General features: G+C 54.5%; 61 protein-coding genes, 1 tRNA gene and 5 pseudogenes (2 of these 67 only partly in view). 41 read left to right on the forward strand and 26 right to left on the reverse strand.

Going from position 1 to position 55,845, the window contains the following annotated elements; translation table 11 throughout:
• Positions 1-294: the 5' end (the start) of an amidohydrolase gene (locus AAER43_RS04310; protein WP_014882669.1), read on the reverse strand. 477 nt of this gene lie to the left of the window's left edge; only the first 294 of its 771 coding nucleotides appear in the window; it begins with the start codon at positions 292-294; its stop codon lies beyond the left edge, outside the window.
• Positions 295-402: 108 nt separating this feature from the next.
• Positions 403-2,847, reverse strand: a complete 2,445-nt coding sequence (gene fadE, locus AAER43_RS04315; protein WP_050863211.1) for an acyl-CoA dehydrogenase FadE — start codon at positions 2,845-2,847, stop codon at positions 403-405.
• A gap of 239 nt (positions 2,848-3,086) precedes the next feature.
• Here fadE and lpcA point away from each other — a divergent pair, with 239 nt between their 5' ends.
• Positions 3,087-3,665, forward strand: a complete 579-nt coding sequence (lpcA, locus tag AAER43_RS04320; RefSeq protein WP_010427884.1) for a D-sedoheptulose 7-phosphate isomerase — start codon at positions 3,087-3,089, stop codon at positions 3,663-3,665.
• 46 nt (positions 3,666-3,711) lie between these two features.
• Positions 3,712-4,479 (forward strand): class II glutamine amidotransferase, encoded by a 768-nt coding sequence (locus tag AAER43_RS04325; RefSeq protein ID WP_050863212.1) that lies wholly within the window; start codon positions 3,712-3,714, stop codon positions 4,477-4,479.
• Here AAER43_RS04325 and dpaA read toward each other — a convergent pair.
• Entirely contained in the window at positions 4,450-5,190 is a 741-nt protein-coding gene (gene dpaA / locus AAER43_RS04330; RefSeq protein ID WP_014882672.1) for a peptidoglycan meso-diaminopimelic acid protein amidase, read from the reverse strand. The two genes, AAER43_RS04325 and dpaA, sit on opposite strands and share 30 nt — an antisense overlap.
• 298 nt (positions 5,191-5,488) lie before the next feature.
• Here dpaA and AAER43_RS04335 point away from each other — a divergent pair, with 298 nt between their 5' ends.
• The 8 genes from AAER43_RS04335 to dinB all read left to right on the forward strand — a co-directional run bounded on the left by AAER43_RS04335 (position 5,489) and on the right by dinB (position 12,694).
• Positions 5,489-6,832, forward strand: a complete 1,344-nt coding sequence (locus AAER43_RS04335) for a Na(+)-translocating NADH-quinone reductase subunit A (RefSeq protein WP_050863213.1) — start codon at positions 5,489-5,491, stop codon at positions 6,830-6,832.
• Between the two features lie 2 nt (positions 6,833-6,834).
• Entirely contained in the window at positions 6,835-8,070 is a 1,236-nt protein-coding gene (locus tag AAER43_RS04340) for an NADH:ubiquinone reductase (Na(+)-transporting) subunit B (protein ID WP_014882674.1), read from the forward strand.
• Positions 8,063-8,857 (forward strand): Na(+)-translocating NADH-quinone reductase subunit C, encoded by a 795-nt coding sequence (locus AAER43_RS04345; RefSeq protein ID WP_014882675.1) that lies wholly within the window; start codon positions 8,063-8,065, stop codon positions 8,855-8,857. The genes AAER43_RS04340 and AAER43_RS04345 overlap by 8 nt, the downstream gene beginning before the upstream one ends.
• Positions 8,850-9,488, forward strand: coding sequence for an NADH:ubiquinone reductase (Na(+)-transporting) subunit D (locus tag AAER43_RS04350; protein WP_014882676.1), 639 nt, complete (start codon positions 8,850-8,852; stop codon positions 9,486-9,488). Before AAER43_RS04345 ends, AAER43_RS04350 begins: the two co-directional genes overlap by 8 nt.
• A 6-nt stretch (positions 9,489-9,494) precedes the next feature.
• A complete protein-coding gene (gene nqrE / locus AAER43_RS04355) occupies positions 9,495-10,091 on the forward strand; it encodes an NADH:ubiquinone reductase (Na(+)-transporting) subunit E (protein WP_006810004.1) in 597 nt (198 codons plus the stop codon).
• A 10-nt stretch (positions 10,092-10,101) separates the two neighbouring features.
• The gene (nqrF, locus tag AAER43_RS04360) at positions 10,102-11,325 is read left to right on the forward strand and encodes an NADH:ubiquinone reductase (Na(+)-transporting) subunit F (protein WP_014882677.1); all 1,224 of its coding nucleotides are present in this window, start codon (positions 10,102-10,104) and stop codon (positions 11,323-11,325) included.
• Positions 11,326-11,327: 2 nt separating this feature from the next.
• Entirely contained in the window at positions 11,328-11,528 is a 201-nt protein-coding gene (gene nqrM / locus AAER43_RS04365) for a (Na+)-NQR maturation NqrM (RefSeq protein WP_014882678.1), read from the forward strand.
• Positions 11,529-11,635: 107 nt separating this feature from the next.
• Positions 11,636-12,694 (forward strand): DNA polymerase IV, encoded by a 1,059-nt coding sequence (dinB, locus tag AAER43_RS04370; protein ID WP_014882679.1) that lies wholly within the window; start codon positions 11,636-11,638, stop codon positions 12,692-12,694.
• 55 nt (positions 12,695-12,749) lie between these two features.
• Here the strand turns inward: dinB and pepD are convergent, their stop codons facing one another.
• Complete coding sequence (pepD, locus tag AAER43_RS04375) at positions 12,750-14,207, reverse strand: cytosol nonspecific dipeptidase (protein ID WP_050863214.1); 1,458 nt, start codon at positions 14,205-14,207, stop codon at positions 12,750-12,752.
• A gap of 260 nt (positions 14,208-14,467) precedes the next feature.
• Here pepD and gpt point away from each other — a divergent pair, with 260 nt between their 5' ends.
• The 3 genes from gpt (at position 14,468) to crl (ending at position 16,734) form a co-directional block, all read left to right on the forward strand.
• Positions 14,468-14,926 (forward strand): xanthine phosphoribosyltransferase, encoded by a 459-nt coding sequence (gene gpt, locus AAER43_RS04380; protein WP_003863205.1) that lies wholly within the window; start codon positions 14,468-14,470, stop codon positions 14,924-14,926.
• 104 nt (positions 14,927-15,030) lie between these two features.
• The gene (gene frsA, locus AAER43_RS04385) at positions 15,031-16,275 is read left to right on the forward strand and encodes an esterase FrsA (protein WP_014882681.1); all 1,245 of its coding nucleotides are present in this window, start codon (positions 15,031-15,033) and stop codon (positions 16,273-16,275) included.
• A 57-nt stretch (positions 16,276-16,332) separates the two neighbouring features.
• Positions 16,333-16,734 carry a sigma factor-binding protein Crl gene (gene crl, locus AAER43_RS04390; RefSeq protein ID WP_014882682.1) on the forward strand — a complete coding sequence of 134 codons (402 nt, stop codon included), beginning with the start codon at positions 16,333-16,335 and terminating at the stop codon, positions 16,732-16,734.
• 113 nt (positions 16,735-16,847) lie between these two features.
• Here the strand turns inward: crl and phoE are convergent, their stop codons facing one another.
• Positions 16,848-17,900, reverse strand: coding sequence for a phosphoporin PhoE (phoE, locus tag AAER43_RS04395; RefSeq protein ID WP_014882683.1), 1,053 nt, complete (start codon positions 17,898-17,900; stop codon positions 16,848-16,850).
• 305 nt (positions 17,901-18,205) lie between these two features.
• Here phoE and proB point away from each other — a divergent pair, with 305 nt between their 5' ends.
• The 3 genes from proB to AAER43_RS04410 all read left to right on the forward strand — a co-directional run bounded on the left by proB (position 18,206) and on the right by AAER43_RS04410 (position 20,761).
• On the forward strand, positions 18,206-19,309 hold the full coding sequence (gene proB / locus AAER43_RS04400; RefSeq protein WP_014882684.1) for a glutamate 5-kinase: 1,104 nt from the start codon (positions 18,206-18,208) through the stop codon (positions 19,307-19,309).
• 11 nt (positions 19,310-19,320) lie between these two features.
• Positions 19,321-20,574: a glutamate-5-semialdehyde dehydrogenase gene (gene proA, locus AAER43_RS04405; protein ID WP_050863215.1), complete on the forward strand. Its 1,254-nt coding sequence runs from the start codon at positions 19,321-19,323 to the stop codon at positions 20,572-20,574.
• Between the two features lie 111 nt (positions 20,575-20,685).
• Positions 20,686-20,761: transfer RNA gene (locus tag AAER43_RS04410), tRNA-Thr, on the forward strand.
• Positions 20,762-20,775: 14 nt separating this feature from the next.
• Here the strand turns inward: AAER43_RS04410 and AAER43_RS04415 are convergent.
• From AAER43_RS04415 to gamL, 13 genes and pseudogenes are all read right to left on the reverse strand, one after another.
• Positions 20,776-21,027 (reverse strand): annotated as a pseudogene (locus AAER43_RS04415) (tyrosine-type recombinase/integrase); the annotation flags it as partial.
• Positions 21,028-21,041: 14 nt separating this feature from the next.
• A complete protein-coding gene (locus AAER43_RS04420) occupies positions 21,042-21,272 on the reverse strand; it encodes a hypothetical protein (RefSeq protein ID WP_342701823.1) in 231 nt (76 codons plus the stop codon).
• A complete protein-coding gene (locus AAER43_RS04425; RefSeq protein WP_342701824.1) occupies positions 21,269-21,460 on the reverse strand; it encodes a DUF1382 family protein in 192 nt (63 codons plus the stop codon). Before AAER43_RS04425 ends, AAER43_RS04420 begins: the two co-directional genes overlap by 4 nt.
• Positions 21,457-21,774: a hypothetical protein gene (locus AAER43_RS04430; protein WP_342701825.1), complete on the reverse strand. Its 318-nt coding sequence runs from the start codon at positions 21,772-21,774 to the stop codon at positions 21,457-21,459. The genes AAER43_RS04425 and AAER43_RS04430 overlap by 4 nt, the downstream gene beginning before the upstream one ends.
• Positions 21,758-22,273, reverse strand: coding sequence for an HNH endonuclease (locus AAER43_RS04435; RefSeq protein WP_006809797.1), 516 nt, complete (start codon positions 22,271-22,273; stop codon positions 21,758-21,760). Before AAER43_RS04435 ends, AAER43_RS04430 begins: the two co-directional genes overlap by 17 nt.
• Entirely contained in the window at positions 22,270-22,488 is a 219-nt protein-coding gene (locus tag AAER43_RS04440) for a hypothetical protein (protein WP_342701826.1), read from the reverse strand. Before AAER43_RS04440 ends, AAER43_RS04435 begins: the two co-directional genes overlap by 4 nt.
• Positions 22,485-23,147: an MT-A70 family methyltransferase gene (locus AAER43_RS04445; RefSeq protein ID WP_342701827.1), complete on the reverse strand. Its 663-nt coding sequence runs from the start codon at positions 23,145-23,147 to the stop codon at positions 22,485-22,487. The genes AAER43_RS04440 and AAER43_RS04445 overlap by 4 nt, the downstream gene beginning before the upstream one ends.
• Positions 23,123-23,650 carry a hypothetical protein gene (locus tag AAER43_RS04450; protein ID WP_342701828.1) on the reverse strand — a complete coding sequence of 176 codons (528 nt, stop codon included), beginning with the start codon at positions 23,648-23,650 and terminating at the stop codon, positions 23,123-23,125. Before AAER43_RS04450 ends, AAER43_RS04445 begins: the two co-directional genes overlap by 25 nt.
• Before the next feature lie 4 nt (positions 23,651-23,654).
• A complete protein-coding gene (locus tag AAER43_RS04455; RefSeq protein ID WP_342701829.1) occupies positions 23,655-24,407 on the reverse strand; it encodes a hypothetical protein in 753 nt (250 codons plus the stop codon).
• Complete coding sequence (locus tag AAER43_RS04460; protein WP_342701830.1) at positions 24,404-24,571, reverse strand: hypothetical protein; 168 nt, start codon at positions 24,569-24,571, stop codon at positions 24,404-24,406. Before AAER43_RS04460 ends, AAER43_RS04455 begins: the two co-directional genes overlap by 4 nt.
• Positions 24,568-24,921, reverse strand: a complete 354-nt coding sequence (locus AAER43_RS04465) for a regulator (protein WP_342702027.1) — start codon at positions 24,919-24,921, stop codon at positions 24,568-24,570. Before AAER43_RS04465 ends, AAER43_RS04460 begins: the two co-directional genes overlap by 4 nt.
• Positions 24,922-24,960: 39 nt before the next feature.
• Positions 24,961-25,369: pseudogene (locus tag AAER43_RS04470) on the reverse strand (recombinase RecT); the annotation flags it as partial.
• 17 nt (positions 25,370-25,386) lie between these two features.
• Positions 25,387-25,500: a host nuclease inhibitor GamL gene (gamL, locus tag AAER43_RS04475; RefSeq protein WP_342701831.1), complete on the reverse strand. Its 114-nt coding sequence runs from the start codon at positions 25,498-25,500 to the stop codon at positions 25,387-25,389.
• 33 nt (positions 25,501-25,533) lie between these two features.
• Between gamL and AAER43_RS04480 the strand changes: the two genes are divergently transcribed.
• The 17 genes and pseudogenes from AAER43_RS04480 to AAER43_RS04560 all read left to right on the forward strand — a co-directional run bounded on the left by AAER43_RS04480 (position 25,534) and on the right by AAER43_RS04560 (position 37,606).
• Positions 25,534-25,707, forward strand: coding sequence for a hypothetical protein (locus AAER43_RS04480; RefSeq protein ID WP_342702035.1), 174 nt, complete (start codon positions 25,534-25,536; stop codon positions 25,705-25,707).
• Between the two features lie 3 nt (positions 25,708-25,710).
• Positions 25,711-26,700, forward strand: a pseudogene (locus tag AAER43_RS04485) (DUF3383 family protein); the annotation flags it as partial.
• Positions 26,696-26,872, forward strand: a pseudogene (locus AAER43_RS04490) (phage protein); the annotation flags it as partial. The pseudogenes AAER43_RS04485 and AAER43_RS04490, both read left to right, overlap by 5 nt.
• A gap of 3 nt (positions 26,873-26,875) precedes the next feature.
• Positions 26,876-27,301 (forward strand): phage tail assembly chaperone, encoded by a 426-nt coding sequence (locus tag AAER43_RS04495; RefSeq protein ID WP_000393957.1) that lies wholly within the window; start codon positions 26,876-26,878, stop codon positions 27,299-27,301.
• A 59-nt stretch (positions 27,302-27,360) separates the two neighbouring features.
• A complete protein-coding gene (locus AAER43_RS04500) occupies positions 27,361-27,489 on the forward strand; it encodes a lytic transglycosylase (RefSeq protein ID WP_085980100.1) in 129 nt (42 codons plus the stop codon).
• The gene (locus tag AAER43_RS04505) at positions 27,479-29,689 is read left to right on the forward strand and encodes a transglycosylase SLT domain-containing protein (RefSeq protein ID WP_231070207.1); all 2,211 of its coding nucleotides are present in this window, start codon (positions 27,479-27,481) and stop codon (positions 29,687-29,689) included. The genes AAER43_RS04500 and AAER43_RS04505 overlap by 11 nt, the downstream gene beginning before the upstream one ends.
• Positions 29,689-30,291, forward strand: coding sequence for a phage baseplate protein (locus tag AAER43_RS04510; protein WP_000353819.1), 603 nt, complete (start codon positions 29,689-29,691; stop codon positions 30,289-30,291). The genes AAER43_RS04505 and AAER43_RS04510 overlap by 1 nt, the downstream gene beginning before the upstream one ends.
• 1 nt (position 30,292) lies before the next feature.
• Positions 30,293-30,598: a hypothetical protein gene (locus AAER43_RS04515; RefSeq protein WP_001160174.1), complete on the forward strand. Its 306-nt coding sequence runs from the start codon at positions 30,293-30,295 to the stop codon at positions 30,596-30,598.
• 2 nt (positions 30,599-30,600) lie between these two features.
• On the forward strand, positions 30,601-31,668 hold the full coding sequence (locus AAER43_RS04520; RefSeq protein ID WP_231070208.1) for a hypothetical protein: 1,068 nt from the start codon (positions 30,601-30,603) through the stop codon (positions 31,666-31,668).
• A 585-nt stretch (positions 31,669-32,253) separates the two neighbouring features.
• The gene (locus AAER43_RS04525) at positions 32,254-32,559 is read left to right on the forward strand and encodes a hypothetical protein (protein ID WP_231070209.1); all 306 of its coding nucleotides are present in this window, start codon (positions 32,254-32,256) and stop codon (positions 32,557-32,559) included.
• 124 nt (positions 32,560-32,683) lie between these two features.
• A complete protein-coding gene (locus AAER43_RS04530) occupies positions 32,684-33,316 on the forward strand; it encodes a hypothetical protein (protein WP_063249833.1) in 633 nt (210 codons plus the stop codon).
• Positions 33,317-33,367: 51 nt separating this feature from the next.
• Positions 33,368-34,006, forward strand: a complete 639-nt coding sequence (locus tag AAER43_RS04535) for a Gp138 family membrane-puncturing spike protein (RefSeq protein WP_057057902.1) — start codon at positions 33,368-33,370, stop codon at positions 34,004-34,006.
• 3 nt (positions 34,007-34,009) lie between these two features.
• Positions 34,010-34,363: a hypothetical protein gene (locus AAER43_RS04540; RefSeq protein ID WP_016239889.1), complete on the forward strand. Its 354-nt coding sequence runs from the start codon at positions 34,010-34,012 to the stop codon at positions 34,361-34,363.
• A complete protein-coding gene (locus tag AAER43_RS04545; RefSeq protein WP_279797982.1) occupies positions 34,364-35,563 on the forward strand; it encodes a baseplate J/gp47 family protein in 1,200 nt (399 codons plus the stop codon). It abuts the gene before it with no gap.
• Positions 35,560-36,240, forward strand: coding sequence for a DUF2612 domain-containing protein (locus AAER43_RS04550; RefSeq protein WP_342701832.1), 681 nt, complete (start codon positions 35,560-35,562; stop codon positions 36,238-36,240). The genes AAER43_RS04545 and AAER43_RS04550 overlap by 4 nt, the downstream gene beginning before the upstream one ends.
• Positions 36,240-37,016, forward strand: coding sequence for a phage tail protein (locus AAER43_RS04555; protein WP_231070276.1), 777 nt, complete (start codon positions 36,240-36,242; stop codon positions 37,014-37,016). Before AAER43_RS04550 ends, AAER43_RS04555 begins: the two co-directional genes overlap by 1 nt.
• Positions 37,016-37,606 carry a tail fiber assembly protein gene (locus tag AAER43_RS04560; RefSeq protein ID WP_231070274.1) on the forward strand — a complete coding sequence of 197 codons (591 nt, stop codon included), beginning with the start codon at positions 37,016-37,018 and terminating at the stop codon, positions 37,604-37,606. Before AAER43_RS04555 ends, AAER43_RS04560 begins: the two co-directional genes overlap by 1 nt.
• Before the next feature lie 51 nt (positions 37,607-37,657).
• Here AAER43_RS04560 and AAER43_RS04565 read toward each other — a convergent pair whose 3' ends face one another.
• The 4 genes and pseudogenes from AAER43_RS04565 to AAER43_RS04580 all read right to left on the reverse strand — a co-directional run bounded on the left by AAER43_RS04565 (position 37,658) and on the right by AAER43_RS04580 (position 40,597).
• Positions 37,658-38,113, reverse strand: coding sequence for a hypothetical protein (locus AAER43_RS04565; RefSeq protein WP_342701833.1), 456 nt, complete (start codon positions 38,111-38,113; stop codon positions 37,658-37,660).
• Positions 38,114-38,201: 88 nt separating this feature from the next.
• Positions 38,202-39,322 (reverse strand): IS3-like element ISSen4 family transposase gene (locus AAER43_RS04570; RefSeq protein WP_087451024.1). Its coding sequence is split into 2 segments (ribosomal slippage): positions 38,202-39,064 and positions 39,064-39,322, totalling 1,122 coding nucleotides; the frame shifts between segments, so codons are not numbered across the junction.
• 69 nt (positions 39,323-39,391) lie between these two features.
• Positions 39,392-39,757, reverse strand: a pseudogene (locus tag AAER43_RS04575) (hypothetical protein); the annotation flags it as partial.
• Between the two features lie 45 nt (positions 39,758-39,802).
• Positions 39,803-40,597: an SDR family oxidoreductase gene (locus AAER43_RS04580; protein ID WP_023332201.1), complete on the reverse strand. Its 795-nt coding sequence runs from the start codon at positions 40,595-40,597 to the stop codon at positions 39,803-39,805.
• 98 nt (positions 40,598-40,695) lie between these two features.
• On the opposite strand from AAER43_RS04580, the gene AAER43_RS04585 reads away from it, so the two are divergent.
• Entirely contained in the window at positions 40,696-41,595 is a 900-nt protein-coding gene (locus AAER43_RS04585; RefSeq protein ID WP_032637378.1) for a LysR family transcriptional regulator, read from the forward strand.
• Positions 41,596-41,630: 35 nt separating this feature from the next.
• Here AAER43_RS04585 and AAER43_RS04590 read toward each other — a convergent pair whose 3' ends face one another.
• Both AAER43_RS04590 and AAER43_RS04595 read right to left on the reverse strand, forming a co-directional pair.
• Positions 41,631-43,415, reverse strand: a complete 1,785-nt coding sequence (locus AAER43_RS04590; RefSeq protein WP_032637377.1) for a diguanylate cyclase — start codon at positions 43,413-43,415, stop codon at positions 41,631-41,633.
• Between the two features lie 118 nt (positions 43,416-43,533).
• Positions 43,534-44,643 (reverse strand): AI-2E family transporter, encoded by a 1,110-nt coding sequence (locus AAER43_RS04595; protein WP_032637376.1) that lies wholly within the window; start codon positions 44,641-44,643, stop codon positions 43,534-43,536.
• Between the two features lie 345 nt (positions 44,644-44,988).
• Between AAER43_RS04595 and mmuP the strand changes: the two genes are divergently transcribed.
• The 6 genes from mmuP (at position 44,989) to tauD (ending at position 51,329) form a co-directional block, all read left to right on the forward strand.
• Complete coding sequence (gene mmuP / locus AAER43_RS04600; RefSeq protein WP_032637375.1) at positions 44,989-46,389, forward strand: S-methylmethionine permease; 1,401 nt, start codon at positions 44,989-44,991, stop codon at positions 46,387-46,389.
• Complete coding sequence (mmuM, locus tag AAER43_RS04605; protein ID WP_057058042.1) at positions 46,376-47,308, forward strand: homocysteine S-methyltransferase; 933 nt, start codon at positions 46,376-46,378, stop codon at positions 47,306-47,308. Before mmuP ends, mmuM begins: the two co-directional genes overlap by 14 nt.
• 611 nt (positions 47,309-47,919) lie before the next feature.
• Positions 47,920-48,882 (forward strand): taurine ABC transporter substrate-binding protein, encoded by a 963-nt coding sequence (gene tauA / locus AAER43_RS04610; RefSeq protein WP_050862469.1) that lies wholly within the window; start codon positions 47,920-47,922, stop codon positions 48,880-48,882.
• Positions 48,883-48,892: 10 nt separating this feature from the next.
• On the forward strand, positions 48,893-49,660 hold the full coding sequence (gene tauB, locus AAER43_RS04615) for a taurine ABC transporter ATP-binding subunit (RefSeq protein WP_050862468.1): 768 nt from the start codon (positions 48,893-48,895) through the stop codon (positions 49,658-49,660).
• Positions 49,657-50,484, forward strand: coding sequence for a taurine ABC transporter permease TauC (tauC, locus tag AAER43_RS04620; protein ID WP_050862467.1), 828 nt, complete (start codon positions 49,657-49,659; stop codon positions 50,482-50,484). The genes tauB and tauC overlap by 4 nt, the downstream gene beginning before the upstream one ends.
• Positions 50,481-51,329: a taurine dioxygenase gene (gene tauD, locus AAER43_RS04625; RefSeq protein WP_023332207.1), complete on the forward strand. Its 849-nt coding sequence runs from the start codon at positions 50,481-50,483 to the stop codon at positions 51,327-51,329. The genes tauC and tauD overlap by 4 nt, the downstream gene beginning before the upstream one ends.
• An 88-nt stretch (positions 51,330-51,417) precedes the next feature.
• On the opposite strand, the gene AAER43_RS04630 is transcribed toward tauD, so the two are convergent.
• Both AAER43_RS04630 and hemB read right to left on the reverse strand, forming a co-directional pair.
• Positions 51,418-53,121: a GNAT family N-acyltransferase gene (locus AAER43_RS04630; protein WP_045134706.1), complete on the reverse strand. Its 1,704-nt coding sequence runs from the start codon at positions 53,119-53,121 to the stop codon at positions 51,418-51,420.
• Between the two features lie 72 nt (positions 53,122-53,193).
• Positions 53,194-54,168 (reverse strand): porphobilinogen synthase, encoded by a 975-nt coding sequence (gene hemB, locus AAER43_RS04635; protein ID WP_008503294.1) that lies wholly within the window; start codon positions 54,166-54,168, stop codon positions 53,194-53,196.
• A 450-nt stretch (positions 54,169-54,618) separates the two neighbouring features.
• Between hemB and AAER43_RS04640 the strand changes: the two genes are divergently transcribed.
• Positions 54,619-55,845, forward strand: the 5' end (the start) of a protein-coding gene (locus AAER43_RS04640; protein WP_231069996.1) for an autotransporter outer membrane beta-barrel domain-containing protein. It continues 1,548 nt past the right edge of the window; the window shows 1,227 of its 2,775 coding nt (coding positions 1-1,227); it begins with the start codon at positions 54,619-54,621; its stop codon lies off the right edge, out of view.

Here is a 55,845-nt window from a genome sequence, read left to right on the forward strand (position 1 = left end):
CGGCTCAACCAGCAGAAAACGGTTCACTGGCCCGCGCTCGGTTTGCAGGGCGGCACTACCCGCGATCAGCGCGTTTGTTTGCTGCGCTTTGGTATGCATCCAGGCGACCACGTCATCCTGAGGCATTGATTGCTTAGCTGCTTCCATGGCGAAGCCGGTGGTGAACATCTCCGGCAGGACAATCACATCTCGTCCGGTAATCTCTTCCAGTTGACGATCAAAGTGGCGCAGGTTGGCAGGGCCATCCATCCACACTAAAGGTTGCTGCAAAATCGAAATCTTCAAACCCGGCACGATACAGACTCCTCAAACGACCCCTTTTTGACACTGTAGCACGTCATTACGAGAAAATGTGGCAATAAAAAACCCCGCACGCGGCGGGGTTTGTCAGAACGAAACGGGTTATGCCGCTTCAGGTTTACGGTGCTTCTCTGGCAGCTTTACCGGCTGTGTTGCCAGCTCGTCCGGTTCGAAATCATCGACGTTAATACTGCGCAGACGGCTCTCTTCGGCTTTTACCAGAATTGCTGCTTCAGCATTATCGATAATGCCACCTGACAGCGCCTGTTTCGCCAGTTCATCCAGACGGGTGAACGGCAGGTTTTTGCCCAGTTGTTTGCAGATCTTCTGATGAATTGGGTCGGCGGCCATTACATCAAGCAGCGCCTCTTCCAGCAGACCCACCGGGTTATGTGGCGTAGGGGCCAGGTACTGACCACGGCCGATACGGGAGCGTGTCGCGCTCGGTACCTGCAGGATTTTCGCCACTTTGTGGTCCAGCTTGTCGGACGGTGCCAGGTGGTGACGACCGGTCGGGAAGATCACCACGCGCAGGGCGCCCGCAACAAAGCGGTTCGGGAAGTTCGCCAGCAGATCGTCAATCGCCTGTTCTGCCTGATACATCGCATCCTGAACGCCCCAGTGTACCAGCGGCAGATCCGCTTCCTGACGCCCTTCGTCGTCGTAACGCTTCAGGACCGCAGACGCCAGGAAGATCTGGCTCAGCACATCCCCCAGACGGGCAGATATACGCTCGCGACGCTTCAGGCTACCGCCGAGAACGGCCATGGAAACATCCGACAGCAGAGCCAGGTTGGCGCTCAGACGGTTCAGATGCTGGTAATAGCGTTTGGTCGCATCACCGGTTGGCGTCGCGCTGGTAAGACCGCGCGTCAGGCCGAGCCAGAAGCTACGCACCTTGTTGCTACCCACGTGACCGATATGTTTGAACAGCAGCTTATCGAAGGCATCCACGTCGTTGTTCTGCGCAGCGGCCATCTCTTCCAGCACGTACGGATGGCAGCGAATCGCCCCCTGACCGAAGATCATCATGCTGCGGGTCAGGATGTTTGCCCCTTCCACGGTGATGGCAATCGGTGCGCCCTGATAGCCGCGCGCCAGGAAGTTGCCTTCGCCGAGCATAATGCCTTTACCGCCTGCGATATCCATCGCGTCAATGATCGACTGCTGCGCGCGGTGGGTACAGTGGTATTTCACAATCGCGGACAGCACGGCCGGTTTTTCGCCCAGCATAATGCCGTAGGTAATCAAAGATGCGGCGGCATCCATCACGTAGGCATTACCCGCAATACGCGCCAGCGGCTCTTCGATACCTTCCATCTTGCCGATGGAGATTTTGAACTGACGGCGGATGTGGGCGTATGCACCAATCCCCATCGCCACAGATTTCAGGCCACCGGTAGAGTTCGACGGCAGGGTAATGCCGCGGCCAACCGACAGACATTCCACCAGCATACGCCAGCCCTGACCGGCCATTTTCGGACCACCGATGATGTAATCAATCGGTACAAAGATGTCCTGACCGCGGGTTGGACCGTTCTGGAACGGCACGTTCAGCGGGAAGTGACGGCGACCAATTTCAACGCCCGGGGTAGAGGTTGGGATCAGCGCACAGGTAATGCCCAGATCTTCTTCGCCGCCCAGCAGTTTTTTCGGGTCAGAGAGCTTAAAGGCCAGACCCAGCACGGTGGCGATTGGCGCCAGGGTGATATAACGCTTGTTCCAGGTCAGGCGCATGCCCAGCACCTGCTCGCCCTGCCACTCGCCCATGCAGACCACGCCGGTATCCGGGATCGCGCCTGCATCGGAACCAGCTTCCGGGCTGGTCAGCGCGAAGCAAGGGATTTCCTGACCACGCGCAAGACGCGGCAGGTAGTGATCTTTCTGCTCTTCCGTACCGTAATGCTGCAGCAGTTCACCCGGGCCTAAGGAGTTAGGCACGCCAACGGTAATCGCCAGGATCCCGGAGACGCCCGCCAGCTTTTGCAGGACGCGAGCCTGAGCGTAAGCGGAGAATTCCAGACCGCCATACTCTTTCTTGATGATCATCGCGAAGAAGCGATGTTCTTTCAGATACGCCCACAGCTCTGGCGGCAGATCGGCCATTTCATGGGTGATGGCAAAGTCGTTTGCCATGCGGCACGCTTCTTCCACCGGGCCGTCAATAAAAGCCTGTTCTTCAGCGGTCAGACGCGGCTGCGGATAGTTATGCAGCTTTTTCCAGTCCGGGTTGCCCTGGAACAGGTCGCCTTCCCACCAGGTGGTACCGGCATCAATCGCTTCTTTCTCAGTCCGCGACATTGGCGGCATCACTTTGCGGAAGCCTTTGAACACCGGCGCGGAGATCATCGACTTACGCATCGGGGTAAAGTTAAACGGCAGAAGAATGATGGCCAGCGGAACTAAAAGCCAGATATTCCACAGACCAGCGACGCCAAGTGCAGCCGTCCAGGCCAGCAGAATCACACTACTTAGGAATAAACTGACGCGGTGATAGAACAACACACCGAGCAGTACAACAGTTGCGAGAATGCTCAAAATCATCATAAAGAAAAGCTCCCTTGCTTGTAGGAGGTCTGACCACTTGTGATGATATGGTTGTAGTTGATGTTATTTCCTTTAGCAATGTGTTTACAAAATAATTACAACCGGGCTCACATTGTTCGTGTTTTCGCCGGCACGAAAAAGCAAAACGCCGGAGGATTCGCATGGCTTTAGCTTCTCGCTTTTCCCGCTATCCGGTACACTCCACTGTGTTATTTCATCAATACTGAAGGATTATCCTCATGTACCAGGATCTTATTCGTAACGAACTGAACGAAGCGGCGGAAACGCTGGCTAACTTTCTGAAAGATGATGCCAACATTCACGCTATTCAGCGCGCGGCGGTCCTGCTGGCCGACAGCTTTAAAGCGGGCGGCAAAGTGCTCTCCTGCGGTAACGGTGGTTCCCACTGTGATGCCATGCACTTTGCAGAAGAGCTGACCGGACGCTATCGCGAAAACCGTCCGGGCTACCCGGCGATTGCGATTTCCGACGTCAGCCACATCTCCTGCGTAGGCAACGACTTCGGTTACGACCACATCTTTTCCCGCTACGTTGAAGCGGTAGGCCGTGAAGGCGACGTGCTGCTGGGGATCTCTACCTCTGGCAACTCCGGCAACGTGATCAAAGCGATCGCCGCCGCGCGTGAAAAAGGGATGAAAGTCATCACCCTGACCGGTAAAGATGGCGGTAAGATGGACGGTACGGCGGATGTCGAAATTCGCGTTCCGCACTTCGGTTATGCTGACCGTATTCAGGAAATTCACATCAAAGTGATCCATATCCTGATCCAGCTGATCGAAAAAGAGATGGTTAAGTAAGACTTCGCTGGGGGCACTCTTGCCCCCGCTGTTGTGGAGGTGATGTATGTGCGAACTGCTCGGGATGAGCGCCAATGTGCCAACCGATATCTGCTTTAGTTTCACCGGGCTGGTGCAGCGCGGTGGAGGAACCGGGCCGCATAAAGACGGCTGGGGCATTACCTTCTACGAAGGCAAAGGGTGTCGCACGTTCAAAGATCCACAGCCCAGCTATAACTCACCGATTGCCAAACTGGTGCAGGACTATCCCATCAAGTCCCGCTCGGTGATTGCGCACATCCGTCAGGCAAACCGCGGCGAAGTGGCGCTGGAAAATACCCATCCGTTTACCCGTGAACTGTGGGGGCGAAACTGGACCTACGCGCACAACGGGCAACTGACGGGCTATAAGTCGCTGGAGACGGGGAATTTCCGCCCGGTCGGCGAAACGGATAGCGAAAAAGCCTTCTGCTGGCTACTGCACAAGCTGACGGAACGTTATCCTCGTACGCCCGGCAACATGACCGCCGTGTTTAAATACATTGCGACGCTGGCATCCGAGCTACGTGAAAAAGGCGTGTTTAACATGCTGCTGTCAGACGGACGCTATGTCATGGCGTTCTGTTCGACGAACCTGTTCTGGATCACGCGCCGTGCGCCGTTTGGCGTTGCAAAGCTGCTCGATCAGGATGTGGAGATAGACTTTCAGAAAGAGACCACACCGAACGATGTGGTCACAGTCATTGCGACGCAGCCGCTGACGGGCAACGAAGCCTGGCAAAAGATCATGCCAGGCGAGTGGATGCTATTTTGTCTCGGGGACCGTGTAATTTGACGCCAGCTGTGGATGGACGACTTCGTGGCTCAGCGGTTTGCTGACCACGTAACGGCCATCGACGATAGAAACCACAGGCGGCTTGTGGGTCTGCTCAAAGTAGTCGTAACCCGGCTTCAGCTGTTTCCAGAAATCGGCGTAATAGGAGTACTTATGGCGGGCCATGTTGGCATCCGTCATACGGAACGGATAAATGCTGACCTGAACGTTAGGCTGCCCGAACACCAGCGCGCCTGTTACGAACTGGAAAATTTCATCAATGCCGGCATCGGTCATCGCATAACAGCCGATAGACACGCAGGCACCGTGGATCATCAGGTATTTCCCTTCATAACCGTGAGCACGGTCATAGGCATTGGGGAAACCGATGTTAATGGCTTTATAGAAGCGGCTGTCCGGTTTGAGCTGGCTACGCTGAACGTTATAAAACCCTTCCGGACTTTTAAAATCACCCTGGCGCTGTTTTGGCCCCAGCCCGCCGGAGTAATTACAAATTTTGTAGCTATCAAGCAGCTGATATGTCTCGCCCATTTTCACAAATAGATCGAGCGTGCGTTCTTCCTTGAAGATTTGAATATAAACCGGCGATCCCATTAACTGCTGTTTATATTCTTTGCTGATCGGCGTCGTGGAGCTGTTGCTGCTGAGCAGCCCGGCAAACGACATGCACGGAATCAGAAGCATCGCAATGAACAATGCGATTTTACGCATACTACAAGTTCCTTGATAAAACGTAGACCAACTTGCCAGGGCGGCAAAAGAGACCCGAAATCAGATTATTCTGTTAGGAGCGCTCACATTAGCACCGCTATAGATTTTCGCAAGAGTCGGGCGATGAGTTTACAAATTAGTTTTACTTTATAAACCATCAAAATCACGCTGGCTCCAGGAACTTTGCGTATTAGCTCGCAATTTGGCGCGCCCGAAGGCGGATCCCCTGCCCGTGAGAAGGGGAAAATGGTACACTTCGCGCCCACTGGATTGTTGTTTATGGAAACCTGCTAACCACATGTTTAAAATAAAAAAAGGACTTAATCTGCCGATTGCAGGCGTGCCCGAGCAGCTCGTTTCGCCCGGTGCAAGTGTCCGTCATGTCGCCATCGTAGGCGACGATTATCTGGGAATGCGCCCCTCTATGCTGGTTCAGGAGGGCGATCGCGTTATCAAAGGGCAGGCGCTCTTTGAGGATAAAAAAAATCCCGGCGTGCTGTTCACTGCTCCCGCCAGCGGCACCGTTGTGGCGATCAATCGTGGCGAGCGCCGTGTCCTTCAGTCGGTGGTGATCCGCATTGAAGGCGATGAACAGCGTGAGTTTGCCCATTACGACGCCGCAGAACTCGCGTCGCTTAGTCGGGAAACTGTGCAGGCTCAACTGCTGGCATCCGGTTTGTGGACGGCACTTCGCACGCGTCCTTTCAGCAAATCCCCCGCTCCTGATACGGCCCCGGCTGCCATATTCGTGACGGCCATCGACACCAACCCGCTCAGCGCAGACCCGCAGCCCGTTATTCTGGCGCAGCGTAAAGCCTTCGATGCCGGGCTGACGGTTTTAACGCGCCTGACGCCCGGAAAAGTTCACGTCTGCCAGGCCGGCGGTGGCAAGCTTGGCGGCCATCCGCAGGGGCAGGTCACGTTTAATGAATTTTCGGGTCCACATCCGGCTGGGCTGGTCGGCACCCATATTCACTTCCTTGAGCCGGTGAGTCTGAAAAAACAGGTCTGGCATCTTAATTATCAGGACGTCATTGCCATTGGTAAGCTCTTTACCACTGGCGTTCTCTGCGCTGAACGGGTCATCGCTATCGGCGGTCCGCAGGCTGCAAACCCGCGCCTGGTAAAAACGCTTCTGGGAGCCGATCTTAATGACCTGCTTTCCGGGGAAACGAAAGAGGGTGAAAACCGCCTGATTTCCGGTTCAGTACTCAGTGGGCGCCGTGCAGTTGATGCGCATGCGTACCTGGGCCGTTTCCACCTTCAGGTGAGCGTTGTGCAGGAAGGGCGTGAGAAAGAGCTGTTCGGCTGGGTGCTGCCGGGTGCAGAGAAATACTCCGTGACCCGCACTACGCTGGGTCACTTCCTGCGTCATAAGCTCTTTAATTTCTCCACCAGCACGAACGGCGGGGAGCGCGCAATGGTCCCGATTGGCAACTACGAACGCGTGATGCCGCTGGACATTCTGCCCACCGTGCTGCTGCGCGATCTCCTTGCCGGTGATACCGACGGCGCGCAGGCGCTGGGCTGTCTCGAGCTGGATGAAGAAGATTTGGCGCTGTGTACCTATGTGTGTCCAGGTAAATACGAATATGGACCCGTATTGCGCGAGGTGTTAACCCGCATTGAGCAGGAAGGATAACGATGGGCTTAAAACACCTCTTTGAAAAAATAGAGCCGCATTTTACCGAGGGTAAACTGAAGAAGTACTACCCGCTGTACGAAGCGACGACGACCATTTTCTACACGCCGGGTCTGGTGACGAAAGGGGCGGCGCACGTTCGCGATGCCATCGACCTGAAACGCATGATGATCCTGGTGTGGTTTGCGGTCTTCCCGGCCATGTTCTGGGGCATGTACAACGTGGGGCTGCAAACCATTCCGGCGCTGCATCATCTCTATGATGCGCAGCAGCTGGCGCAGGTCATTCAGTCTGACTGGCACTACCGCCTGGCACAGTCGTTAGGCGTGAGCTTCGCGGCGGACGCGGGCTGGCTCAGCATGATGACGCTGGGGGCGGTATTCTTCCTGCCGATTTATATGACTGTCTTTATCGTGGGCGGTTTCTGGGAAGTGCTGTTCGCCATCATCCGCAAACACGAGATTAACGAGGGCTTCTTTGTTACCTCTATCCTGTTTGCGCTGATTGTGCCACCTACGCTGCCACTCTGGCAGGCGGCGTTGGGGATAAGCTTTGGCGTCGTGATTGCCAAAGAGATCTTCGGCGGGACCGGGCGTAACTTCCTGAACCCGGCGCTGGCGGGGCGTGCGTTCCTGTTCTTTGCCTACCCGGCGCAGATCTCAGGTGACCTGGTGTGGACGGCTGCGGACGGTTTCTCTGGTGCGACCCCCCTTTCCCAGTGGGCGGCAGGCGGCGGTGAAACGCTGGTCAATAATGCGACCGGCCAGCCGGTGACCTGGTTTGATGCGTTTATTGGCAACATCCCGGGCTCCATCGGGGAAGTGTCTACCCTGATGATTTTGCTCGGTGGGGCGATCATTCTCTTTGGTCGCGTGGCCTCCTGGCGCATCGTCGCAGGCGTGATGCTCGGGATGGTGCTTACTGCCACCCTGTTCAATCTCATTGGTTCAAACACGAACCCGATGTTCTCTATGCCGTGGTACTGGCACCTTGTGCTGGGCGGTTTTGCGTTTGGCATGATGTTCATGGCCACCGATCCCGTCTCAGCCTCGTTTACCGACAGAGGTAAATGGTGTTACGGCGCGCTCATTGGGGTGATGTGTGTATTGATTCGCGTGGTCAACCCGGCCTATCCGGAAGGGATGATGTTGGCCATTCTGTTTGCCAATCTGTTTGCGCCGCTGTTCGACTATCTGGTCGTGCGCGCCAACATTAAGCGGAGGAAGGCGCGTGGCTGAAGTCAAAAATAACGACAGCATCAGCAAAACATTGCTGGTGGTTCTGGTGCTTTGCCTGGTCTGTTCCATTGTCGTCGCCGGTTCTGCCGTCGGGTTAAAACCGCTGCAGCAGGAGCAACGGGCGCTGGATAAACAGCGTAACATCCTGGCCGTGGCCGGGCTGATGCAGGAAGGCATGACGAAGGACGACGTCTCAGCCGTGTTTGCTGAACGCATTACCGCACGGCTGGTGAATTTAAAAACCGGTGAACTGATGGATAAAGACCCGGCGAAATATAACCAGGCGCTGGCGCTGAAAGATCCGCAGATGAGCACTTCCCTTGATGCCTCTCAGGATCCGGCAGGGATTAAGCGCCGCAGCAATATTGCGGAGATTTATCTCGTTCGTGACGAGCAAAAACGCGTGCAGGAAGTGGTTTTACCCATCTATGGTAACGGCTTGTGGTCAATGATGTACGCCTTTGTGGCGCTGGACACCGATGGCCGCACGGTCAAAGGCATTACTTATTATGATCAGGGCGAAACGCCGGGGCTGGGTGGCGAAGTTGAGAACCCTAACTGGCGTGCGCAGTTTGTCGGTAAAAAAGTACTCGACGATAACGGTCAGCCTGCGCTTAAGGTGGTGAAAGGGGGCGCGCGTCCCGGTGATGACTTCGCCGTTGACGGCCTTTCCGGGGCCACGCTCACCTCTAACGGGGTGCAGCACAGTTTTGATTTCTGGATGGGTGAACTGGGCTTTGGTCCCTTCCTGAAAAACGTACGTGAAGGAGCGCTAAACAATGGCTGATACGGGTGAACTGAAAGAAGTTAAAAAGGTGCTGATTGGCCCACTTTTAGCCAATAACCCGATAACGCTGCAGGTGCTGGGCGTCTGCTCTGCCCTGGCGGTGACGACCAAACTGGAAACGGCGGTAGTGATGACGCTGGCAGTTACGCTGGTGACAGCGTTCTCCAGCATGTTTATCTCAATGATCCGCCACCACATACCCAACAGCGTAAGGATCATCGTCCAGATGGCGATCATCGCTTCGCTGGTGATCGTCGTTGATCAGCTGCTGCGCGCGTTTGCTTATGAAACCTCGAAGCAGCTTTCGGTGTTTGTCGGCCTGATTATCACCAACTGTATCGTGATGGGGCGCGCTGAAGCCTACGCCATGAAAATGCCGCCGCTGGCGAGCTTTATGGATGGGATCGGCAACGGTCTGGGCTACGGCGTGATCCTGCTGACGGTCGGTTTCCTGCGCGAGCTTATTGGCAGCGGCAAGCTGTTTGGCATCACGGTGCTGGACACGGTACAGAACGGCGGCTGGTATCTGCCAAACGGACTGTTCCTGCTGGCCCCAAGCGCATTTTTCATTATCGGTTTGCTGATCTGGCTGATTCGTACGTTGAAGCCCGAACAGCAGGAAAAGGAGTAACCGACAATGGCTCATTACCTGAGTTTATTTGTGCGCGCGGTGTTTGTTGAAAACATGGCGCTCGCCTTCTTCCTGGGCATGTGTACGTTCCTTGCCGTTTCCAAAAAGGTCTCGACGGCATTTGGTCTGGGCGTGGCGGTCACCGTGGTGTTGGGGCTTTCCGTTCCGATTAACAACCTGGTGTTCAACTTTGTGCTGCGGGACAGTGCGCTGGTGGAGGGGATTGATCTCAGCTTCCTGAACTTCATCACCTTTATCGGGGTAATTGCGGCGCTGGTGCAAATCCTGGAGATGATCCTCGATAAGTATTTCCCGTCGCTGTACAACGCGCTGGGGATCTTCCTGCCGCTCATCGCCGTAAACTGTGCCATCTTTGGTGGCGTCTCATTCATGGTTCAGCGTGATTACAACTTCAGTGAATCCGTGGTGTACGGCTTTGGATCCGGTATCGGCTGGATGCTGGCGATTGTTACCATGGCGGGGATCCGCGAAAAAATGAAATATGCCAACGTCCCTGCCGGGCTGCGTGGCTTAGGGATCACCTTTATCACCACCGGCCTGATGGCGTTGGGCTTTATGTCCTTCTCCGGTGTGCAGCTATAAGGGCTAAAAGATGGAAATTATTCTTGGCGTGGTGATGTTCACGCTGATAGTACTGGTGCTCTCAGGGCTGATTCTGGCGGCGCGCGCGAAGCTGGTCAATTCCGGTGATGTGGTCATTGATATCAATGACGATCCCCAGAATCAGATCCGTACCCCGGCAGGGGATAAACTGCTTAATACGCTCTCCGGCAACGGGATCTTTGTCTCGTCAGCCTGCGGTGGCGGCGGCTCATGCGGGCAGTGCCGTGTGACGGTGAAAGAGGGTGGCGGTGATATTCTGCCCACAGAACTGTCGCATATTACGAAACGTGAAGCGAAAGAGGGTTGTCGTCTGGCATGCCAGGTCGCGGTGCGTCAGAACATGAAGATTGAGCTGCCGGAAGAGATCTTCGGCGTGAAAAAATGGGAGTGCGAGGTTATCTCTAACGATAACAAAGCCACCTTCATTAAAGAGCTTAAGCTGCGTGTGCCTGAAGGGGAGAGCGTCCCGTTCCGTGCGGGTGGCTATATCCAGATTGATTGTCCGGCACACACCGTGGCGTATGCCGACTTCGACGTGCCTGAAGAGTACCGTGCCGACTGGGATAAATTTAATCTCTTCCGCTTTGTTTCCGAGGTCAAAGAGCCCGCGCTTCGCGCCTATTCCATGGCTAACTACCCGGAAGAGAAGGGCATCATTATGCTCAACGTGCGTATCGCCACCCCGCCGCCAAACGTGCCACATGCCCCGCCGGGCGTGATGTCGTCGTACATCTGGTCCCTCAAGCCTGGCGACAAAGTCACCATCTCCGGTCCGTTCGGGGAGTTCTTTGCCAAAGATACCGACGCAGAAATGGTCTTTATCGGCGGGGGCGCGGGTATGGCGCCAATGCGCTCACACATCTTTGACCAGCTCAAGCGTCTTGGGAGCACGCGTAAGATCAGCTTCTGGTATGGGGCGCGTTCCCTGCGCGAAATGTTCTATGACGATGAGTTCGAACAGCTGGCGCGTGAGAACCCTAACTTTACCTTCCACGTGGCGCTTTCCGACCCGCAGCCGGAAGATAACTGGACAGGCTATACGGGCTTCATCCACAACGTGCTGTATGAAAATTACCTCAAACAGCACCCGGCACCAGAAGACTGCGAGTTCTACATGTGTGGTCCGCCAATGATGAACGCCGCTGTGATCAAGATGCTGAAAGATCTCGGCGTGGAAGATGAGAACATCCTCCTTGATGATTTCGGAGGCTGATCATGTTGACCTTTCTGGCGACCTTTGCGGTGTTTGTGCTGGTGGTATTCGGCATGTCATTAGGCTGGATCATCAAGCGTAAAAGCATTCAGGGCAGCTGCGGCGGGATCTCTTCTCTCGGAATGGAAAAGGTCTGCGACTGCCCGGAACCGTGCGATGCGCGGAAAAAAAGAATGGCCCGCGAACAGCAGCGCATTATTTAGTCTTGTTAGTCGGGTAAGGCGAAGCTGCCACCCGACAATTCCCACGTACACTTCTCAACCCTCATTTGTTTACTGTATATTTATCCAGTGATGAGTGAGGGCTTACTATGCGCAAAATAATCCATGTCGATATGGACTGCTTTTTTGCCGCAGTGGAGATGCGTGACAACCCGGCGCTGCGGGATATCCCCATCGCCATTGGCGGCAGCCGCGTACAGCGTGGGGTGATCAGCACCGCCAACTACCCTGCGCGCAAATTTGGCGTGCGCAGCGCCATGCCGACGGCGATGGCGTTAAAACTCTGCCCGCACCTCACCCTTTTGCCTGGGCGCTTTGAAGCCTATAAAGAAGCGTCGAACCATATACGGGAAATCTTCTCCCGCTATACCTCACTGATTGAGCCGCTATCCCTGGACGAAGCCTATCTTGACGTCACCGACAGCCTTCACTGTCACGGCTCCGCCACCCTGATGGCGCAGGAGATCCGCCAGACCATTTTCAACGAGCTGAATCTCACCGCATCGGCAGGCGTCGCGCCGGTAAAATTTCTCGCTAAAATCGCCTCCGATTTAAATAAACCCAACGGTCAGTACGTCATTACCCCCGAAGAGGTGCCTGCGTTTTTGAAAACGCTTCCGCTTGGCAAAATCCCCGGCGTAGGCAAAGTCTCCGCCGCGAAGCTGGAAAGTATGGGATTACGCACCTGCGAAGATGTGCAGCGAAGCGATCTGGCTATGCTTCTCAAGCGTTTCGGAAAATTTGGTCGCGTGCTGTGGGAACGCAGTCAGGGCATTGATGAACGCAGCGTAAGCAGCGAGCGGTTGCGTAAATCGGTTGGTGTTGAACGCACGCTGATGGAAGATATTCACGACTGGTCCGAATGTGAATTCATCATCACTGAACAGCTTTATCCTGAGCTGGAAAGGCGCTTAGCGAAGGTTAAGCCCGATCTGCTCATCGCCCGGCAGGGCGTGAAGCTCAAGTTTAACGACTTCCAGCAGACTACGCAGGAGCACGTCTGGCCGCGTCTGAACAGAGACGATCTTATCGCGACGGCAAAAAAAGCATGGGAAGAACGGCGGGCAGGGCGCGGAGTAAGGCTGGTGGGGCTGCACGTCACACTGTTGGATCCGCAGTTAGAGCGTCAGTTGGTTTTGGGATTGTAGATTACGCCAATCGTAGGCCCGGTAAGCGTAGCGCCACCGGGCAACAGACGACGAATTACTTAGCAGGAATCGCCTTCAGCAACTCGGTCAGCAGGGTCCAGTAATGGCCCACGCTTTCGATATGAACTTGCTCATCCGGCGAGTGCGGCCCGGTAATGGTTGGCCCGATAGAGACCATGTCCATGTTCGGATACGGTTTCTTGAACAGACCACACTCCAGACCCGCGTGGATCACCTGAATGTTCGGCGTGCTGTTGAACAGATGCTGATAGGTTTCGCGCACCAGCGCCATCACCGGAGAACTGGCATCCGGCTGCCAGCCCGGGTAGCTGCCTTTAGCGGAGGTTTTGGCACCCGCCAGCGTCCCCAGAGATTCCAGCATGCTCACCACGTACTCTTTACCGCTGTCGATCAGGGAACGGATCAGGCAGATAATTTCTGCACTGTCGTCGCTCATGGTGACCACGCCCACGTTCAGTGAGGTTTCTACCACGCCTTTCGCCACGTCAGAGTTGCGGATCACGCCGTTTGGCGTCGCGTTCAGCAACTGAACAAAGGTGTCACGAGACTGCACGGTCAGCGCGGCTTTGTCGGTAGTAACAGACTCCAGCACCACGGTCAGGTTTTTCTCTTTCGCTGACAGTTCGTTTTTCAGGATATCCAGGTAGACGCTGGAAAGTTTTTTCAGCTCGTCCGCTTTTGCTGCTGGTACTGCAACGGTGGCGAAGGCTTCGCGTGGGATCGCGTTGCGCAGGGTACCGCCGTTGAAGTCTACCAGGCGCAGATCCAGCTCAGCCGCGTGGCCCGCCAGGAAGCGTGCCAGCAGTTTGTTGGCGTTGCCCAGGCCCAGGTGAATATCGCCGCCGGAGTGGCCGCCTTTCAGCCCTTTCAGCGTCAGCTTGAAGGTCTGGTAACCCGCAGGCACCGCTTCGCGTGACAGTGGCAGGGTAGAGATGAAATCAATCCCGCCCGCGCAGCCCATGTAGATCTCACCTTCTTCTTCGGAGTCGGTGTTGATCAGGATATCAGCCTGCAGCCAGTTCGCCTGCAGACCGAATGCGCCGTCCATGCCCGCTTCTTCGGTCATGGTCAGCAGCACTTCCAGCGGACCGTGCTCAACGCTGTCATCCGCCAGCACGGCCAGCGCAGAAGCCATGCCGATGCCGTTATCTGCACCCAGGGTGGTGCCGCGCGCTTTCACCCAGTCGCCGTCGATGTAGGGCTGGATCGGGTCTTTAGTGAAATCGTGAACGGTATCGTTGTTTTTCTGTGGCACCATGTCCAGGTGCGCCTGCAGGACAACCGGTTTGCGGTTTTCCATGCCTGCGGTGGCCGGTTTACGGATAAGAATGTTGCCAACCTGGTCGCGTTCAGCGTGCAGACCTTTTTCCTTCGCCCAACCCATAATATGTTCGGCAAGCTGTTCTTCATGATAGGAAGGGTGTGGAATGGAACAGATTTTGGCAAAAATATCCCACAGCGGCTGCGGAGATAATTGAGACAGTTCAGACACGATAAGTCTCCTTGTCGATGCTCTGCAAACAAGGTTGCAGGTCACAGGGTTAGCAGGTTAATAGTTACCACAAGACAGGCTTGCGAGATGCAACTGAGAATACCACTTTCTCTGCGGGCTGGTAGCATAAAGCATGTAAAAACTCAGGCAGAGGGCGCTAAACACTGGTTTTTAGTGCGTCAGATCTCTATAATCTCGCGCAACCTATTTCCCCCTCGAACACTTTTTAAGCCGTATAAAAACAGGCTGGGACACTTCACATGAGCGAAAAATACGTCGTCACCTGGGACATGTTGCAGATTCACGCCCGCAAACTGGCTGCGCGTCTGATGCCTTCCGAACAGTGGAAAGGCATTATTGCCGTCAGCCGTGGCGGTCTGGTACCGGGGGCGCTGCTGGCACGTGAGCTGGGTATTCGTCATGTCGATACCGTTTGCATCTCCAGCTATGACCACGACAACCAGCGTGAGCTGAAAGTGCTGAAACGCGCTGAAGGCGACGGTGAAGGCTTTATCGTCATCGACGATCTGGTGGACACCGGGGGTACCGCGGTGGCTATCCGCGAAATGTATCCAAAAGCGCATTTCGTCACTATCTTCGCGAAACCGGCGGGTCGCCCACTGGTTGACGATTACGTGATTGATATCCCTCAGGATACCTGGATTGAACAGCCATGGGATATGGGCGTGGTCTTTGTACCGCCTATTTCAGGCCGTTAATTTCCGCACGTAACTTTACACGCCCGGCTATGTCGGGCGTTGTTCTTTTTATCCTGCCACGCGTTACAATGGACGTTATATGACGTATCCATGGAGGCAACGCAATGACGCAGGCGAATCTCACCGAGACACTCTTCAAACCCCGTTTCAAACACCCTGAAACGTCGACGCTGGTCCGTCGGTTCAATCCGGGTATCCAGCCTGCCGTCCAGTCTGCCTTAGACGGCAAAAACGTCCCCCACTGGTATCGCATGATTAACCGCCTGATGTGGATCTGGCGCGGTATTGATCCGCGTGAAATCCTGGATGTGCAGGCGCGTATCGTCATGAGCGAGTCGGAGCGCACAGACAGCGAACTCTACGACACGGTGGTCGGCTATCGCGGCGGCAACTGGATCTATGAATGGTCTAAACAGGCGATGCTCTGGCAGCAAAAAGCCAGCCAGGAGGAAGATGCTACGCGGAGCGGCAAGCACTGGCTCCATGCGGCCAATCTCTACGCCATTGCCGCCTACCCGCATTTAAAAGGTGATGAGCTGGCTGAGCAGGCTCAGGCGCTGGCGAACCGAGCCTATGAAGAAGCGGCTCAGCGCCTTCCGGGCCAGATGCGCGAACTGGAGTTCACCATTCCCGGCGGTGCGCCCGTCACCGGGTTCCTTCATATGCCTGAAGGAGACGGCCCGTTCCCGACCGTCCTGATGTGCGGCGGGCTGGATTCGCTGCAAATCGACTATTACAGCCTGTATGAGCGTTACTTCGCACCAAAAGGGATCGCGATGTTGACGCTTGATATGCCCTCAATTGGTTTCTCATCCAAATGGAAGCTGACTCAGGATTCCAGTCTGCTGCACCAGCATGCGCTAAAAGCGCTGGAAAACATTCCTTGGGTTGACCACACCCGCGTGGCCGCGTTCGGCTTCCGCTTTGGGGCGAACGTCGCAGTGCGTCTGGCTTACCTTGAATCATCGCGCCTGAAGGCCGTCGCGTGCCTGGGCCCGGTAGTCCACGCCCTGCTTAGCGATCCTGCCCGTCAGGGCAGCGTGCCGGAAATGTACCTTGACGTGCTGGCCAGCCGCCTTGGCATGCATGATGCATCAGATGAAGCGCTGCGCGTTGAGCTCAATCGTTACTCGTTAAAAACGCAAGGTTTGCTGGGACGCCGTTGCCCGACGCCGATGTTGTCCGGCTTCTGGAAAAACGATCCGTTCAGCCCGGAGGAAGAGTCACGCTTAATCACTTCGTCATCTGCGGATGGCAAATTGCTTGAGGTGCCGTTCAGCCCGGTATATCAGAATTTCGACAAAGCACTGAAAGAGATTACGCGCTGGATCGCTCAGAGATTGTGTTAATAGATTGCTAAATTTTGCTGGTTTGGTAAAACAATGGCTTCACAAAAGGAGATCGCAATGACGTTACCGAGTGGACACCCGAAAAGTAGGCTGATTAAGAAATTTATGGCTCTCGGCCCGTATATTCGAGAAGAGCAGTGTGAAGAGAATCGCTTTTTTTTCGACTGCCTGGCTGTTTGCGTCAACGTGAAGCCTGCACCCGAAAAACGTGAATTCTGGGGCTGGTGGATGGAAATGGAAGCTGAGGAGAAACGTTTTACCTATAGCTACCAGTTTGGCCTGTTTAATAAAGACGGCAACTGGCAGGCCACCACCATCAACGATCAGGAAGTGATTGATCGCCTGGAATATACCCTCAAAGAGTTCCACGACAAAGCGAGCGCACTGCTGGCCTCTCTGGAGCTGAAGTTCGAACCCGCGGATAACTTTTCCAGCGAAGCGGTGAAGCTGACCGCGTAATGCTTTTCTCCCTCTCCCTGTGGGAGAGGGCCGGGGTGAGGGCATCAGACCGCATTCATTCCGGGCAAAAAAAATCCCGGCACATCTGCCGGGATTTTCTTATTCGGATAATCTTAGAACTGGTACGTCATACCCAGCGCAACAATATCATCGCTGCTTACGCCCAGTTTATTATCGTCGTCAATCTGGTTGATTTTATAATCAACAAATGCGGACATATTTTTGTTGAAGTAATAGGTCGCGCCGACATCGATATATTTCACCAGGTCTTCGTCACCAATCCCTTCGATATCCTTGCCTTTAGACTGGACATAGCCCAGAGACGGGCGCAGGCCGAAATCGAACTGATATTGTGCAACAACTTCAAAGTTCTGCGCTTTATTAGCAAAGCCGCCGGAAATTGGCGTCATATTGCGGGTTTCGGAATACATGGCTGCCAGATAAATATCGTTCGCGTCGTATTTCAGACCGGTAGCCCAGGCTTCTGCTTTCTGGCCCTGGCCACGCGCCAGCAGGTTTTGCGCGTTGGTGCGGTCAGAGTTGGTGTACGCACCGCTGACGGCGAAATCGCTACCGCCGAAGTCATAGGTCAGAGAGGTACCGAAACCGTCACCGTTCTGTTTTTTGGCGTCACGGTTTTCGTTTTTGCCCTGGTACTGCAGCGTCATGTCCAGGCCATCAATCGCACCGAAGAAATCGGTGTTACGGTAGGTTGCAAGACCGCTGGCACGCTTGGTCATAAAGTTGTCGGTCTGTGCGGAAGAGTCGCCGCCGAACTCAGGGAACATATCGGTCCACGCTTCGACGTCGTAAAGGGCACCCAGGTTACGACCATAATCCAGGGAACCAAAGTCTTTCAGTTTCAGACCCGCAAACGCCAGGCGTGTTTTCTGGGAAGAGTCGCTTTCGGCTTTGTTACCGGCAAATTCAGCTTCCCAACGGCCATAGCCCGTCAGCTGATCGTTAATCTGGGTTTCACCTTTAAAACCGAAGCGAACGTACGTCTGGTCACCATCTTTGGTGTCATCATCGCTGATATAGTGCATCGCTTTAACTTTGCCGTACACGTCCAGTTTATTACCGTTTTTATTATAAACTTCAGCTGCGTGAACGGATGCAGAAGCCACCACGCCCATAACCACTAATGCCAGAGTGCTCTTTTTCATTTTCGATCCTGTCTTATAAACGCGCTAAAAAAATTCGCTGGACGATAAGCTCATGCTTAAGTCCCGTGAAAAAACAGGAAGGGTTTTATCGTTCTGGAATGAAACTTTTATGACAAACTAAGAATAATTTTAAAAAACTGTGATTTATTATTTCGGTAATAAATCCGTCAAATTTTGCCGCTACGCTTCCTGATCCCGCGCAACAAAGTGCTTTGTGATGTACTAAGGCAGTTGGCAACCGGGCTGACTCCTGTTAAAACGTTCGTTCGACATTACTTTCCCTTATCGTTGAACGGCAGAGAATCATGAGTGACAGCCAGACGCTGGTGGTAAAACTCGGTACCAGTGTGTTAACAGGCGGATCGCGCCGCCTAAATCGCGCCCACATTGTTGAGCTTGTACGTCAGTGCGCTCAACTGCATGCCGCAGGGCATCGTATTGTGATTGTGACTTCCGGGGCGATTGCCGCCGGGCGTGAACATCTGGGTTACCCCGAACTCCCCGCGACGATCGCCTCTAAACAGCTGCTGGCCGCCGTGGGACAAAGCCGACTCATTCAACTCTGGGAACAGCTGTTCTCCATCTACGGTATTCACGTCGGGCAGATGCTGCTGACGCGCGCGGATATGGAAGACAGAGAGCGCTTCCTGAACGCGCGCGATACCCTGCGCGCGCTGCTGGACAACAACATTGTTCCCGTCATCAACGAAAACGATGCCGTTGCCACCGCTGAAATCAAAGTGGGGGATAACGATAATCTCTCTGCGCTGGCCGCCATTCTGGCCGGAGCTGATAAACTCCTGCTTCTGACCGATCAGCAAGGGCTGTTTACCGCAGATCCGCGTTCCAACCCGGAAGCCGAACTGATCACCGACGTTCATGGCATCGACGATGCGCTGCGTGCCATCGCCGGTGACAGCGTTTCAGGGCTGGGAACCGGTGGCATGGGAACCAAGCTGCAGGCTGCTGACGTGGCGTGCCGTGCCGGTATCGACACCATTATTGCGGCGGGCAGCCGCCCGGGCGTGATTGGTGACGTGATGGAAGGCATCTCTGTCGGCACACGCTTCCACGCGCAGGAATCCCCGCTGGAAAACCGCAAGCGCTGGATATTTGGCGCGCCTCCTGCCGGTGAGCTCACCGTTGATGAAGGCGCGACGGCGGCGATTCTGGAACGAGGGAGTTCATTGCTTCCTAAAGGAATTAAAAGCGTGACAGGCAACTTCTCCCGTGGTGAAGTGATCCGCATCCGTAACCTTGAAGGTCGCGATATCGCCCATGGCGTAAGCCGCTATAACAGCGACGCGCTGCGCCGCATTGCGGGCCACCATTCGCAGCAGATCGACGCCATTCTGGGCTATGAATATGGCCCGGTTGCCGTTCACCGCGATGACATGATTATTCGTTAAGGAGCCAGAACATGCTGGAACAAATGGGCGCAGCCGCGAAGGCCGCCTCTTATAAACTGGCGCTCCTTTCCAGCCGTGAGAAAAACCGCGTGCTGGAAAAAATCGCTGATTATCTGGAATCGCAATCCGCTGAGATCCTGCGAGCCAACGAACAAGATTTAGCTGAGGCGCGTGAAAACGGCCTGAGCGAAGCGATGCTCGACCGCCTGGCGCTGACGCCGGCGCGCCTGAAAGGCATCGCTGATGATGTCCGTCAGGTTTGTAATCTGGCTGACCCGGTAGGGCAGGTGATTGACGGTGGGCTGCTTGACAGCGGTTTGCGTCTGGAGCGTCGCCGCGTGCCGCTCGGCGTCATTGGTGTGATTTATGAAGCCCGTCCAAACGTGACGGTTGACGTCGCCTCTCTGTGCCTGAAAACCGGTAACGCTGCCATTCTGCGCGGCGGAAAAGAGACCTGGAGCACCAACGCCGCGACGGTAAACGTAATTCAGCAGGCGCTGGAAGAGTGTGGCTTACCGGCGGGAGCCGTGCAGGCGATCGAGAGCCCAGACCGTGCGCTGGTCAACGAAATGCTGCGCATGGATAAATATATCGACATGTTAATCCCACGCGGTGGCGCAGGTCTGCACAAGCTGTGCCGTGAACAGTCCACTATTCCGGTCATTACAGGCGGTATCGGCGTATGCCATATCGTTGTCGATGACAGCGCAGAGATTGCCCCGGCGCTGAAGATTATCGTTAACGCCAAAACTCAGCGTCCAAGTACCTGTAACACTGTGGAAACGCTGCTGGTGCATCAGGGTATTGCAAATACCTTCCTCCCGGCGCTGAGCAAACAGATGGCGGAGAGCGGCGTAACGCTGCACGCGGATGCCAATGCGCTCACACTGCTCCAGGATGGCCCGGCTAAGGTAGTGCCAGTCAAAGCGGAGCAGTACGATGACGAGTTCCTGTCGCTGGATCTGAACGTGAAGATTGTTAGCGATCTCGATGACGCGATTGCCCACATCCGTGAGCATGGTACCCAGCATTCTGACGCGATCCTGACGCGTACGCTGCGCAATGCCGATCGCTTCGTGAACGAAGTGGACTCCTCTGCGGTGTATGTCAACGCCTCAACGCGCTTCACCGACGGTGGCCAGTTTGGACTTGGCGCAGAAGTGGCGGTCAGCACGCAGAAACTGCACGCGCGTGGTCCGATGGGCCTCGAAGCTCTGACCACGTACAAGTGGATCGGCTTCGGTGACGATACAATTCGTGCGTAAATAATCACGGGTGATGCAAAAATAGCCGTTTGATTCAAAAGGGCATTGACGCATCACCCGGTTAGATCTAACCTTTTGCCCCGTGGTTACACTCGTAACCGGCCTCTCAGGGCCGATATAGCTCAGTTGGTAGAGCAGCGCATTCGTAATGCGAAGGTCGTAGGTTCGACTCCTATTATCGGCACCACTAACCACGCGGGTTCACGCGATATTCACCAGCCCAGCAAAAGCGCCTTGTGCCATATTTGTGCCATTCCCCGCCAGGAATGAGTCGATTTGCATGGCGTGCTGCGTCAGGTGATTCGGTGCCAGATGTGCATAACGCTGCACCATCTCGATACTTTCCCACCCGCCCATTTCCTGTAGCGCACTGAGTGGCACGCCGGACTGTACCAGCCAGCTTGCCCAGGTGTGCCGCAGGTCATGGAAACGGAAATTTTCTATTAGCGACCTTGTGATTTGCGATGTCATGGCTGAATCCACCCCTTGCCTTTGACGTGCTGAATAACTCCAAGCTTCCTGAGTGAATGGAGGCGGCGGTCAAGGATGCGGAAGACGTCCATCGGGTGCTTTCCTTCTGCTTCAGCAATGACGAGGCACTCCTGTCTGACGGAAGGGCTAAATAGTTCAGAAAACGAGGTAGGCTGAGCGCCGATAGCGCTTAATACCTCGCTATCCAGTTTCGCGTATTTGGTCATGCTGCACCGCCTTCATGTTTCTCTGCTTCGACTGCCATCGTCTCAAGCCGTCGCGATAGCTCGGCGGCCAGCGTCTGGAATTCTTCCTCGGTCGCCACCGGGATCGGCACAAAGCGAATCCCGATGTGCGCGAGGTTATTGGCAATTTCGAGGCTTTTTCTCAAATCAACTGGTGAGGCTCTGTTCATGCCGCACCGCCAGCGTGACGCAGCCAGATGCAGACCGCGCCATCTTCCGTATCGTGAATTGAACCGACAAACCAACCATTACCATCAGGTGATTCTGGCTGCCATGCCGAAATGTCATAACCGTCCACATCGGGATCAACGTCATCCTCATCGCGATAAACCACTTTCCACTCAAGACAGTTCTTATCCAGCCACGCATTGAACTCAATGGGCGAAATGGATTCGCGGCCATCGCAAAATTCATCGTAAAGCGGGTGAGTCCAGTAACCGTATTGGTTGCGTTCTACGGGTAACGCTTTAAATTCTGTTGTCATGATGATCTCCATGGTTAGCAAATTCGCCGTGATATTGCTGTCTATAAACTCTGAGACTTTCTGCGGCTTCTTCTATTGAGTCGAACCACCCAATGTTTATCCTTTCACCATTGGCTTGGCATCTTGCTCGCCAGCTTTGCATTTTTTTGTCCCAGCTAACTCCTTTAACCCCTGAAATGCTGCCCTTTCTGGCTGGTTGATTCATCATGTTTTGAGAGCGTGTGGCCAGTCTTAAATTAACAATTCTGTTATCCGATCTGACATTGTTAATGTGGTCGATCTGCTCAATTGGTGAGTGTCCATAGACGTAAATCCATGCGAGGCGATGTGCTGAATATTTGACCTTGTCTACTTTTATGTAGGCATAGCCTGTGTAATCTACGAACCCAGCGACATCACCTGGATGCATGCAGTAAGCAGTAGGGTTTAGCCAATAAAAAACCCCTGTTGAGGGGTCATAACTAAGCACTTCTTTTAACCTGTTTTGCGTAAGGGTCATTGTTCAACTCCAAACCTTTTATTCAGGCGCCCTGTGTATACGACGAACTCCAGGAGGCTAACTCCCAGAGCTTCAATTTTCTTGTGATGCTTGTTGATGATGGGAGGCACCGTTTCGTTCCAGTTAGGCTTTGGCTTCTTGCGAATGGCCTGCTGTATTTCCTCCGTGCAGCGGCGGCAGGCGGCGCGGATTGCGTTTTCATTTGCTGGTGTCATGCGGCCTCCGTTTTCATAACATCGATGGCGCAGCCGGGCAGCAGTTCTACCGCGGCGGTAGCGCACTGATTTCCCCAGTGATGCCAGCCTGGAGCCGCGCTGCGGCTGAAAAGCTCAATCCGCGGCACATCGCCGTAAAGCAGCTCCAGCCGGTGGCGTACTTCCCAGGGCTTTTCGCTGTGTGCGCCGAGCGGGCTATAGACCACCTGCTTAATCCCGGCGTGCTTACGTTCCAGCCCGGCGCCACGGGTGGCAATCAGCAGGTCTTCGGTATTGGCCCGGGTGTGGTTGCCGCCGTTCATGCGCGTCTCGGCGTTAAGCAGATAGAGGAAGTCGTAAAAGTCGGTGACTTCACCCTCAGCCAGCGCCTTGTTGATGCGCAGCTCGGCGTTCTGATTCAGCTTCACCCAAGTAAAGCCTTTCATCGTGCGAACGGTGAAGCCCCAGGCCTCAGCCAGTTCAATCGCCTCCTGGTTATGCGTGCCGGTGTACCACATCGCCAGCACCGCGTTTTCGGCGGCAAGTTCCCACACCGGCAGACGCTTGATGTCGATTAACTTCATGGTGGAGTAGTGATCGGCAGCGGCTCCGTTGCTGATGGTGTTGCCGTAAGACCAGGGCGGGTCAGCCATTATTAAGCTGTATTTTTGATTCGGCATCTTCTTCCTCCCATCAGATAAACGACGCGGTTGAAATCTTCGTAGCTCTCAATATTCCTTGAATAATCAAGCATCCTTTGCGTGCCGTTGGAATAAATTCTCCCCGGGTAAATACCGCTAGAAGATCTAAACTCCATCGTCTGGATAAGCGTTCCTGGGTTTTTTGTGCTGGCCAGTTCATTCGTAGACATGAAGGCTATCTTCTCTTCATCGATGACAACGAAGGCGTAGAAGTCACATGCACTAAGTGATGCTGCGCGGCCATAACCTTTCCCCGTTCTCGTTCCGAACCGGTAAACACTTTTTGATTTGCCGTAATCACGCATTTTCAGGGTCGAGCGAACCTGTCCCTTAAGGAGCCTGCCGTTGGCCTCAACCACAATGTCGTATGGCAACCCCTGATCTGATGGGAAACAAACAAAACCCTGCTTGGCCAGCTTAAAAATTGCGTAATATTCTCCGCACTTCCCAAACTCAAGCTCGCTGACATATTTTCCGGTCATGGAATTACACCTCGAAAGCAAGTTGTGGTGTGAACCGATCGCGTTCTGCGTCGTAATTCAGCGAACTTGCAGAGTTAAAGGCCTCTATGCGTTCTACCAGCACAGCGGCTCTGGTTTCTTTGCTGGCTGGCGCATAGGCTGATTTATCCCATGCCTTATCAATACCGATATTGCGCGCAACGTTTGTGCTGTCAGCTGATGAAAGGGGTATGTGAGTAAAAATGTCTTTATTCAGCATGCGAAGGCCATGGAGCTTGGTAATCGGATAGCCATTTGAATCGACTACGTGCCGGATAAGGTCTCGCAATTTTGCCCTACAGGCGCGTGGTCGCTTTGCATCGTATTCACCCATTGAACCTATGCAAACACGAGGAAACTCATGGCAAAGACGAATGAAACGCTCGTCGGGTTCGCTCATATGCCAAACAGGCGCACCGACGAATTTACCGTGTGGCCATTCAGCTATAAGCGCATCGTTCTCTTCGCTGGTTCCACCGATAACATCAGGGATAACTGCAAATGCGAAACGAGGGTGATTCATCCACTCCTTAACTAATTCGTAATAGTCGTACCAGTTAACAGGCTGGCCCTTATCCCAGAAGCTGAATGCGCCGTTATCCAGCGCGAAAGACTGGGTGACTTCGCTGGCCAGGGCTAATTGGCCGGGGTTGGCGAAGGAAATGAAAGCGTGCCTGCCTTTCCATGCCTTCAGGGCGCATGTGTCCGGCGTAATCGGTCCGCCGTGAAAATGGATCATGCACCCTCCCGCTCCGGATCGTTAACATCCCAGCAATTACGCTCAATATTGGTTTGCAGCCGCTTATCTCCGACCTCTTCAATGCTGCGGCCGGTAATCTCTGCGACTTCGGCGTTTGAGTGTCGCCACAGCAGCGCCAGCTCTTCAAGGGACCATGCTTTCATAGCACTGACTCCATTTCGTCGATGTAGAGGCCCTTAGCAATCAGGCGGCGACGTCGGGCGGCGCGAGCAATGCACTCCTGTCGTCGGCCTTCCTGAGATTGCTCAATGGCGCGCCGGGTGAACAGGCGCGATTTGCCTTGAGGCGTGATGACCTTTGGCTTCGTTACCAGGTCAAATGTCCGGTCGCAGATGCCGTCCTCGTTGATCCATTTTTCCGACTCAACGATCTGAGCTATCTGTCCGGAGCCGCGGGTAATGCCGTTGGCGACCCGGTTAAACTCGATGAGCGTTACGCCAAACTTCTCAGCGATTTCGCTGCCGGTTACCGGGCGGCCGCGCGTCTGAATCATCCAAATAACGCGTTCGCGGAGGCCCGAGAATTGCCCGGTTCGACCGGGCCTGCGGTAAAAGGGTGTGCGTTTCATGCTGCACGCTCTGTGATTTTCTGAATTTCCGATTGCGGTCTTTGCGGTAAATCTTGCAGGTACACGCGCCTTCCTCTTTGTCGTAAGAGAACTCCATGCCGTCAAACTGAGGATGCTCGTTGATAATGCGAGCCCATCCATCAACGCCGACGACCGGGACAATCCCGCCTTTATCTGGGAAGGCATAAATCTCTTTTGTCCATGGGTTCAGGCCGTACTGGTTGGCAACGATCAACAGGGCTGTAAACTGCTCGTCCGTGACGTTGCCACCTTTGAACGCTGTATTCTTCAGCGTATTCATCAGGTCTGTACCGGCGTCCATGCCGAGGCGTGCGGCCAGTTTCCCGGCCATGGTGGAAAGTGCAGTACTCATTGTTAAATCCCTCAAAGTTAAAACGGGCAGGTTGGATGAAGGCGATCCCACTCTTCTTCGGCGCGGTCGTAACAGATGCGTGTGACATAGTCGTTATAGGCTTCCTCTGCCTTTTCACCGACTAGTGCCATTTGCGCTTCTTTTGGGAGAAACAGGCTACTCATTTGCAAAGCATATTGTCCCTTGGCGACTATACCGGTCTGACCCCTTTCCCCGAACTTATCAACCAGCAATGGGTTCGCCGCTACGACATGACGGTGCGCCTGCGCCGGAAGGTTGTGCGCGAGTACGGCATCAAATCGCTGGTGGAAGCGCCAGTCACCTTTTTTGGAGAATAAACTATGACGCAGGGCTTACCTGTATCCAACGTTGTAAACGTTGATGTGATCATCTCGCCGAAAGCGGCTACTGGTCGTAACTTCGGCGCGCTGCTGATCCTTGGTTCTTCCACAGTCATTCCGGTGCAAGAGCGCGTTCGCCTCTATGCTTCCGTTGAGGACATTGGCGAGGATTTCGGCATCGACAGCCCGGAATATGAAGCAGCGCAGGTTTTCTTCAGCCAGTCGCCGAAGCCGACGCAGGTTTATGTCGGTCGCTGGGCGAAGACGTTGACATCTTCCGAAGGTGGAAGCGTGGAAACCATCGTGCAAGCTGTTAATGCCTGCCTGCAATATACCAACTGGTATGGGCTGGTTGTCGCTGATGATGTTGCTGATGGCGATGATGTGCTTGATGCTGACGACGTGATTGAGGTTGCTAAACTCATCGAGGCGTCCAGCCTGAGCCGCATTTTCGGGGTAACATCTGCCGACGCTGAGATTATCAGCACGACTTCGACGACCGATGTTGCGTCGAAATTAAAGGCTGGCAAGTATGCCCGTACCTTTATTCAGTATTCCACCAGCAGCCCTTACGCGGCGGTTTCTGCTTTCGGTCGTGCTTTTACTGTCAATTTCAACGGCAGCAATACCACCATTACCCTGAAATTCAAACAGGAACCGAGCGTAACCTACGAAACGCTGACGGTAGGCCAGGCTGCGGCTGTGGATGCAAAGAATGCGAACGTGTTCGTGTACTACGCCAACGACACGGCGATCCTGCAACAGGGTGTCATGGCGAACGGTGACTTCTTCGACGAGCGCCACGGGCTCGACTGGTTGCAGAACTACGTTCAGACCAACCTCTATAACCTGCTTTACACCAGCACCACCAAAATTCCGCAGACTGATGCTGGTGTGACCCGTCTGCTTTCCAACGTTGAACAGTCCATGGATCAGTCCGTCACGAACGGTCTGGTAGCTGCTGGCGTGTGGAATGGTGGCCCTATCGGACACCTGGGGCAATAACGTGATCGTCATTCGCAACACGGCATCGGGTGATATTTCTACTGCGCGTTCGTGTGCATTCCAGAAACAGCCTGATTTCAATAACGCCAAAGAGGGCGGAACCGTCGCCTGGGTATTCGACTGCGGCAAGATTGACCAGCTGCTCGGGGAGTTTTAACGCATGGAATTCGAAATTAAAGGCGTGAAATATCGCACCGCAAAGCTCAGCGTTTTCGAACAGCTGAAGGTGTCCCGCAAGCTGTTGCCGGTTCTGGCCGGAATGGTTTCGGACTTCCGGAGCGTCCAGGAGAAGATCAGCAGTAAAGACACTGAAGGCGCGATGGCTACCATCCTGCCAAAGATTGCCAATGCTGTGTCCGATCTGAGTGATGGCGACGTGGACGCTATCCTGTTCCCCTGCCTTTCCGTTGTTTCACGTGAGCACATGAAAGGCTGGGTGCCGGTCTGCCAGCATGGCGAAATGGCGTTTGACGATATCGACCTGCTTACCATGCTGCAACTGGTGGCGCGGGTGGTCGCCGACTCGCTGGGAAATTTTTTGCAAGGACTCCCTACCAGCGAGACGCCCACCCCGCCAGCGGAATAACCTTCAACAGCCTGCCGGGCGGTGAAGATTTTATTCTTCGTCCGGCGCTTGCCTTCCATATTGACCAGAAAGACCTTAACAGCGGTGCGGTAGACCTCTGCCGCATCGCGCTTCTCAATGACTACCTCGACATGCGCGAGGATAACGACGCCCGGGTAGATAAATGGAGAGCGGCCAATGAGCGGTAACGCAGATACGATTAAAGATTTCCTTGTTTCGTTGGGATTCGATATCGATCAGGCTGGTGCCAATAAGTTCGAAGCCGTGCTGAAAGGCGTTACCGCTAACGTTCTGAAGGTCGGCGCGGTGGTGGAAGGCGCAGCGCTGAGCATTGTCGGATTTACCACGCAGATCGCGAACGGTCTGGATAAAGTTTACTGGGCATCCCAGCGGACGGGGGCCAGCGTCCAGGGCATCAAAGCGCTGGGCTATGCCGCATCGCAAACCGGTGCCAGCGCTGAGTCGGCCATGTCCTCCCTTGAAGGGCTGGCGGGGTTCATGCGTAGCAATCCGGGGGCGGAAGGGTTCCTGAACCGTCTGGGTGTCCAGACCCGCGATGCCAGCGGAAAGATGCGTGATACTGCGGCCATCTTTACTGGTGTTGGGCAAAAGCTCAACAACATGCCGTATTACCGCGCGAAACAATACGCGCAGATGCTCGGCATCGATGAAAACACGCTGATGGCGATGCGTCGCGGCATGAATGGCTTTACCGCCGATTACCAGTCGATGCTGCAAAAGACGGGGTTCAACGCTGATAAAGCGGCTGTTCAGTCCAACAAATTCATGACGTCCATGCGCGGGCTTACGTCGCTGTTCGGCATCATGCGGGATAAGATCGGCTCAAACCTCGCTGGTGGCCTGGCTGGTTCGCTGGACAGCCTGCGGCGGCGCATCCTCGACAATTTCCCGAAGATTGAAGAGACGCTGACCAGAGTTATTAAAGGCGTGATCTGGCTTGCGAACGCATTCACGAGAATGGCGTGGCGGCTGATACAGGGCGCTGGCTCTGTCATCGACTGGTGGAAACGTCTTGATGATGGCAGTAAAAATCTGCTGAAAATATTCGGCGCTCTACTGGTCGCATGGCGTCTGCTTAATTCTGCGTTCCTGAAATCCCCGATTGGAATTATCACCACGCTGATTCTGGCGATCGGATTGCTGTACGACGATTATCAGACGTGGAAAGAGGGTGGCAAAAGCCTGATTGACTGGAGCAAGTGGGAGCCAGCAATAGAAAAGGCGAAAAAGGCAATTCTCTGGCTGCGCGATAAGCTGCTTGGGCTGAAAGATTCTGTCGGTGGGTGGCAGAACTCGCTGGAAATTTTGGCTACCTTCATTGCAGGAGCATGGTTAAGCAAAATAACCTCTGCATTTGCTAAGCTAGCCGGAATACCTATGCCGCCATGGTTGAAGCTCTGGGCTATTTATGCCGGATATCTGGTGGACGACCGGCATAATATTAAAGACAGCGCCAAATCATCTTTAAATTACACTAAGCGTAACATCGGCGATGCGTTGCGCTGGATGGGAATTGATACTGATTTTGGCCGTAATCCAAATACAGTGCATGGCACACCTGAAGCCGCTTTAGATATTCCAGGAAATTATCCATCACAAAATAGCGCATCGGCAAATCACCAAAAAGCTAATGATATAGCTCCGCATGAAAGGGATGAAATAAAAAACCGACAGCAGGCTGCTAATGGTTATCTTGAAAAAATCTCAGACGGGATTGCCAAAATCGGTAATTTATTTTTCTCCCCAGCTGGAGCTGCTGAAATCTCTCCAAACATACCGGGTGATCCCTCCCAGTTGGCGCAATCAGTCAAACGTCCACAGGCCACAGCACAGGGTAAGGTTTTGCTCGACTGGATGGGGCCAATGTTCAATAAGCTGGAGTCTCTTTATCAGCTGCCTGCCGGCTTGTTGAAAAGCGTCGCGATCACCGAGTCAGGCGGTAATCAGTTCGCTACGTCTGGCGCGGGCGCGAAAGGACTGTTTCAGTTCATGGATGGCACGGCGCGCGACATGGGGCTGCGTGGCAACGATGTATTCGACCCAGAAAAGTCAGCTCAGGCCGCAGCTAAGTACCTCAGCCAGCTATTGCGGCAGAACGGCGGAGACCTTAGCAAAGCACTGGCATCATATAACTGGGGGATCGGAAATGTTAAGCGCTATGGCATGGGGTTAATGCCGCAAGAAACGCGCAACTACATTCCGAAAGTAATGAGCAACATGCCCAGCAGCGCCCCGGTTATTCAACAGGAAACGAACATTAACATCCACGGCGTTTCCGATCCGCGCGAGGCTGCCCGTTTGACTGTCGACCGTCAGAAGGGTGTTAACTCACAGCTAACCCAGCAACTCCCCGCAGGACCGAGATAATGGATATTTTATCAGCGATTTTTCGCCAGCAATCTCGGCGAATTGGCCTGCTGATCCCCAGCGTGGTCGTCTCCGAAAAGCATTCTGATGCGCTCGAAATTACTGAGCACCCGGTGGAGAAGCCAACAACGAATAGCGCTTCGGGCTTCATCGCCGATCATGCGTATAAGCGCCCCAGCGAAGTCACAATGGAATGCGGCTTCGCTGGTGGCGGTTCGTTGCTGGACTTCATTGATACATCTTCAATCGGCCTCAGCGCCGGACTAAGCCCGAAAGAGACCTATCAGCAACTGCTGGATCTCCAGTCCTCTCGGGTGCCGTTCGATGTGGTGACCGGAAAGCGGGTGTACAGCAATATGCTGGTGCGAGCCATCGAGGTGACAACGGACAAAACCAGCGAAAACGTGCTGAACTGCACGCTTACCCTGCGTGAAGTGATCATGTCGCAAACGCAGAGCGTTAGTGTTGCTGATAAATCAGATATGCAGGATGGCGTCAGCACATCGGCGGTGCAAAATTCCGGGACGAAATCCACTACACCGCCAAACGAATCCTTGCTGAGCCAGCTGGGCGGAAGCGTTACATCAGCATTCGGGGGATGATATGCAGTTTAACGAAATACCGCTTTCTCCTGACAATCAGCAGTTCCGCGTTTTGCTGGGCAATACCACCTATACGCTCAGGATTATCTGGCGCGATGCGGCTGGCTGGATCATGGACGTGATGGATAGCGGCGGCGCTGCGCTTCTTTCTGGCGTACCTCTCCTGACCGGCGTGAACCTATTACGACAATATCCACAGCTTGGCATTGATGGCGCGCTGGTGGTGGCGACCGATAAGGGCGCACCAGACGAGCCCACCAAAACCAACCTCGGCACATACAGCCACCTCATTTTCGTACAGGAGTAGAAATGTCTCTTAACTGGATGCGCCATTTTGAGCTACAACTGTTGGACCAGAACGGGCAGGGCGTTTCCCTGTCTGATTTTAAGGTCACGTTCCAGATCGAGTGGGCAGACACACGCTGGCCGCGCGTGGCAAACGTGAAAATTTACAACCTTTCGACCGATACCACGAACAAGATACTGGGGCAGGAGTTTGCCAAAATTCGCATCATTGCCGGGTATGACGGCATAGCGCCGGATGTTGATGCGAGCCAGGTTGGTGTGGCCCGGGAGATTTCACCAGACCAGATAGGGCAGGTGAACGGTCAGAACTACGGCCTGATTTTTGACGGTGATATTCGCTTCACCGTCACCGGGAAGGACAACATTACGGATTCCTGGGTGTTGATTCAGGCCATTGGTGATCACGAAGCATTCCTCTATGCGACCACCATCACCACGCTTGCCGCTGGCTATACCGTTGCGGATCTGCACCGGGCGACGATGCAGGATTTCAACGCGTTCGGAGTGACACAGGGCATTACTGGCGACTTTCCTGATACCGTGTTTCCTCGTGGCCGCGCGATTTACTCATCCACCCGGAACGTGATGGATAATATTGCTGCGCAGTGCAAAGCGACATGGCAGCTGGTGGATGGTCAGGTTCAGATGGTGCCGGAGGATAAATATATTCACGAAGCCATCGTGTTGAATGCCGATACTGGCCTGATCGGTATGCCGCAACAGACGATGGGCGGCGGCGTAAACGTGCGGTGCCTGATAAATCCCAACATCCGCATCAATGGCCTAATCCAGCTCGATCAGGCTTCGGTGTACCGCGCCGCGCTCGGCAATAGCGAAATCGCACAGTCGCCGGGGCGCATCACCGAGACGGAAGATAACGGCAACCGCGTGCTGACAGGTACGACGTCACAGGCTGCCAGTATTGCTACGGATGGCGTTTATATCGTCAAAGCTATCGACTATACTGGCGACACCAGAGGTCAGGCGTGGTACATGGATTTGATGTGTTTTGCGCGTGGTGCTCGTGATCTGATTAGCCAGGCGACTATAGCTCGTTCAGGAGGAGGTTGAGTGTATAAGAAAATGAATGGACTTCGATACAGTGTGCTTTTCCTGTCGGCGCTGCTCGTTACTGGATGCGCAAATGCAGGCTTCAATTCTGATAAGAATGTTAGTTACAAAAAACGCCCCGGGTGGCAGCCAATTTTAATCTTATCGGCAGACGATTGCCAAACATGGCAATCCAAAGGTAAGTCGCTTATCGACTGGAGTGGGGAATCTTGCGGTCCAGAAGGGTTGATTAAGGCGATTAATAAAAAGCCAGAGATGATCCCTGTTTTTTATGCTGCATATCATGAGTACGGTACCGGTGGGGTTGGAGCTATTGATGTAAGAGATAATTCCCCGCTAAATTACCTAAATTTTGAAAATAACTTAGCTAAAAATCTTTCATCATTAACTGTAATATCAAAGATATATGATGACTACACCATTGATAGAAAACCAATGGGCCTTGCAGAGGTTTCACGTGAGGTTTTTGTTAAGAGGCTAAATGATTTTTCTTTGCAGCAGCCTGCTATCTATCAAAAGATGAATGATGTAGCGAAGGCTGATTATGAGAAAAGCAAAAAAGCACGCAGCAACGAAAAACTTGGTGTGAACTACAAGACTACTTGTGGGCCTTATGCGATAGACCTGTCGTCTGCTGATGGCTGGGCCAGAATTAATGGCGTGAAACCAGAGACGCAAAAAATTACTCCAATTGGTACTGGTGGCAGTTCTAACCTTGAGCCGGATAACGTCAAAATGGAGTGGATGGTTGCAACTAACCAGCCTGGCCGTTGGGTAGGGCTCGAATACATCAAGCGCAACGGCAAAGCCATTCTCAACGCTCAGTGGCTGCAAGCCAGCATGGATGCCCCGCGTCAATACGCAACTTACGACTGTGTGAAAGTTAAGTAACCCCTTTAATACCATCCTTCATAGATTAACCTTGCCCATCTATGAAGGATGGTATTAAACTGTATTACGATACTAATATTTGCCTAACCTGTAAGAAGTGCTCCAGCAAAGCATGGAGGTCACTATGAGAACTTACCGAGCGAACCATAAAATGCCATATGAGATCCCATCAGCTAGCTTCGACGCAAAGCTGAACATGACAGAGAAAAACATCGAGCATACCGAAGCGTTCATCCGCGCTGGTGTGAAAGAGTTTGCTTTGCCTGGGTTTGTTACTCCTCATGGCTACCGCTTGCTTCAGGCTGTAAAAGGCAATCAGTATCGCATGGTTACTGACTCTGACGTGCCTGAAACTGTGTATGCGGTAAAACTCGATTTCCTTGAGCACATTGTTCCTACCCGGAAAATTTGTACTCAGATTCTTGTGTGGAAAACTGTTCAACCTCAGTTTGATACTGCTGTTCGTGGACTGCCGCAAGAATTTTTCAAATTCTTCCTGAGTAGCTACTCCATCGTGGTTTCCGATAGTGAGCAGACTTTAGATGGTCGCCGATTCTGGGAACGAATGATTGCTTGGGCAATTCAGACTGATGGTTATCACGTTTATGTATCTGACGGTACACAGGAAGAACGCCCACTGACTTTCATGACTTCATGGGATGATTTCTACGGCACTTGGGCCAACTTCTGTTGGGGTAATGATAGAGATTGCCATTCCCATCGTCTGCTTGTGATAAGTACCGAGCAGCTACACTAAATTAAAGATTCAAAACAAACCCGCTTCGGCGGGTTTTTTTATGGGGTTTTTATGCCAATTCCAACTCAATCACAGATCGGCGGCGAGCAGCAGACCGCGCAGGCTATTGCCGATTCGGTGTCTACCCAGATGCGCGTAGCGATGCCCGGCATCATTCAGTCGTTCGATCCTGACTCTGTTACCTGCACGGTAGAAGTGGCGCTTCGCGGTATTGTTGGCGATGGCTCCACCGAATTAAAACCGCTGGTGGATGTGCCGGTTATCTTCCCGCGTGGCGGCGGTTGCACGTTGACCTTTCCGGTTAAAGAAGGCGACGAGTGCCTGCTGATTTTTGCCGACCGTTGCATCGATTTCTGGTGGCAGAGCGGCGGCGTTCAGGAGACCGTTGACCCGCGCCAGCATGACTTATCTGATGCGTTCGCCATCGTTGGCCCGCAGTCGCAAGCGCAGAAAATCAGCGGCATCAGCACCAGTTCGGTAGAGCTGCGCAGCGATGACGGCGGCACAAAATTAAGCCTTAACCCATCCAGCGGGGCAATAAATGGTACAGCGCCGGGCGGATTCAACCTTAACGGGCTCAAAATACTGTCTGACGGTCGCTTGCAGCTGGTAGACGGTTCTATCGTGGATAAGCATACCCATGGCGGCGTTGAGAGCGGCGGAAGCAATACTAAGCCGCTGGGAGGTTAATCTATGCGATACCGTCGCGAAGATGCTGACGGCGATTACACTTTCGGGCAGGGTGACGATACTTTCCTTATCGACAGTCCGGAGTGTGTCGCCCAGGCAGTAAAAACCCGTTTCGAGCTGTGGCGCGGTCAGTGGTTTCTCGATCTGACGGAAGGCACGCCGTATGTTCAGTCAGTGCTTGGTAAACAGCGATCTGACGTCTACATCCTGGCTATACGCGAACGCATACAGGACACGCCGGGCGTTCTGTCGATTCTTTCCTTCGATACCAATTATGACGGCACCAGCCGCCGCGTCACTTTCACTTCCTCCATTGACACAATCTACGGCCAAACAACTGTAACAAGCGAGGCATAAATGGCTTTGAACCTCGACACGCTGGGGCTATCGGCAACGGTAACCGCCCAGGGGATTAGTGCGCCTGATTACCAGACAATCCTCGATACGCTGACCAGCTATTTCAGGCAGATTTACGGTAGTGATGCCTACCTCGAACCAGACAGCAAAGACGGGCAGATGGTCGCGCTGGTGGCTCTTGCCGTGCATGACGCTAACAATACCGCTATCGAGATCTACAACTCGTTTTCACCGACGACAGCGCAGGCCGCAGCGCTTAGCAGTAACGTGAAAATTAACGGGATCACGCGAAAAGTAGCGACAAACTCTACAGCTGACCTTCTGTTAACCGGTACGGCGGGCACGACTATCACGAATGGCTCCGCACGGGATAAAAACGGCATTATCTGGAATTTTCCCGCGAGTGTAGCGATCGGCGTTGATGGTACTGTGCTGGTGACAGCCACATGTGCGAATAGCGGTTCGGTTGCGGCGATGGCCGGGACTATTACCACCATTAACACACCGACTCGCGGCTGGGTGTCGGTAACCAACCCTGCTGCGGCTACTGTCGGTTCACCAGCCGAAACCGACGCAGAGCTGCGCATTCGGCAGGGGCAAAGCGTCGCGCTACCATCGATCACACCGTTTGAAGGTGTCGACGGTGCAATAGCTAACGTTGCTGGCGTGACACGTCACAAGCTGTATGAGAACGACACAGGGGCAACCGACAGCAACGGGCTGCCGCCGCACTCAATTTCCGCCATTGTCGATGGTGGAGATGTTACCGAAATAGCCCAGACCATCAGGGGGAATAAAGGACAGGGAACGGCAACCTACGGGACAACTTCTGTCACGGTGCCGGATACTTACGGTAATCCTCACGTCATCAGTTTTTCACGCTCTACCGATGTGCCAATTTTCGTAGCCATTACCCTGAAAGTTTTTACCGGGTATACCTCTCAAATCGGCGAGCAGATCAAACAGGCTGTTGCCGACTATATTAATGGCCTGACAATTGGCGACGACGTTCTGCTGAGCCGTATTTATTCCCCGGCAAACCTTGGCGTTGTGAGCGGAGGGAATGCCCGCTATTACGATATTATCGACCTGCTGATCGGTAAGTCGTCTGGCAGTGTATCGGCATCAAATATTGATATTGCCTATGATGCTTCTGCGTCCTGTAGTACCGCGAATATCAGTATCACGGTGACCTCATGAGCAAATACACCGAACTGATCACTAACTACCACGCTACCAAGCCACTCTTTTTTGACCATATAGATCTGAGCACCCGCCCGCTGATTGATATCACGGCAGTAACAAGGGGACTGATCAGTGCGTTTGATATCGATACTGCTATCGGAGTCCAGCTCGATGCTCTTGGGCTCTGGATTGGACGAAGCCGCATAGTCAGTCAGCCGATCACTGGCGTTTATTTCAGCTGGGACACCGACGGGCTTGGGTATGACCAAGGTGTTTGGCAGGGACCGTATGATCCGGATTCGGGCTATACAACGCTGAGCGATGATACCTACCGCATCATTCTGAAAGCGAAAATAGCGATCAATAACTGGGACGGCCGGAACGACTCGCTGCCACCCATCCTTGATGCTGCAACGGCAGGCTCTGGCCTGAAGATGCAGATCGTCGACAATCAGGACATGACAATTTCGGTCTGGGTATTTCCTGAGACTGATATTTCGGACGTATCTCTCGAACTGATCGCCGCTATCAAACAGGGCTATCTCACAGTTAAAGCTGCTGGCGTTTGGGCCGGTGACGTAGAAACGCCTTCGGTGGAAACACCTTCTGAGGGCACTAAATTCTTTGGGTTTGATATGGATAACGAATATATCGGCGGTTTCGATACCGGCGCTTGGGGGGTATTACTCTGATGGCTAACAAGAATGATTTTAAGGCTTTTGCACTCGATCCAAATGCTAATGTCATATCACAGGCAAACTGGGAAGCACTTCCAGCTCTGCTATCTGGATTTACTGCTGGTAAAGCATCCAGTGCGCAGGTAAACAAAGCCATTCGTCAGGCGACAACGATCGCTGCGCTGGTAGGACAGTTTATTGCGAACTCCGGCGTGGATGCGTTGGACAATGCAGATGTGAACAGCCTGGTGACAAAGTTCACAAACGCGCTCACCACAAATCTCCGCCTGGGAGCGGGTGCTCCAGCTATAGGTATTCCGTTCTTCTGGCCGTCCGCAGCTATGCCAAATACGGTAATGACGGAATGGGCTGATATGGTGTTCCTGAAATTTAATGGAGCCACGTTCTCAGCCACTACCTACCCAAAACTGGCTCTGGTTATCCCAAGCCTCACATTAACTGAGTCCCGTGGTGAGTTTATTCGAACATGGGATGATGGCCGTGGCGTTGACTCTGCGCGAGCTCTTCTCTCTGCTCAACTTGATGCTCTTCAGAACATCACAGGTTCTTTAGGCGTAAGTGATAACGGGAGTATCGTTGGTGGAATTGGAGTTCCTACAGGGGCATTTACTGGCACAACCGATTCAGGGAAAGTTCCGGTGTGGGCAACGGGAGCTGTTACCGGCGTACGCTACGTAGGTGCTAATTTTTCAGCTGCAAATGTGGCTCGAACTGCTACAGAAACGCGACCGCGTAACATCGCATTTAACTTCCTGGTAAGGGCAAAATAATGAAACCTGTTTTTGATGAACAAGGATTGGCCCTAGAATCGGGCGAGGTCCGTTGTTTTTATTATGATGTGGTAACGTCCGAATATACTGGCTGGTCTGATGAGTTTATTAACATCGGGGTAAGTATGCCGGGACATTCAACAGATATTGATCCCGGTGAAGAAATCTCAGGGAAAATTGCGGTTTTCAGCAATGGTGAGTGGGTGCAAAACGAAGACCATCGAAGTGAAATTGTCTATTCAACAACAGACGGGATGTCTTCCACTGTTGACTACATTGGTCCTGTTCATGATGGTTATACCACCATTGCACCTTCAGGACCCTACGATAAATGGGATGGGGAAAAATGGGTAGAGGATGCAGATGCGCAGCATACCGCTGATGTAGCAGCAGCGGAAAGTGAAAAACAAGCAAAAATTGATCAGGCTAACATGTACATCAATAGTAAACAGTGGCCCGGAAAAGCAGCTATGGGACGCTTGAATGACATTGAGAAAGTGCAGTATAACGCTTGGCTTGATTATCTTGATGCTCTGGAAGCGATTGATACTTCGGCTGCCCCAGATATAATCTGGCCTGAAATCCCTTAGTTTTAACATAGAGCCCGCAATACATTTTTATTGCGCGGGCTCTTTAGTGAATCAAAATAATTGACCTCGAATCGGTACTAATTCAGCGATGTTCGGTGGCAACTCAATATCAAATTCTTTTTGAGTTACGCCGTTCCAAAATATTCTGTATTCATTCTGCCAAATGTCATCGAATGACTTAAGGAAATGATTTCTTTCATGTGTTTGTGTATACGAACAATTACCGGCTAACCCTTTTACACCGACTTGTTCGTCTATGATATCTTTTAAGATATGAGCGTTTTTAATTTTTACGCAATATTCTTTCTTTAGTTTTTTAGCGATAAAGTTACTCCTTCTATTCGCAAAGCATAGCACTAATCCGTCCTCTATATATCGGTTAACGTATTCCTTATCCGCAATCACTTTGTCGTCGAAAGTAACTGAAATAGTACAATCGTGCATGTGTTCACCTACAATCACCGCTTCCCCGAATTTTTTTACATCAACAGTAGATGTGTCAATCAAGTTTTCATCAGGAGTATATATTCCATCTCTGAATGGTTTCCTGTATGTGCTGGATAACCTGACCTGCCCCCACGATTAGATACAACACTCAGTTAGTAACGTCGGAATCTTCATTCTCAGAATGACCCTTTCTCCAGCCCGCTGCAAATTCAGACGGTGTCTGATAATTCAGCGTGGAGTGCGGGCGGCATTCGTTATAATCCTGCCGCCAGTCATTAATAATTTTCCTGGCATGAACGATATCGCTGAACCAGTGCTCATTCAAACATTCATCGCGAAATCGTCCGTTAAAGCTCTCAATAAATCCGTTCTGCGTTGGCTTGCCCGGCTGGATTAAGCGCAACTCAACACCATGCTCAAAGGCCCATTGATCCAGTGCACGGCAAGTGAACTCCGGCCCCTGGTCAGTTCTTATCGTCGCCGGATAGCCTCGAAACAGTGCAATGCTGTCCAGAATACGCGTGACCTGAACGCCTGAAATCCCAAAGGCAACAGTGACCGTCAGGCATTCCTTTGTGAAATCATCGACGCAGGTAAGACACTTGATCCTGCGACCGGTGGAAAGTGCGTCCATGACGAAATCCATCGACCAGGTCAGATTGGGCGCCGCCGGACGGAGCAGCGGCAGACGTTCTGTTGCCAGCCCTTTACGACGTCTTCTGCGTTTTACGCCCAGGCCACTGAGGTGATAAAGCCGGTACACGCGCTTATGATTAACATGAAGCCCTTCACGGCGCAGCAACTGCCAAATACGACGGTAGCCAAAACGCCTGCGCTCCAGTGCCAGCTCAGTGATGCGCCCTGATAAATGCGCATCAGCAGCCGGACGGTGAGCCTCATAGCGGCAAGTCGACAGGGATAAACCTGTAAGCCTGCAGGCACGACGTTGCGACAGACCGGTCGCATCACACATCAACATCACGGCTTCCCGCTTCTGGTCTGTCGTCAGTACTTTCGCCCCAGAGCCACCTGAAGCGCCTCTTTATCCAGCATGGCTTCGGCAAGCAGCTTCTTGAGTCTGGCGTTCTCTTCCTCAAGCGACTTCAGGCGCTTAACTTCAGGCACCTCCATACCGCCATACTTCTTACGCCAGGTGTAAAACGTGGCATCGGAAATGGCATGCTTGCGGCAGAGTTCACGGGCGGGTACCCCAGCTTCGGCTTCGCGGAGAATACTGATGATCTGTTCGTCGGAAAAACGCTTCTTCATGGGGATGTCCTCATGTGGCTTATGAAGACATTACTAACATCGGGGTGTACTAATCAACGGGGAGCAGGTCAGGTTCTGATCGGGAGCGGAATCAACCGCATTACGCTCGCGGGACGGAAATGCTGTCAGGCGCGCGGGTCCGGACTGAGGATCGGTGTCGAGAATATTCAACGTGGCGGGGGCGCTGGCTGAAATCAGTCGGGGCGTACTGACAAAGGCCCGGCCCTTTGCATCAAAGTGAATGCCTGCTAAGGGGGCATTCACCGACCCGGAAAACACGGCTGGCATTTGCACGTTTTCAGGTTTATCCCAGCTTACGCCTGAGTAGCTGCGCCAGTGCTCAAGAGGCATCTGATCCGCCGCGCTGGCGCAGCTTGCGAAAGAGAACAATGCCGCCATTGCAATGGCGGGGAAAGTACCGATACGGTAGGACATACATGCTCCGGTGATGTGAGTAAGACGCGGTTTCTTAATGCGGTATCAAAGAATGGAGCGGAACGTTCCGCCTTCGACGCGTACCGCAGCCCCGTTTGATGCCGCGCCGAGTGGGCTTGCCAGTAGCGCGACCATAGCGGCTATCTCGTCAGCCTCGATCATTCGCGCGATCAGGGAACTGGGGCGGTAGGTCTGGAAGAAATGCGCTTCAATCTGCTGGTCTGTCATGCCAGGTTCAGGCGCTGTCTGGCGCAGGTAATCAATGATTCCGTCAGAGCGGGTTGCCGATGGCAGTACGCTGTTGACCGTTACGCCGGTACCCTTCGTCAGCTCTGCCATTCCTCGCGATACGGCGAGTTGAGCTGATTTACTGACGCCGTAATGCACCATGTCTGGCGGAGTGAAAGCGCCAACTTCGCTGGACATAAAAATCACCCGGCCCCAGTTGCGTGCTAGCATGCGTGGGAAGTAATGCCGTGAAAGACGAACACCTGACATCACGTTAATGTTGAACATGCGTAGCCATTCCTCGTCGGTGATATCAGCGAAAGGGGTGGCTTCATAAAAACCCAGGTTATTGATAAGAATATCGGTATCCGTACAGGCCTTAATCAGCGCTTCTGCACCTTCAGCGTTAGCCAGATCGGCGACAATGGCTGATACCCGGGCCTGGGGAGCTGCCTGAGCAATTTTCGCTACCGCATTGTGCAGTTTTTCCCGATCGCGTCCGGTAATCGTGACGGCAACACCTTCGCGCGCAAGAGTACTGGCGATAGCCAGCCCAATGCCTGCGGTGGCCCCTGTAACAAGTGCTGTCTTACCGTTGAGTTGAAGATCCATCGTTTTTGCCTTTTGGTAACATGTGCGGCTACTTTACTCATCGCTCAAACGGAGATAAATTAGCTAAAATGAAAAACATTTGTTCCTGAAAGAGCAAAATGAGCAGAAAATTCGATTATCTCGGCGATGTTGAGGTCTTCATTACTGTTGTTGAACATGGCTCCTTTACCGCTGCAGCGGTCGCCCTTTCAACCACGCCCTCAGTGTTGAGTCGTGCGGTCTCCCGTCTTGAAGTGCGTCTTGGACGACAGCTATTGCAACGCACCACACGTCGTGTGGGGCTAACGGAAGCCGGACGGATTTATCTTGAGCAGGCGCGTTCTGCTTTTTCCCTGCTTGATGACGCCGAACGCGATGGCCGGGGGCAGGAGGGGGATCTGACTGGCCGGGTACGGATCAGCGTCCCGACCACCTATGGGCATTATTGTCTGCCGCCCTTGCTGGCCCGCTTTTCCCAACAGTTTCCGCGCGTTCAGGTGGAGCTGAACATTACCAATCGCAATGTCGACCTGATCGCTGAGGGATTCGACCTGGCTATTCGCCTGGGTCAAATGCCTGACAGTGGATTCGTCGCGCGTAAATTGCAGGATGCGGCACTGCTGTTGGTTGCTTCACCCGCTTACCTTCATCGCATGGGAATGCCGCAGACGCTCGATGAACTGCGGCAGCATATGTGCCTGCCTTTTATTATGCCGCGTACCGGCCGTATTGCGCCCTGGGTATTTCGCGTGGATGAGCGGGATGTTGACTGGCAGCCAGATTCAACCATCGAGATTTCAGATGATGTCCTTGGCGTGGTTTCGCTGGCTGAACATGGAATAGGGGTCTGTCAGAGCTACGAATTCATTGTCCGCGAGAAGATACAGCGCGGCCAGTTAGTTGAGATACTTCCGCAACTTCGTGGACGATCGCGACCTTTCTCGCTCATCTACGCGCCCCATCGACGCCAGTCAGCAGCCACACGGGCCATGATTGATCTTCTGGCGTCAGAACAATGACATGAACATCATACGTCATGAATAAGAGTCTAACCTTAACCCGCTTCCAGCATCCCAAAACTCACAATCCGCGCCCGGCCCAGCTCTTTCGCCCGGTATAAGGCGACATCCGCGGCGCGCAGCAGGTTGTCGCTCTGGGCATGCTCTGGATAGCTGGCAATACCAATCGAGACATCCACCGGCCCAATCTCTGAGAGGCCGTAACGAAGCGACAGCTCACGCACACCGTCATAAATCTTCTGCGCACAGGCATGCGCTTCTGCTTCTCCGGCGCCGGGAAGCAGTACCAGAAATTCCTCCCCCCCGAAGCGAAAGGCCAGCCCGCTGTCATGCCCGGCTCGCTGAACAATCAGCGCCACGCTTTTAATGACCAGGTCTCCGGCCTCATGGCCGAAACGGTCATTAATGCTCTTGAAGTGATCGATGTCGATCATCAGGCAGCTAACCGGTTCATCGTTACGCATGGCTTGTGCCATCTGGGTGTGCAGGGTGTCTTCCAGATGATGGCGATTACGCAGGCCGGTGAGCGGGTCAAACAGGGCTTTTTCCAGTAACGCGTCGCGCAGACGTTGGTTCGCCAGCGCCAGTCCGAGCGCCTCAGCCATCAGTTCAAGATACGGGCGGGAAGGGGCATTGTCCGCGTTGATGTTCTGGAAAGAGAGCAAGCCAATGGCCTCACCCTGGGCGATAAGTGGCACGCACAGCGCGCTGTTCGCCGTCTCTTCCTGCAGGTGATAGCAGGCGATATCTGGCTCACCGTTGACCGGCGGATGGCTCTGACCACGACGCACGGCCCAGCACTCGTCAGGGTGGAACATCGTCTCGTCACCCACCGGCGCAAGCCATTGCGCGACGCAGCGCATCTGCCACGGATCCCGGTCGAGAACGTAGAGTCGGCCAGGGATCCCCGGTGCAATATTGGGCGCAAACAACTCCGCCACGTTAATCACATCGTTTACGTTCTCACATCCCTGCAGCCTCTGGGTCATGCGCGCCAGCAGCTCGCGGATGGCCCAGTCGGCATCGCGCTCTTTTTCCAGACGCTGGCGCGCAAGGCCGTTTTCACGGAAGATGCGGATGGCCTGCGCCATATCGCCGATCTCATCAATCTGGTTGAAGTTGGGCGTTTCCACCGCGTAGTCCTGTGATGCCAGGCGGTGCACCACGTCGCTCAGGCGCACGACCGGACGCAGCACGCGGCGTTTTAATATAAAGCCAAGCACAAACAGGAACAGCAGGGCGGTGAGGCCAACCATCAACTCAGAGGTCGTTCGCAGCGCTTTCGATTTTTTTGTCGCCTCCCGTACGGACGTGATCACACGTTTGTCGAGTATCTGGCGAAAGTGATCGATCTGGTTCTGGGCGCGCTCAAGCTCTTGCTCATAAGAGGCACCATAGAGCAGGGCGATGGCCTGAGCGTCTTCACCCCGCGCCGTGTTCGCCAGGGCCATTTGCTGTTCGTCCTGCAGCTCATCAACAATCTTTAAGCCTTCATGCAGCAGGGCAAGCTCGTCATCCGATGCGCCAGCGTCCTGCAGTTTTTCCAGCTTCAGCTCGATGTGCTTCAGGCTATTCTCTGACTGGTTATACTCTTTGAGGATTTGAGGATCTTTTTTGACGACGTACAGGCGCGCTAAATCGGACTGTACCCAGGCATCAGTTTCAATATTTTCCGTCAGCTCATCAAAACGTTGACGCTGTTCAATGGCCTGACGTTCCGCGGTGTCGGCGCCGGAAGCCAGCAGCATGATAATGCCGGACGCAATGGTCAGGCAGACCGTGGCACCATAGGCCCAGTTAGTAATTGTCGCGATTCGCACCTGGTGATCCTTTTACAACATGAAGAGGATGGCGTTCTTCAGATTATAGAAAACGGCTGATTTATGGCGAAAAAAAGGCGGCACAGTGCCGCCTGGTGGGGTCTATATCGTCACATCCTTACAAATCTGGAGGGTTTTTTCCCTCTTCAATGAAATCGGCATCCAGCTCTTCAGCATTTCCTTCGTGGTCGCGGCCGGAGAAGAGGTTCCAGCAGGCGATAAACAGCGCGGCAATCAGCGGCCCAATGACAAAGCCATTAATGCCGTACAGCTCCATGCCGCCGAGGGTGGAGATCAGTATCAGATAGTCCGGCATTTTGGTGTCTTTACCCACCAGCAGCGGTCGCAGGATGTTGTCCACCAGTCCGACGACAATCACAAAGAAGCCGACAATGAACAGCCCCTGCCAGATCTGGTGCGTGGCGAACAGGAAGATGGCGGCAGGGACCCAGACAATCGCCGAACCGATGGCAGGTACCAGCGAGAGGAAAGCCATCAGCGCGCCCCAGAGGACGCTCCCGTCGAGGCCCACAATGGCAAACGCAATCCCGCCGAGTATGCCCTGGACCACCGCCACCGCCGCCGTGCCTTTTACCGTGGCACGCGATACGCCGACAAATTTAGCGAACAGGTGTTGTTTGGCGAAATCAGACAGGGGCAGGGAGTCGAGGATCTGGCGCACCAGATACGGTCCGTCTTTCAGCAGGAAGAACAGCAGATAAAGCATGATGCCGAAGCTAATCGCAAAGCCAAACGTACCTTTGCCGATCAGAAACGCGCTACCCGCCAGATACTGCCCGCCCTGCAGCGCAACATCGGAGAGTTTTTTCTGGATCTGCGCCGCGTTGTTCAGGTTGTGATCCGCGAGGAAGCCGCTGGCCCAGTCCGGCAGGTGGTTAAAGATGCTCGCCACCACTTCCGGGAACTGCGTGTTGTTCTCCTGAAGCTTCGTGTACACCATGTTCAGCTCAATGGCGAGTGAGGAGAGGATCACCATCAGCGGAATAAAGACGATCAGGCAGATAATGCCGATGGTCAGCAGCGAGGCCAGCCCGTTGCGATCCCCCAGCGCGGTGCGCAGCTTGTTTTTTACCGGGTTAAAAATAACGGTCAGAATAGCGGCCCACAGTATTGCGGAGAAGTAGGGCGACAGCACGTCGAAGAAGGCCCAGGTCACAAGGGCGAGGATGAAAATAAAGAAACCTTTGGTCAGTCCGTTAAAGCGCATCAGTCATTCCTGGTTACTAAGAAACTGTTCGACTATAGAACTGATTGTGAGAATTACCAACCTTTGCGCCTTACCTGTCCTGTGGACAGTGTTGCGGTATGAATCCACTCTTCACGGATCCCACTTTCGACTGACCGAAGATCGTCTCTTCCCGCACCATGATGTACATATCAGCTTGCGGAGGTGCTTATGGCCTGGCGTCCTTTTCTCTATGTCATCCTGACATCCCACCCCAGACTCAGTGCGCGGCGCGCTCGTTTGCGTCTGGTCATCTAGCTTTTTATTAACAATCGCGGTATAACACCTTCTTTGGATGTTTAGATGTCCATACGTATAGAAGGTAATATGCAAACACAACAAGAAAATGGGCAGCTGAAGCGCACCATGAAAACACGCCACCTGATTATGCTCTCGCTGGGCGGCGTGATTGGGACTGGGTTATTTTTTAATACGGGCTATATCATTTCCACGACCGGGGCGGCGGGCACGCTGCTGGCATACCTGATTGGCGCGCTGGTGGTCTGGCTGGTGATGCAGTGTCTTGGTGAACTTTCCGTGGCGATGCCGGAAACCGGCGCGTTCCACGTTTATGCCGCCCGTTATCTTGGTCCGGCGACGGGCTACACCGTGGCGTGGCTCTACTGGCTCACCTGGACGGTGGCGCTCGGGTCGAGCTTTACCGCCGCCGGGTTCTGCATGCAGTACTGGTTCCCGCAGGTGCCCGTCTGGACGTGGTGCGTGGTCTTCTGCGTGGTGATTTTTGGCCTTAACGTCATCTCCACGCGCTTCTTTGCTGAAGGCGAATTCTGGTTCTCGCTGGTGAAAGTTATCACCATCATCGCCTTTATTATCCTCGGCGGGGCGGCGGTCTTTGGCTTTATCCCGATGCAGGACGGTTCTCCTGCGCCGGGGTTAAGCAACATTACCGCTGAGGGCTGGTTCCCGCACGGTGGCCTGCCGATCCTGATGACCATGGTGGCGGTGAACTTTGCCTTCTCCGGCACCGAACTTATTGGTATCGCGGCGGGCGAAACCCAAAATCCGCACAAGGTCATTCCGGTCGCAATCCGCACCACCATCGCGCGGCTGATTATCTTCTTTATCGGCACCGTGTTTGTACTGGCGGCGCTGATCCCGATGCAGCAGGCGGGCGTGGAAAAGAGCCCGTTCGTGCTGGTGTTTGAGAAGGTCGGTATTCCTTACGCGGCAGATATCTTTAACTTCGTGATCCTGACGGCGATCCTCTCGGCGGCCAACTCCGGGTTGTATGCCTCCGGGCGCATGCTGTGGTCGCTCTCTAACGAAAAAACGTTGCCGCGCTGCTTTGCCCGGGTGAACAAAAATGGCGTGCCGTTGACGGCGCTTTCGGTTTCCATGCTCGGTGGCGTGCTGGCGCTGTTCTCAAGCGTTATCGCCCCGGACACGGTGTTTGTCGCGCTCTCGGCCATTTCCGGCTTTGCGGTGGTGGCGGTCTGGATCAGCATCTGCGCGTCGCACTTCGTTTTCCGTCGCCGACATCTGCAGTCCTGCCAGCCGCTCTCTGCGTTGCAGTATCGTGCGCCGTGGTACCCGCTGGTGCCGGTACTCGGTTTTATTCTCTGCGTGGTTGCCTGTGTCGGCCTGTGGTTTGACCCGAGCCAGCGTATTGCCCTTTATTGCGGGCTTCCGTTTGTCGCCCTGTGTTATGGTGCGTACTACCTGACCCGAAATATGACATCGCAGGAGCCTGAACATGTCGCAGAATAATCCGCTTACCGCCCTTCTCGAAAAACAGCCGTTTGTGGTGCTGGATGGGGCGATGGCAACGGAGCTGGAAGCGCGCGGGTGTAACCTTGCAGACAGCCTCTGGTCTGCCAAAGTGCTGGTAGATAACCCGGAACTTATCCGCGAAGTGCATCTTGATTATTACCGCGCAGGGGCGCAGGTGGCGATCACTGCCAGCTACCAGGCCACGCCCGCGGGCTTCGCGGCACGCGGGCTGGACGAGGCACAGTCCCGGGCGTTGATTGGCAAAAGCGTGGAACTGGCGCGTAAGGCGCGCGAAGCGTATCTGGCTGAAAACCCGCACGCAGGTACGCTGCTGGTGGCAGGCTCCGTGGGGCCGTACGGCGCGTATCTGGCGGATGGTTCGGAATATCGCGGCGACTACGTGCGCAGCGCCGAGGCGTTTACCGCCTTCCACCGCCCGCGCGTGGAAGCGCTGCTGGATGCGGGGGCAGACCTGCTGGCCTGCGAAACGCTGCCTTCGTTTGGGGAAATTAAGGCGCTGGCGGCGCTTCTGGCGGAGTATCCTCGCGCCCGGGCGTGGTTCTCGTTTACCCTGCGTGATAGCGAGCACCTGAGCGACGGCACGCCGCTGCGTGAGGTGGTCGACGTGCTGGCAAACTCCCCGCACATTGTCGCGCTGGGCATCAACTGCATCGCCCTGGAAAACACCACCGCGGCGTTGAAACATCTGCAAAGCCTGACGGCGCTGCCGCTGGTGGTCTACCCGAACTCGGGCGAGCACTATGATGCGGTGACCAAAACCTGGCACCACCACGGCGAAGCGTGCGAGACGCTGGCGGGCTATTTGCCACAGTGGCTGGTGGCTGGAGCGAAATTAATCGGTGGATGCTGTCGCACCACACCGAAGGATATTGCTGAGCTAAACGCAAAGCGCTGAGGCTCTCATCCTGATCCTTTTCCACGGGGGTGAGGGATCCTTGCAAATTAATGGCTGCACAGACGGCCCCCTCTCCCTTGAGGGAGAGGGCTGGGGTGAGGGGGAACATACGGCTGTGGTGGTCATTCCGTTCACTTTATGTTCCTTGCTATTCTGTAACGACATGACCGGTGAACGTGCCAGGGTGGCTCAATCGCCACCACCCTGGCGACCCGGGCTCCCGGCGGTAAATCGCCGCTTCGCGGTACCCTCAGCTTATTCCTTCAGGCTATCGGGTCGGGCATGAGCCTGCATCCCTGCAGGCCACGCCCTCTCGGCGCATCCGTGCGCCTCGCCCCGGCCTTACGGAAACGCTTCGGCGATTTACAGCCGGACCAGGGCGCCGCTGTAAGGCATTCATTATTCTGATGCTACATTCATCGCTTCAGGAAAAAATTGCTGGAGATTCCTAAGCCCACAGGGAGAGGGGAAAAAACGAATCGCACAAAACCAACTATCCTTTCCCACTTTTTATCTAAAAACGAATCGTTATGAGCGATGCGTTTTAATTCCTTTATCAAAATTCCCGCGCCGGAAATACTGCCCTCATAACAACAAGGGGAGCAGATACTATGGCAATTTCATCGCGAATCACACTTCTCGGCGCGCTGGCGCTGTGGGCCTTTCAGGCGCAGGCGGTAGACGTCACCGTCGCGTATCAAACCTCTGCGGAACCGGCGAAAGTTGCGCAGGCGGATAACACCTTTGCCAAAGCGAGCGGCGCGAACGTCGACTGGCGCAAGTTCGACAGCGGGGCGTCCGTCGTGCGTGCGTTAGCCTCCGGCGACGTGCAGATCGGCAATATCGGATCCAGCCCGCTGGCGGTCGCGGCCAGCCAGCAGGTGCCGATTGAGGTGTTCCTGCTCGCCTCGCAGCTCGGTAACTCTGAAGCGCTGGTGGTGAAGAAAAACATCACCAAACCGGAAGACCTGATCGGCAAGCGCATCGCCGTGCCGTTTATCTCTACCACCCACTACAGCCTGCTGGCGGCGCTCAAACACTGGGGCATCAAGCCGGGGCAGGTTCAGATTCTTAATCTCCAGCCACCCGCGATAATCGCGGCCTGGCAGCGTGGGGATATTGACGGAGCCTATGTCTGGGCCCCAGCCGTGAACGAGCTGGAAAAAGACGGCACCATGCTGACCGACTCCGAAAAGGTGGGCCAGTGGGGCGCGCCGACGCTCGACGTGTGGGTCGTGCGCAAAGACTTTGCTGAGAAACATCCCGAGGTGGTGAAAGCCTTTGCCAAAAGCGCCCTCGACGCCCAGCAGCCCTATATCAGTAATCCCGATGAATGGCTGGAGCAGCCCGCCAATCTGGAAAAACTCGCCCGACTGAGCGGCGTGCCGGAAGCGGACGTGCCGGGGCTGGTGAAAGGCAATACCTACCTGACCCCTGCGCAGCAGGTGCAGCAGCTGACCGGGCCGGTGAACAAAGCGATTGTCGATACCGCCACCTTCCTGAAAGCGCAGGGCAAAGTGCCCGCGGTAGCGGCGGATTACAGCCAGTACGTCACCGACCGCTTTGTGAAATAAGGAGTCCGCCATGCTGAGCATAACGAACCTGTATGCCGATTACGGCGGCAAACCTGCGCTGGAGGAGATCAACCTGACGCTGGCCAGCGGTGAACTGCTGGTGGTGCTGGGCCCCTCCGGGTGTGGGAAAACCACGCTACTGAATCTGATTGCCGGTTTTGTCCCTTATCAGCGTGGCACCATCCAACTGGAAGGTAAAAAGGTGGAAGGCCCCGGCGCCGAGCGCGGCGTGGTTTTCCAGAATGAAGGTTTGCTCCCCTGGCGCAACGTGCAGGAAAACGTGGCATTTGGGCTAGAGCTTGGGGGGGTGAACCGCGAACAGCGGCTGGAAACGGCACGGCAGATGCTGAAAAAAGTGGGTCTCGAAGGGGCGGAAAAACGCTTTATCTGGCAGCTTTCCGGCGGTCAGCGCCAGCGTGTCGGCATTGCCCGTGCGCTGGCGGCAAACCCGCAGCTGTTGCTGCTGGACGAGCCGTTCGGCGCGCTGGACGCCTTTACCCGCGAGCAGATGCAAACCCTGCTGTTGCGTCTCTGGCATGAGACGGGCAAGCAGGTCCTGTTGATCACCCACGACATCGAAGAAGCGGTGTTTATGGCGACCGAGCTGGTGCTGTTATCGCCGGGGCCGGGGCGCGTGGTGGAACGCTTGCCGCTCGAGTTCGCGCGCCGTTATGTCGCCGGAGAACCCGTGCGCAGCATCAAATCCGATCCGCAGTTTATCGACCAGCGTGAGTACATCCTAAGCCGCGTGTTTGACCAACGGGAGGCTTTCTCATGAGTATCGTCTTCAGTGAAAAAACGCGCCGCACGCGTCAGGCGCTGCGCTGGCCGTTCTCCCGCCAGCTCACGTTGAGCGTCGGGACGCTGCTGGTGTTACTGGCGGTGTGGTGGCTGGTGGCGGCACTGCAGTGGATCAGCCCGCTGTTTCTGCCGCCGCCGGGACAGGTGCTGGCCAAACTTATTGCCATCGCCGGGCCGCAGGGGTTTATGGATGCCACGCTCTGGCAGCATCTGGGCGCAAGCCTGACGCGCATTCTGGTGGCGCTGCTGGCGGCGGTGATGATCGGCATTCCGGTTGGCATCGCGATGGGCTTAAGCCCGACGGTGCGCGGCATCCTCGATCCGCTGATTGAGCTTTACCGCCCGGTGCCGCCGCTGGCCTATCTGCCGCTGATGGTAATTTGGTTTGGCATCGGTGAAACGTCAAAAATCCTGCTGATCTATCTGGCGATTTTCGCCCCGGTTGCGATGTCGGCGCTGGCGGGCGTCAAAAGTGCCCAGCAGGTGCGGATCCGCGCGGCGCAGTCGCTGGGCGCCAGCCGGACACAGGTGCTGCTGTTCGTGATTTTACCGGGCGCGCTGCCGGATATCTTAACCGGGCTGCGCATCGGCCTCGGCGTGGGGTGGTCCACGCTGGTGGCGGCAGAGCTGATCGCCGCCACGCGAGGATTAGGGTTTATGGTGCAATCGGCGGGAGAGTTCCTGGCGACTGACGTGGTGCTGGCTGGGATCGCGGTCATTGCCGCGATCGCCTTCGGATTAGAGCTGGGGCTGCGCGCTCTACAGCGTCGTCTGACGCCCTGGCATGGAGAAATACAATGAGTGAACGTCTGACCATTACCCCGCTGGGGCCGTATATTGGCGCGCAGGTGTCGGGCCTGGATGTAACCCGTCCGCTGAGCGATAACCAGTTCGAGCAGCTGTATCACGCGGTGCTGCGCCATCAGGTGGTGTTCCTGCGCGAGCAGGCGATCACCCCGCAGCAGCAGCGCGCGCTGGCGCTACGCTTTGGCGATCTGCATATCCATCCGGTCTATCCGCATGCGGAAGGGGTGGAGGAGATTATCGTCCTGGATACCCATAACGATAATCCGCCGGATAATGACAACTGGCACACCGATGTGACCTTTATCGAGACGCCGCCCGCAGGGGCGATCCTCGCGGCAAAATTGCTGCCGGAGACCGGAGGCGATACGCTGTGGGCGAGCGGCATTGCGGCTTTCGAGGCGCTGTCCGCACCGTTCCGGACGCTGCTGAGTGGTCTGCGGGCGGAGCACGATTTCAAAAAATCGTTCCAGGAATACAAGTACCGTAAAAGCGAAGAGGAGCATCAGCGCTGGCTGGATGCGGTTGCAAAACATCCTCCGCTGCTGCACCCGGTGGTGCGTACCCATCCGGTCACGGGCAAGCAGGCGTTATTCGTGAACGAAGGGTTTACCACGCGCATTGTGGACGTGACGGAAAAAGAGAGCGAGGCGCTGCTACGCTTCCTGTTTGCGCATATCACCAAACCGGAGTTTCAGGTGCGCTGGCGCTGGCAGGAGAACGATCTCGCGATCTGGGATAACCGCGTGACGCAGCACTATGCCAATGCGGATTATCTGCCGCAGCGTCGGATTATGCAGCGGGCGACGATTTTGGGGGATAAGCCGTTTTATCGCCCTTGATCCTGTAGTATCTGTAGGTCGGGTAAGGCGTAGCCGCCACCCGGCAATTGTGCACCGTTTTTGCCGGGTGGCGCTGCGCTTACCCGGCCTACAAAGAGTGTACCCCTATATACCGCTGATAGCGGTTCGTCTTCAGGTAGCACAAATCCACCAGCACCAGCCCGTCGACGCAGTTGTTGAACGCCGGGTCGCTGCCAAAATCAATAAACTGCACGCCACCCGGTTCGCACAGCTCGGAATACTGCTTGTAGAGTGGCGGAATGCCGCAGCCCAGATTGCCGAGCAGGGATTTCAGCTTCGTCAGATCGTCCACGTAATCCACGCCGCCAAACTGTGCCAGCACGTCCGGTAACGATGCAGGATAAGGCTGGCGCGACGCGGCCAGCGGATGGCTTGCCGGGAACCACAGACGGTAAAATGCCACCAGCAGATCCCGCGCCGCTGGCGGTAAGCCTCCGGAAATCGAGACCGGGCCAAACAGATAACGGTAGTGCGGATAACGTGCCAGATAAGCCCCAATCCCGGACCAGAGATAATCCAGGCCGCGGCGTCCCCAGTAGCGCGGCTGAATAAAGCTGCGACCCAGTTCAATGCCGTGCTCCAGCACGTCCTGCATTTTATCGTCGTAGTGGAACAGGCTGTAGCTGTACAACCCTTCCAGACCCCGATGCGCAACCTGTTTTGCGGTGGGCATAAAGCGATACGCCCCCACGATCTCCAGATCCTCATCATCCCACAGGATCAGGTGCAGATAATCGTCATCGTAACGGTCGGTGTCCCGGCGCTTGCCGCTCCCTTCCTCCACCGCACGAAACGCAATTTCGCGCAGGCGGCCCAGCTCGCGCAGCAGCGGAGCCTCTTCCTGGCCGTTGCGCTGCCACAGATAGATGAGCTTACCGTCGCCGGTTTTGCCCAGACACTCGGCCTGCGCCAGCTCGCGTTTCAGAGTCGCCCGGTCCTCTGGACGAGCAATGGCGCACTGGGTTTTAAAGACGCCAGGCATTCCCTTGCCAAGACGCATCACGTGCTGACGGCACTGCTCGGCCATCTCACGCGACGAAAGGGTGGCGCTGTGCCAGTGATGCCAGGCGATCTGCTGGCCGATTTTAATCGGCAGCTGGCTATGGCGGCGGCGGAACATCTGCTGCATTAACAGCAGCATCGACAATGTCGGCGACACCAGCGTGCTGGCATAAAAGAGGAGACTATTGTGCGCCTGAATATGCACCGGCAGCAGCGGCGCGCGCAGCTTGCTGGCGAGCTTGATAAAGCCCGGGTGCCATTTTTTATCGTGAATGCCTTTGCGCGTCGGACGTGAAACTTCTCCCGCCGGGAAGAAGATCAGTACGCCCGCATTTTGCAGATGTTGTTCCATCTGCACCAGGGAGGATTTCGCCGTCCTGCCCCCCATATTGTCCACCGGGATAAAGAGTGAACTGAGAGGCTCAAGGTGGGTCAGCATCCGGTTGGTCACGACTTTTACGTCACGGCGTACGCGGGAGACGGCGTACAACAGCGCCAGCCCGTCCAGCGTACCCGTCGGGTGGTTGGCAATAATGACCAGCGGGCCATGTTCGGGGATTTGTTCGAGATCGCGGGCGGAAACGGTGCAGAGAATATCAAGGTGCTCCAGAACTTGCTCCACCATGTCCAGTCCTTTGAGGTGGCGGTGCGCGGCGGCAAACTGCTGGAATTCATCTTCGTAAAACAGTCTTTTTAACAGACTTTTTTGCCAGGGTGCAGGCCTCGCCTGAGGCCAAAGATCGTCGAGAACGCTATCGAGGCTAAACATGGTTACTCCTCCTGCCGTCTTGCGAAGACAGTAGAAGGAGCAGATGTCGGTTGTATTGCAGTTTGGTGAAGATTAGCGGAGGATTTTTTTCTCAGCCAGATCCAGCGCGAAGTAGCTGAAGATCAGGTCCGCGCCCGCACGTTTGATCGCACCCAGGCTTTCGAGGATCACTTTCTCTTCGTCAATCGCTCCCGCCTGCGCGGCGAATTTGATCATCGCGTACTCGCCGCTCACCTGGTAAGCGCCCAGCGGCAGTTCAGTGCGTTCGCGGATGTCGCGCAGAATATCAAGATACGCGCCAGCCGGTTTGACCATCAGGCAGTCTGCGCCCTGAGCTTCATCCAGCAGGGATTCGCGAATCGCTTCCCGGCGGTTCAGCGGGTTCATCTGATAGGTTTTACGGTCGCCCTTCAGCGCCGTGCCAGCCGCTTCACGGAACGGGCCGTAGAAGGAGGAGGCAAATTTGGTGGAGTAGGACATGATGGCGGTGTCGGTGAAGCCTGCCGCATCCAGCGCCTGACGAATCGCCTGAACCTGTCCATCCATCGCGGCAGAGGGGGCGATGAAATCTGCACCCGCAGCGGCCGCGACCACGGCCTGCTTGCCGAGATTCAGCAGGGTGGCATCGTTATCCACGCCATGATCGCACAGCACGCCGCAGTGGCCGTGAGAGGTGTATTCGCAGAAGCAGGTGTCTGACATGACGACCATTTCCGGCACGGTCTCTTTGCAGATGCGGGACATACGGGCGACAAGACCATCTTCTTTCCACGCATCGCTGCCGGTGGCGTCGGTATGATGGGAGATGCCAAAGGTCATCACCGAGCGGATCCCCGCGTTGGCGATGCGCTCGATCTCGCGCGCCAGATATTTTTCCGGAATGCGCATTACGCCCGGCATGGCTTCGATGGCTTTGTAGTCATCGATCTCTTCTTCAACAAAAATCGGCAACACCAGATCGTTTAAGGTCAGGGTTGTCTCTTCAAACATAGCGCGCAGTGCAGGTGACTTGCGCAGACGGCGGGGACGTGCAATTAAATCGGTCATGGGATGCCTGATGTTTGTGGAACAAAGAGGCCTAGTGTACCTCAAAGTGAAGGCCGTTGTTTTACGAAAGTAGGCTTTTTTCTTTTCTCAAATTGACGGCTGAAGAACCTTTTTTCACTCTACACTCGCGCGGTCTGTTTTTTCAGGAAAAGGGGAATGATTAGTATGATTTCTATATCAGATAGAATATATAAAAAATAATGATCTATTTATTTTAATAATATTAATGTGAGTTATGAAATTAATTTTCAACTTTCTGTTTTTATAATGTTTATAATGATTGCCTGCTGTGTGGTTGACCTTTTTTCTGTTTTTTTGTCTGTATGCGGACTTAATGGAATCATTCATTGAACCTTTTCTAAATGCAACTGCATAATTCTCTCCGCAATTGAATATTGCACAATGATTTGACGGACAAACTTGCTTACGTCCCTGAGGAGGGATGACCCAATGCAAACATGGAAAAAGAAACTGGTTGTATCTCAACTTGCATTAGCCTGTACCCTGGTTATCGCTTCTCAGGCCAATGCGAAAGATATTTCCGGTACGACGTATAATACATTTGGATATGATAACGCCGCCTCAACCCCGTGGTATTATGGTTATGCTGACTGGGATTACACCGATGCCAGCCATGACGGTGATATTTATCCGGTGATCAATAAATCAACGGTGAATGGCGTTATTTCGACGTATTATCTGGATGACGGCATCAATGGTCATTCTAATGCGCTCAGCATTTCTAACAGCACCATCAACGGTATGATTACCTCTGAGTGTATGACCGCAAACTGTGCCGACGGCGTAGACGCCGACGGTACCGCGCATACTCAGTTCGATCGTTTTAGCCTGACCGTCGACAACAGCACGATCAACGACGCTTACGAGCATTATGCTTATGACGTCGTGAAGGGCGAAACATCAGAAACCCATTACCTGGATACCTACGCTCTCGGTAACGCGATTACGCTGGACGTGGAGTCTGATATTGTTATCCAGAATAATTCCCACGTTGCGGGCATTACGCTAACGCAGGGCTATCAGGAGCTCGATAATACTCCGTATGACGGCGTTGAAGGCGTGGCGAACAGCGCAAACGTGTTCACCGATACGCTGGTGGTTAAAGACTCCGTGCTGACGTCAGGCGCCTACAGCGATCTGGGTACCAGCGGATTCTACGGTCAAACGGCTAAGCCGAGCGACTACGGTGAAACCCACGCCACGGGTGCGGATGACGCGGCGCTGATCGTTGCGGCCAGCGCATCTGACAACGCCATGCAGACCACCGCCACGTTCGACCATTCTACCGTCACCGGCGACATCCTGTTCGCCAGCACCTTCGATAACAACTTCTACGAAAATGGCGATCCGGCAACCGATACCACCGATGATGGCGTCTATAACCCAACCACTAATGGCTGGGATGGCACCGACAGGCTGGACGTGACGCTGACCAACGGCAGCAAGTGGGTCGGTGCGGCGCAGTCCAGCGTTGAAGCCATTGGCACTTCGCAGATGTACGGTCTGGGTTACAGCAACGTTGACTGGCATGCGCTGGCGCCTAACAGCATCTGGCCTGACTCCACCTTTGACAGCAACGGCCACGTAGCGGGCGAAGAGGTCTACCAGAGCGGCCTGTTCAACGTAACGCTGGACAACGGTTCCGAGTGGGATACC

This window comes from Enterobacter sp. FUJ80071, from assembly GCF_038739915.1.
In the GTDB taxonomy this organism is placed as follows: domain Bacteria; phylum Pseudomonadota; class Gammaproteobacteria; order Enterobacterales; family Enterobacteriaceae; genus Enterobacter; species Enterobacter kobei.

Coding starts and splice junctions, on each gene's coding strand:
- fadE (WP_050863211.1), bottom strand. CDS start 2,847: ATGATGATTTTGAGCATTCTCGCAACTGTTGTACTGCTCGGTGTGTTG.
- lpcA (WP_010427884.1), top strand. CDS start 3,087: ATGTACCAGGATCTTATTCGTAACGAACTGAACGAAGCGGCGGAAACG.
- AAER43_RS04325 (WP_050863212.1), top strand. CDS start 3,712: ATGTGCGAACTGCTCGGGATGAGCGCCAATGTGCCAACCGATATCTGC.
- dpaA (WP_014882672.1), bottom strand. CDS start 5,190: ATGCGTAAAATCGCATTGTTCATTGCGATGCTTCTGATTCCGTGCATG.
- AAER43_RS04335 (WP_050863213.1), top strand. CDS start 5,489: ATGTTTAAAATAAAAAAAGGACTTAATCTGCCGATTGCAGGCGTGCCC.
- AAER43_RS04340 (WP_014882674.1), top strand. CDS start 6,835: ATGGGCTTAAAACACCTCTTTGAAAAAATAGAGCCGCATTTTACCGAG.
- AAER43_RS04350 (WP_014882676.1), top strand. CDS start 8,850: ATGGCTGATACGGGTGAACTGAAAGAAGTTAAAAAGGTGCTGATTGGC.
- nqrE (WP_006810004.1), top strand. CDS start 9,495: ATGGCTCATTACCTGAGTTTATTTGTGCGCGCGGTGTTTGTTGAAAAC.
- nqrF (WP_014882677.1), top strand. CDS start 10,102: ATGGAAATTATTCTTGGCGTGGTGATGTTCACGCTGATAGTACTGGTG.
- nqrM (WP_014882678.1), top strand. CDS start 11,328: ATGTTGACCTTTCTGGCGACCTTTGCGGTGTTTGTGCTGGTGGTATTC.
- dinB (WP_014882679.1), top strand. CDS start 11,636: ATGCGCAAAATAATCCATGTCGATATGGACTGCTTTTTTGCCGCAGTG.
- gpt (WP_003863205.1), top strand. CDS start 14,468: ATGAGCGAAAAATACGTCGTCACCTGGGACATGTTGCAGATTCACGCC.
- frsA (WP_014882681.1), top strand. CDS start 15,031: ATGACGCAGGCGAATCTCACCGAGACACTCTTCAAACCCCGTTTCAAA.
- crl (WP_014882682.1), top strand. CDS start 16,333: ATGACGTTACCGAGTGGACACCCGAAAAGTAGGCTGATTAAGAAATTT.
- phoE (WP_014882683.1), bottom strand. CDS start 17,900: ATGAAAAAGAGCACTCTGGCATTAGTGGTTATGGGCGTGGTGGCTTCT.
- proB (WP_014882684.1), top strand. CDS start 18,206: ATGAGTGACAGCCAGACGCTGGTGGTAAAACTCGGTACCAGTGTGTTA.
- proA (WP_050863215.1), top strand. CDS start 19,321: ATGCTGGAACAAATGGGCGCAGCCGCGAAGGCCGCCTCTTATAAACTG.
- AAER43_RS04420 (WP_342701823.1), bottom strand. CDS start 21,272: ATGACCAAATACGCGAAACTGGATAGCGAGGTATTAAGCGCTATCGGC.
- AAER43_RS04425 (WP_342701824.1), bottom strand. CDS start 21,460: ATGAACAGAGCCTCACCAGTTGATTTGAGAAAAAGCCTCGAAATTGCC.
- AAER43_RS04430 (WP_342701825.1), bottom strand. CDS start 21,774: ATGACAACAGAATTTAAAGCGTTACCCGTAGAACGCAACCAATACGGT.
- AAER43_RS04435 (WP_006809797.1), bottom strand. CDS start 22,273: ATGACCCTTACGCAAAACAGGTTAAAAGAAGTGCTTAGTTATGACCCC.
- AAER43_RS04440 (WP_342701826.1), bottom strand. CDS start 22,488: ATGACACCAGCAAATGAAAACGCAATCCGCGCCGCCTGCCGCCGCTGC.
- AAER43_RS04445 (WP_342701827.1), bottom strand. CDS start 23,147: ATGCCGAATCAAAAATACAGCTTAATAATGGCTGACCCGCCCTGGTCT.
- AAER43_RS04450 (WP_342701828.1), bottom strand. CDS start 23,650: ATGACCGGAAAATATGTCAGCGAGCTTGAGTTTGGGAAGTGCGGAGAA.
- AAER43_RS04455 (WP_342701829.1), bottom strand. CDS start 24,407: ATGATCCATTTTCACGGCGGACCGATTACGCCGGACACATGCGCCCTG.
- AAER43_RS04460 (WP_342701830.1), bottom strand. CDS start 24,571: ATGAAAGCATGGTCCCTTGAAGAGCTGGCGCTGCTGTGGCGACACTCA.
- AAER43_RS04465 (WP_342702027.1), bottom strand. CDS start 24,921: ATGATTCAGACGCGCGGCCGCCCGGTAACCGGCAGCGAAATCGCTGAG.
- gamL (WP_342701831.1), bottom strand. CDS start 25,500: ATGGCACTAGTCGGTGAAAAGGCAGAGGAAGCCTATAACGACTATGTC.
- AAER43_RS04495 (WP_000393957.1), top strand. CDS start 26,876: ATGGAATTCGAAATTAAAGGCGTGAAATATCGCACCGCAAAGCTCAGC.
- AAER43_RS04505 (WP_231070207.1), top strand. CDS start 27,479: ATGAGCGGTAACGCAGATACGATTAAAGATTTCCTTGTTTCGTTGGGA.
- AAER43_RS04510 (WP_000353819.1), top strand. CDS start 29,689: ATGGATATTTTATCAGCGATTTTTCGCCAGCAATCTCGGCGAATTGGC.
- AAER43_RS04515 (WP_001160174.1), top strand. CDS start 30,293: ATGCAGTTTAACGAAATACCGCTTTCTCCTGACAATCAGCAGTTCCGC.
- AAER43_RS04520 (WP_231070208.1), top strand. CDS start 30,601: ATGTCTCTTAACTGGATGCGCCATTTTGAGCTACAACTGTTGGACCAG.
- AAER43_RS04530 (WP_063249833.1), top strand. CDS start 32,684: ATGAGAACTTACCGAGCGAACCATAAAATGCCATATGAGATCCCATCA.
- AAER43_RS04535 (WP_057057902.1), top strand. CDS start 33,368: ATGCCAATTCCAACTCAATCACAGATCGGCGGCGAGCAGCAGACCGCG.
- AAER43_RS04540 (WP_016239889.1), top strand. CDS start 34,010: ATGCGATACCGTCGCGAAGATGCTGACGGCGATTACACTTTCGGGCAG.
- AAER43_RS04545 (WP_279797982.1), top strand. CDS start 34,364: ATGGCTTTGAACCTCGACACGCTGGGGCTATCGGCAACGGTAACCGCC.
- AAER43_RS04550 (WP_342701832.1), top strand. CDS start 35,560: ATGAGCAAATACACCGAACTGATCACTAACTACCACGCTACCAAGCCA.
- AAER43_RS04555 (WP_231070276.1), top strand. CDS start 36,240: ATGGCTAACAAGAATGATTTTAAGGCTTTTGCACTCGATCCAAATGCT.
- AAER43_RS04560 (WP_231070274.1), top strand. CDS start 37,016: ATGAAACCTGTTTTTGATGAACAAGGATTGGCCCTAGAATCGGGCGAG.
- AAER43_RS04580 (WP_023332201.1), bottom strand. CDS start 40,597: ATGGATCTTCAACTCAACGGTAAGACAGCACTTGTTACAGGGGCCACC.
- AAER43_RS04585 (WP_032637378.1), top strand. CDS start 40,696: ATGAGCAGAAAATTCGATTATCTCGGCGATGTTGAGGTCTTCATTACT.
- AAER43_RS04595 (WP_032637376.1), bottom strand. CDS start 44,643: ATGCGCTTTAACGGACTGACCAAAGGTTTCTTTATTTTCATCCTCGCC.
- mmuP (WP_032637375.1), top strand. CDS start 44,989: ATGCAAACACAACAAGAAAATGGGCAGCTGAAGCGCACCATGAAAACA.
- mmuM (WP_057058042.1), top strand. CDS start 46,376: ATGTCGCAGAATAATCCGCTTACCGCCCTTCTCGAAAAACAGCCGTTT.
- tauA (WP_050862469.1), top strand. CDS start 47,920: ATGGCAATTTCATCGCGAATCACACTTCTCGGCGCGCTGGCGCTGTGG.
- tauB (WP_050862468.1), top strand. CDS start 48,893: ATGCTGAGCATAACGAACCTGTATGCCGATTACGGCGGCAAACCTGCG.
- tauC (WP_050862467.1), top strand. CDS start 49,657: ATGAGTATCGTCTTCAGTGAAAAAACGCGCCGCACGCGTCAGGCGCTG.
- tauD (WP_023332207.1), top strand. CDS start 50,481: ATGAGTGAACGTCTGACCATTACCCCGCTGGGGCCGTATATTGGCGCG.
- AAER43_RS04630 (WP_045134706.1), bottom strand. CDS start 53,121: ATGTTTAGCCTCGATAGCGTTCTCGACGATCTTTGGCCTCAGGCGAGG.
- hemB (WP_008503294.1), bottom strand. CDS start 54,168: ATGACCGATTTAATTGCACGTCCCCGCCGTCTGCGCAAGTCACCTGCA.